Origin of the sequence: Pseudomonas sp. SMN5, from assembly GCF_052041925.1 — a bacterium.
GTDB lineage: Bacteria > Pseudomonadota > Gammaproteobacteria > Pseudomonadales > Pseudomonadaceae > Aquipseudomonas.
In genome coordinates this window covers 170,686-226,230 of the sequence record NZ_JBKGGX010000007.1, presented here as the reverse complement: position 1 = coordinate 226,230, position 55,545 = coordinate 170,686, and the positions used below count along the sequence as shown (strand labels likewise).

The 55,545-nt window shown below is 60.9% G+C and carries 59 protein-coding genes and 1 pseudogene (2 of these 60 cut by a window edge); 35 read left to right on the top strand and 25 right to left on the bottom strand.

The genetic code is table 11. The features are described from left to right. Positions 1-415: the 5' end (the start) of a LysR family transcriptional regulator gene (locus ACLEJR_RS09850; protein ID WP_440813573.1), read on the bottom strand. 533 nt of this gene lie to the left of the window's left edge; the window shows 415 of its 948 coding nt (coding positions 1-415); it begins with the start codon at positions 413-415; the stop codon falls past the left edge of the window. A 14-nt stretch (positions 416-429) separates the two neighbouring features. Between ACLEJR_RS09850 and ACLEJR_RS09845 the strand changes: the two genes are divergently transcribed. Then, positions 430-1,140 carry a CTP synthase C-terminal region-related (seleno)protein gene (locus ACLEJR_RS09845; RefSeq protein ID WP_440813572.1) on the top strand — a complete coding sequence of 237 codons (711 nt, stop codon included), beginning with the start codon at positions 430-432 and terminating at the stop codon, positions 1,138-1,140. Between the two features lie 137 nt (positions 1,141-1,277). On the opposite strand, the gene ACLEJR_RS09840 is transcribed toward ACLEJR_RS09845, so the two are convergent. Then, positions 1,278-1,604: a DUF2025 family protein gene (locus ACLEJR_RS09840; RefSeq protein WP_440813570.1), complete on the bottom strand. Its 327-nt coding sequence runs from the start codon at positions 1,602-1,604 to the stop codon at positions 1,278-1,280. A 241-nt stretch (positions 1,605-1,845) separates the two neighbouring features. On the opposite strand from ACLEJR_RS09840, the gene ACLEJR_RS09835 reads away from it, so the two are divergent. From ACLEJR_RS09835 to ACLEJR_RS09810, 6 genes and pseudogenes are all read left to right on the top strand, one after another. After that, a complete protein-coding gene (locus ACLEJR_RS09835) occupies positions 1,846-2,973 on the top strand; it encodes a glycerophosphodiester phosphodiesterase (protein ID WP_440813569.1) in 1,128 nt (375 codons plus the stop codon). Between the two features lie 140 nt (positions 2,974-3,113). Next, a complete protein-coding gene (locus ACLEJR_RS09830; protein ID WP_440795025.1) occupies positions 3,114-3,419 on the top strand; it encodes a PepSY domain-containing protein in 306 nt (101 codons plus the stop codon). Between the two features lie 214 nt (positions 3,420-3,633). Further along, a pseudogene (locus tag ACLEJR_RS09825) lies at positions 3,634-3,747 on the top strand (magnesium transporter CorA); the annotation flags it as partial. 142 nt (positions 3,748-3,889) lie between these two features. Then, positions 3,890-4,033: a hypothetical protein gene (locus ACLEJR_RS09820; RefSeq protein WP_178111823.1), complete on the top strand. Its 144-nt coding sequence runs from the start codon at positions 3,890-3,892 to the stop codon at positions 4,031-4,033. Between the two features lie 36 nt (positions 4,034-4,069). After that, positions 4,070-4,300, top strand: a complete 231-nt coding sequence (locus tag ACLEJR_RS09815) for a hypothetical protein (RefSeq protein WP_440813568.1) — start codon at positions 4,070-4,072, stop codon at positions 4,298-4,300. A 93-nt stretch (positions 4,301-4,393) separates the two neighbouring features. Next, positions 4,394-5,593: an MFS transporter gene (locus tag ACLEJR_RS09810; protein ID WP_440795030.1), complete on the top strand. Its 1,200-nt coding sequence runs from the start codon at positions 4,394-4,396 to the stop codon at positions 5,591-5,593. Here ACLEJR_RS09810 and arfB read toward each other — a convergent pair. Next, positions 5,590-6,003 (bottom strand): alternative ribosome rescue aminoacyl-tRNA hydrolase ArfB, encoded by a 414-nt coding sequence (gene arfB / locus ACLEJR_RS09805; protein WP_440813567.1) that lies wholly within the window; start codon positions 6,001-6,003, stop codon positions 5,590-5,592. The genes ACLEJR_RS09810 and arfB overlap by 4 nt on opposite strands. A gap of 212 nt (positions 6,004-6,215) precedes the next feature. After that, on the bottom strand, positions 6,216-7,634 hold the full coding sequence (locus ACLEJR_RS09800) for an amino acid permease (protein WP_440813564.1): 1,419 nt from the start codon (positions 7,632-7,634) through the stop codon (positions 6,216-6,218). A gap of 657 nt (positions 7,635-8,291) precedes the next feature. Between ACLEJR_RS09800 and ACLEJR_RS09795 the strand changes: the two genes are divergently transcribed. After that, on the top strand, positions 8,292-8,429 hold the full coding sequence (locus ACLEJR_RS09795; protein WP_003178782.1) for a hypothetical protein: 138 nt from the start codon (positions 8,292-8,294) through the stop codon (positions 8,427-8,429). Between the two features lie 91 nt (positions 8,430-8,520). Beyond that, a complete protein-coding gene (locus ACLEJR_RS09790; RefSeq protein ID WP_440795036.1) occupies positions 8,521-9,486 on the top strand; it encodes a leucyl aminopeptidase in 966 nt (321 codons plus the stop codon). A gap of 273 nt (positions 9,487-9,759) precedes the next feature. Here the strand turns inward: ACLEJR_RS09790 and rluB are convergent, their stop codons facing one another. The 5 genes from rluB to ACLEJR_RS09765 all read right to left on the bottom strand — a co-directional run bounded on the left by rluB (position 9,760) and on the right by ACLEJR_RS09765 (position 14,591). Next, on the bottom strand, positions 9,760-10,995 hold the full coding sequence (gene rluB / locus ACLEJR_RS09785) for a 23S rRNA pseudouridine(2605) synthase RluB (RefSeq protein ID WP_440795038.1): 1,236 nt from the start codon (positions 10,993-10,995) through the stop codon (positions 9,760-9,762). Between the two features lie 287 nt (positions 10,996-11,282). Further along, positions 11,283-12,242 carry an SMC-Scp complex subunit ScpB gene (scpB, locus tag ACLEJR_RS09780; protein WP_440813563.1) on the bottom strand — a complete coding sequence of 320 codons (960 nt, stop codon included), beginning with the start codon at positions 12,240-12,242 and terminating at the stop codon, positions 11,283-11,285. An 11-nt stretch (positions 12,243-12,253) separates the two neighbouring features. Next, complete coding sequence (locus tag ACLEJR_RS09775; RefSeq protein ID WP_440813611.1) at positions 12,254-12,952, bottom strand: segregation and condensation protein A; 699 nt, start codon at positions 12,950-12,952, stop codon at positions 12,254-12,256. 132 nt (positions 12,953-13,084) lie between these two features. Then, positions 13,085-13,714, bottom strand: coding sequence for an L-threonylcarbamoyladenylate synthase (locus ACLEJR_RS09770; protein WP_245140006.1), 630 nt, complete (start codon positions 13,712-13,714; stop codon positions 13,085-13,087). 13 nt (positions 13,715-13,727) lie between these two features. Beyond that, the gene (locus tag ACLEJR_RS09765) at positions 13,728-14,591 is read right to left on the bottom strand and encodes a PHP domain-containing protein (RefSeq protein ID WP_440813561.1); all 864 of its coding nucleotides are present in this window, start codon (positions 14,589-14,591) and stop codon (positions 13,728-13,730) included. An 87-nt stretch (positions 14,592-14,678) separates the two neighbouring features. On the opposite strand from ACLEJR_RS09765, the gene ACLEJR_RS09760 reads away from it, so the two are divergent. The 11 genes from ACLEJR_RS09760 (at position 14,679) to ACLEJR_RS09710 (ending at position 27,179) form a co-directional block, all read left to right on the top strand. Continuing rightward, complete coding sequence (locus ACLEJR_RS09760; RefSeq protein ID WP_440813559.1) at positions 14,679-15,275, top strand: septation protein A; 597 nt, start codon at positions 14,679-14,681, stop codon at positions 15,273-15,275. Position 15,276: 1 nt separating this feature from the next. After that, the gene (locus ACLEJR_RS09755; protein ID WP_440795046.1) at positions 15,277-15,576 is read left to right on the top strand and encodes a YciI family protein; all 300 of its coding nucleotides are present in this window, start codon (positions 15,277-15,279) and stop codon (positions 15,574-15,576) included. Positions 15,577-15,692: 116 nt separating this feature from the next. Beyond that, positions 15,693-16,103, top strand: coding sequence for a translation initiation factor 2 (locus tag ACLEJR_RS09750; RefSeq protein WP_440795048.1), 411 nt, complete (start codon positions 15,693-15,695; stop codon positions 16,101-16,103). Positions 16,104-16,110: 7 nt separating this feature from the next. Further along, positions 16,111-16,788 (top strand): response regulator transcription factor, encoded by a 678-nt coding sequence (locus ACLEJR_RS09745; protein WP_440795049.1) that lies wholly within the window; start codon positions 16,111-16,113, stop codon positions 16,786-16,788. Positions 16,789-17,081: 293 nt separating this feature from the next. Beyond that, positions 17,082-17,519 carry a Spy/CpxP family protein refolding chaperone gene (locus ACLEJR_RS09740; protein ID WP_440813557.1) on the top strand — a complete coding sequence of 146 codons (438 nt, stop codon included), beginning with the start codon at positions 17,082-17,084 and terminating at the stop codon, positions 17,517-17,519. Between the two features lie 209 nt (positions 17,520-17,728). Continuing rightward, on the top strand, positions 17,729-19,069 hold the full coding sequence (locus ACLEJR_RS09735; RefSeq protein WP_440813556.1) for a sensor histidine kinase: 1,341 nt from the start codon (positions 17,729-17,731) through the stop codon (positions 19,067-19,069). A 166-nt stretch (positions 19,070-19,235) separates the two neighbouring features. Continuing rightward, on the top strand, positions 19,236-20,663 hold the full coding sequence (locus ACLEJR_RS09730; RefSeq protein ID WP_440813553.1) for a di-heme oxidoreductase family protein: 1,428 nt from the start codon (positions 19,236-19,238) through the stop codon (positions 20,661-20,663). Positions 20,664-20,692: 29 nt separating this feature from the next. Beyond that, entirely contained in the window at positions 20,693-21,757 is a 1,065-nt protein-coding gene (locus tag ACLEJR_RS09725; RefSeq protein ID WP_440795056.1) for an imelysin family protein, read from the top strand. Positions 21,758-21,759: 2 nt separating this feature from the next. Continuing rightward, complete coding sequence (locus tag ACLEJR_RS09720) at positions 21,760-22,857, top strand: DUF1513 domain-containing protein (protein WP_440813550.1); 1,098 nt, start codon at positions 21,760-21,762, stop codon at positions 22,855-22,857. A gap of 133 nt (positions 22,858-22,990) precedes the next feature. Further along, on the top strand, positions 22,991-24,139 hold the full coding sequence (locus tag ACLEJR_RS09715) for an efflux RND transporter periplasmic adaptor subunit (RefSeq protein WP_440813548.1): 1,149 nt from the start codon (positions 22,991-22,993) through the stop codon (positions 24,137-24,139). Positions 24,140-24,152: 13 nt separating this feature from the next. Further along, the gene (locus tag ACLEJR_RS09710) at positions 24,153-27,179 is read left to right on the top strand and encodes a multidrug efflux RND transporter permease subunit (protein ID WP_440795062.1); all 3,027 of its coding nucleotides are present in this window, start codon (positions 24,153-24,155) and stop codon (positions 27,177-27,179) included. A gap of 236 nt (positions 27,180-27,415) precedes the next feature. On the opposite strand, the gene ACLEJR_RS09705 is transcribed toward ACLEJR_RS09710, so the two are convergent. From ACLEJR_RS09705 to colR, 5 genes are all read right to left on the bottom strand, one after another. After that, a complete protein-coding gene (locus tag ACLEJR_RS09705; protein ID WP_440813545.1) occupies positions 27,416-27,643 on the bottom strand; it encodes a hypothetical protein in 228 nt (75 codons plus the stop codon). 2 nt (positions 27,644-27,645) lie between these two features. Beyond that, positions 27,646-28,356 carry a lipopolysaccharide kinase InaA family protein gene (locus ACLEJR_RS09700; RefSeq protein WP_440813543.1) on the bottom strand — a complete coding sequence of 237 codons (711 nt, stop codon included), beginning with the start codon at positions 28,354-28,356 and terminating at the stop codon, positions 27,646-27,648. A gap of 4 nt (positions 28,357-28,360) precedes the next feature. Next, positions 28,361-29,029, bottom strand: a complete 669-nt coding sequence (locus ACLEJR_RS09695) for a class I SAM-dependent methyltransferase (protein WP_440813540.1) — start codon at positions 29,027-29,029, stop codon at positions 28,361-28,363. A 114-nt stretch (positions 29,030-29,143) separates the two neighbouring features. Further along, the gene (locus tag ACLEJR_RS09690) at positions 29,144-30,421 is read right to left on the bottom strand and encodes a sensor histidine kinase (RefSeq protein ID WP_440795069.1); all 1,278 of its coding nucleotides are present in this window, start codon (positions 30,419-30,421) and stop codon (positions 29,144-29,146) included. Continuing rightward, positions 30,411-31,094: a two-component system response regulator ColR gene (gene colR / locus ACLEJR_RS09685; RefSeq protein ID WP_260956959.1), complete on the bottom strand. Its 684-nt coding sequence runs from the start codon at positions 31,092-31,094 to the stop codon at positions 30,411-30,413. Before colR ends, ACLEJR_RS09690 begins: the two co-directional genes overlap by 11 nt. Positions 31,095-31,351: 257 nt before the next feature. Between colR and ACLEJR_RS09680 the strand changes: the two genes are divergently transcribed. Next, on the top strand, positions 31,352-32,095 hold the full coding sequence (locus ACLEJR_RS09680; protein ID WP_440813538.1) for a phosphatase PAP2 family protein: 744 nt from the start codon (positions 31,352-31,354) through the stop codon (positions 32,093-32,095). A 951-nt stretch (positions 32,096-33,046) separates the two neighbouring features. On the opposite strand, the gene groL is transcribed toward ACLEJR_RS09680, so the two are convergent. The 4 genes from groL to ACLEJR_RS09660 all read right to left on the bottom strand — a co-directional run bounded on the left by groL (position 33,047) and on the right by ACLEJR_RS09660 (position 36,549). Then, a complete protein-coding gene (gene groL, locus ACLEJR_RS09675; RefSeq protein WP_440795074.1) occupies positions 33,047-34,693 on the bottom strand; it encodes a chaperonin GroEL in 1,647 nt (548 codons plus the stop codon). A 49-nt stretch (positions 34,694-34,742) separates the two neighbouring features. After that, positions 34,743-35,036, bottom strand: a complete 294-nt coding sequence (locus ACLEJR_RS09670) for a co-chaperone GroES (RefSeq protein ID WP_440795076.1) — start codon at positions 35,034-35,036, stop codon at positions 34,743-34,745. 238 nt (positions 35,037-35,274) lie between these two features. Further along, positions 35,275-35,751, bottom strand: coding sequence for an FxsA family protein (locus ACLEJR_RS09665; RefSeq protein WP_440795078.1), 477 nt, complete (start codon positions 35,749-35,751; stop codon positions 35,275-35,277). Between the two features lie 66 nt (positions 35,752-35,817). After that, positions 35,818-36,549: a HugZ family protein gene (locus ACLEJR_RS09660; protein ID WP_440813535.1), complete on the bottom strand. Its 732-nt coding sequence runs from the start codon at positions 36,547-36,549 to the stop codon at positions 35,818-35,820. A gap of 165 nt (positions 36,550-36,714) precedes the next feature. On the opposite strand from ACLEJR_RS09660, the gene ACLEJR_RS09655 reads away from it, so the two are divergent. Continuing rightward, entirely contained in the window at positions 36,715-37,473 is a 759-nt protein-coding gene (locus tag ACLEJR_RS09655; RefSeq protein ID WP_440795081.1) for an SDR family oxidoreductase, read from the top strand. 127 nt (positions 37,474-37,600) lie between these two features. Here ACLEJR_RS09655 and apbC read toward each other — a convergent pair whose 3' ends face one another. Next, positions 37,601-38,695 (bottom strand): iron-sulfur cluster carrier protein ApbC, encoded by a 1,095-nt coding sequence (apbC, locus tag ACLEJR_RS09650; protein WP_440795083.1) that lies wholly within the window; start codon positions 38,693-38,695, stop codon positions 37,601-37,603. Between the two features lie 280 nt (positions 38,696-38,975). Here apbC and metG point away from each other — a divergent pair, with 280 nt between their 5' ends. The 8 genes from metG (at position 38,976) to ACLEJR_RS09610 (ending at position 45,758) form a co-directional block, all read left to right on the top strand. Continuing rightward, entirely contained in the window at positions 38,976-41,021 is a 2,046-nt protein-coding gene (gene metG, locus ACLEJR_RS09645) for a methionine--tRNA ligase (RefSeq protein ID WP_440813532.1), read from the top strand. A gap of 125 nt (positions 41,022-41,146) precedes the next feature. Beyond that, entirely contained in the window at positions 41,147-41,719 is a 573-nt protein-coding gene (locus ACLEJR_RS09640; protein ID WP_440813529.1) for an Rnf-Nqr domain containing protein, read from the top strand. Then, positions 41,716-42,726 carry an electron transport complex subunit RsxB gene (rsxB, locus tag ACLEJR_RS09635; protein ID WP_440813525.1) on the top strand — a complete coding sequence of 337 codons (1,011 nt, stop codon included), beginning with the start codon at positions 41,716-41,718 and terminating at the stop codon, positions 42,724-42,726. The genes ACLEJR_RS09640 and rsxB overlap by 4 nt, the downstream gene beginning before the upstream one ends. Beyond that, positions 42,713-43,699 carry an RnfABCDGE type electron transport complex subunit D gene (locus tag ACLEJR_RS09630; protein ID WP_440813523.1) on the top strand — a complete coding sequence of 329 codons (987 nt, stop codon included), beginning with the start codon at positions 42,713-42,715 and terminating at the stop codon, positions 43,697-43,699. Before rsxB ends, ACLEJR_RS09630 begins: the two co-directional genes overlap by 14 nt. Further along, positions 43,696-44,307: an RnfABCDGE type electron transport complex subunit G gene (locus ACLEJR_RS09625; protein WP_440813520.1), complete on the top strand. Its 612-nt coding sequence runs from the start codon at positions 43,696-43,698 to the stop codon at positions 44,305-44,307. Before ACLEJR_RS09630 ends, ACLEJR_RS09625 begins: the two co-directional genes overlap by 4 nt. Beyond that, positions 44,300-44,833 carry an Rnf-Nqr domain containing protein gene (locus ACLEJR_RS09620; RefSeq protein ID WP_440813519.1) on the top strand — a complete coding sequence of 178 codons (534 nt, stop codon included), beginning with the start codon at positions 44,300-44,302 and terminating at the stop codon, positions 44,831-44,833. The genes ACLEJR_RS09625 and ACLEJR_RS09620 overlap by 8 nt, the downstream gene beginning before the upstream one ends. Then, positions 44,830-45,468, top strand: a complete 639-nt coding sequence (gene nth, locus ACLEJR_RS09615) for an endonuclease III (protein ID WP_440795094.1) — start codon at positions 44,830-44,832, stop codon at positions 45,466-45,468. The genes ACLEJR_RS09620 and nth overlap by 4 nt, the downstream gene beginning before the upstream one ends. Positions 45,469-45,575: 107 nt before the next feature. Next, positions 45,576-45,758 carry a PA3496 family putative envelope integrity protein gene (locus ACLEJR_RS09610; RefSeq protein ID WP_245139442.1) on the top strand — a complete coding sequence of 61 codons (183 nt, stop codon included), beginning with the start codon at positions 45,576-45,578 and terminating at the stop codon, positions 45,756-45,758. 53 nt (positions 45,759-45,811) lie between these two features. On the opposite strand, the gene ACLEJR_RS09605 is transcribed toward ACLEJR_RS09610, so the two are convergent. Beyond that, on the bottom strand, positions 45,812-46,438 hold the full coding sequence (locus tag ACLEJR_RS09605) for a response regulator (RefSeq protein WP_440795097.1): 627 nt from the start codon (positions 46,436-46,438) through the stop codon (positions 45,812-45,814). A gap of 468 nt (positions 46,439-46,906) precedes the next feature. Here ACLEJR_RS09605 and ACLEJR_RS09600 point away from each other — a divergent pair, with 468 nt between their 5' ends. Further along, entirely contained in the window at positions 46,907-47,389 is a 483-nt protein-coding gene (locus ACLEJR_RS09600) for a hypothetical protein (protein WP_440795099.1), read from the top strand. A 72-nt stretch (positions 47,390-47,461) separates the two neighbouring features. On the opposite strand, the gene ACLEJR_RS09595 is transcribed toward ACLEJR_RS09600, so the two are convergent. Both ACLEJR_RS09595 and ACLEJR_RS09590 read right to left on the bottom strand, forming a co-directional pair. After that, positions 47,462-48,679: an argininosuccinate synthase gene (locus ACLEJR_RS09595; RefSeq protein WP_024779511.1), complete on the bottom strand. Its 1,218-nt coding sequence runs from the start codon at positions 48,677-48,679 to the stop codon at positions 47,462-47,464. A 128-nt stretch (positions 48,680-48,807) separates the two neighbouring features. Next, positions 48,808-49,809: a flagellar protein MotY gene (locus tag ACLEJR_RS09590; RefSeq protein ID WP_440813516.1), complete on the bottom strand. Its 1,002-nt coding sequence runs from the start codon at positions 49,807-49,809 to the stop codon at positions 48,808-48,810. Between the two features lie 190 nt (positions 49,810-49,999). Here ACLEJR_RS09590 and pyrC point away from each other — a divergent pair, with 190 nt between their 5' ends. Together pyrC and rnt are read left to right on the top strand one after the other, a co-directional pair. Further along, on the top strand, positions 50,000-51,046 hold the full coding sequence (gene pyrC / locus ACLEJR_RS09585; RefSeq protein ID WP_440813513.1) for a dihydroorotase: 1,047 nt from the start codon (positions 50,000-50,002) through the stop codon (positions 51,044-51,046). Further along, on the top strand, positions 51,043-51,720 hold the full coding sequence (gene rnt, locus ACLEJR_RS09580; protein ID WP_003204947.1) for a ribonuclease T: 678 nt from the start codon (positions 51,043-51,045) through the stop codon (positions 51,718-51,720). The genes pyrC and rnt overlap by 4 nt, the downstream gene beginning before the upstream one ends. 195 nt (positions 51,721-51,915) lie before the next feature. On the opposite strand, the gene ACLEJR_RS09575 is transcribed toward rnt, so the two are convergent. Beyond that, positions 51,916-52,518, bottom strand: coding sequence for a peroxiredoxin (locus ACLEJR_RS09575; RefSeq protein WP_092201553.1), 603 nt, complete (start codon positions 52,516-52,518; stop codon positions 51,916-51,918). Positions 52,519-52,812: 294 nt separating this feature from the next. Between ACLEJR_RS09575 and ACLEJR_RS09570 the strand changes: the two genes are divergently transcribed. Both ACLEJR_RS09570 and bfr read left to right on the top strand, forming a co-directional pair. Continuing rightward, entirely contained in the window at positions 52,813-53,031 is a 219-nt protein-coding gene (locus ACLEJR_RS09570) for a bacterioferritin-associated ferredoxin (protein ID WP_042729348.1), read from the top strand. 198 nt (positions 53,032-53,229) lie between these two features. After that, positions 53,230-53,703 (top strand): bacterioferritin, encoded by a 474-nt coding sequence (gene bfr / locus ACLEJR_RS09565; RefSeq protein WP_003178701.1) that lies wholly within the window; start codon positions 53,230-53,232, stop codon positions 53,701-53,703. A gap of 193 nt (positions 53,704-53,896) precedes the next feature. Here bfr and grxD read toward each other — a convergent pair whose 3' ends face one another. Then, complete coding sequence (gene grxD, locus ACLEJR_RS09560; RefSeq protein ID WP_440813510.1) at positions 53,897-54,232, bottom strand: Grx4 family monothiol glutaredoxin; 336 nt, start codon at positions 54,230-54,232, stop codon at positions 53,897-53,899. Positions 54,233-54,331: 99 nt separating this feature from the next. After that, positions 54,332-55,545: the 3' portion of a molybdopterin oxidoreductase family protein gene (locus ACLEJR_RS09555; protein WP_440813507.1), read on the bottom strand. The gene runs 895 nt beyond the window's last position; only the last 1,214 of its 2,109 coding nucleotides appear in the window; its start codon lies beyond the right edge, outside the window — the gene reads right to left on this strand; it ends in the stop codon at positions 54,332-54,334.

Below are 55,545 nucleotides of genomic sequence, written 5' to 3'. Positions count from 1 at the left end.
CCGGCAACAACAGCGCGTGCAGGACCGAGTCGGAGCACGTCAGGCGCACCGTTCCGCTGACGACCTCGCCGCCCTGTTCCACGCCGATACGCGCCGCCTCCAGGGCTTGTTCGGCACGCTCGGCTTGCTCGGCCAACGCCTGGGCCAGGCTCGTGGGCAAATAACCGGAACGGTTTTTTTCGAACAACGGCTGGCCCAAGGCAGCCTCGAGCCGGCGAATGGAACGGAACACCGTGGATACGTCTACCTTCAGCAACTGGGAAGCCCGGGACAACGAACCGCCACGCACCAGTGCCAGGATCAGGGAAAGGTCGGGATAGTCCAGTCGATAGTGCGCAGATGCATTGAACACTTGGGTAAACGCCAATATTGATTGCGTGAACGCCAATCTATAGTGGCCGCCAGCAATCAACAAGCGGCGAGACTTCCATGGAAAACCAGCGTCCTTTGCACATCGCCCTGGTCGGCGATCATGACCCGCAGATAACTGCTCATCGGGCGATTCCCATCGCGCTGGAGCTGGCCGGTAAACACAGCGGCCATGACATCCGGTTCCAGTGGTTGGCGACAGACCTCATCGCCGACAACGGAGTGCTGGATGATTGCCACGGTGTCTGGTGTGTACCGGGGAGCCCTTACCGAAACGAGGACGGCGCCTTGCAAGCCATTCGTTTTGCCCGCGAACAGCGTCGCCCTTTCCTGGGCACCTGCGGCGGTTTTCAGCACGCCATATTGGAATACGCTCGCAATGTGTTGGGCTGGGCCGACGCGGCGCATGGCGAAACGTCTCCCGAGGCTGAACGGGTTCTGGTATCGCCATTGAGTTGCGCACTGGTCGAGACCATCGATAGCCTCCAGCTCAGCGCGGGGTCATTGATTGCCGAGGCGTACGGACGCCAGACGGTTTTCGAGGGGTATCACTGCCGATTCGGGGTCAATCCGGATTTTGAAAACGAGCTACTGGATGGACGTTTGCACGCCGTAGCGCGGGATTCGGCCGGCGAGCTGCGGGCCGTGGAGCTGCGAGATCATCCGTTCTTTGTCGCGACGCTGTTCCAACCGGAACGGGCCGCGCTTGAAGGTCGTATGCCGCCGCTGGTGAGGGCGTTTGTAGAAGTTTGTGCAAAGGCCCGGCTCTGAGCACACCGTCCTGTGGAGCACACAAATTCCACGTGGGAACGAGCCTGCTCACGATAGCAGCGGGTCAGTTTGCATACATGCTGAATGTACCGACGCCATCGCGAGCAGGCTCGCTCCACAGGGCTTGCGGCAAGGAATCAGCCTTCTACCAACTGCCGCATCGCCACGATCTCCGGCAAGTCGCTGCGCGCCATGTATACCCGTAAAGGTTCGGTGAGGTTGATGCGATCATCGATGTTCTGGTCCAGCAGCAACTGGATCCGCTCGCGCTTGAGGGTCATGGTGCCGTCCGTGACAGGCACCCAGACGAATTCGCAGGTGGGAATGATGCCGTCGTCGGCCACGTCCATGCCGAAGGCGTCTTCGCTGAAGCGCACAATATATTGGCCGGTCTTGCGGTTCAGGCCGACAAAACCCTTGAGCTGGTCGGCGGCCTGGCAGATGAGTGTCGAAGTGATGCGCATGGTAAACCTCATGGATGCGTCCGCAGGGGACGGCTGATCGATGGTTTACACGCAGGGCGGCGAATGCTGATTCAAGGTCTCCCTCTGCCGGGGAAACTGATGCGGCCAAGGGTACTGCAAAGCGGCGCACCAATGCGTGGGAAAAATCTGCTTCACACACATTTATGTCGGTGTGGCGATAGCGCCGACGGCTTCCAGTTGTTAAAAGATAGGTTTTGCACAAGAAGAAAGGATCTCGAGCATGCCCGTCACCTTTACCCGTAGCGTGTTGATATTGAGCCTGTTGCTCGGCTTCGGCCAGACACAGGCCGCCGAGGCGCCGAACCCCAAGGCCTTGGCCACCCGCCAAGGCATCCCCCACCCGGCGGTGATCGCCCACCGCGGGGCTTCGTTCGACGCACCGGAATCCACTGCAGCCTCCTACAAGCTGGCCCGCGACCTCGGCGCCGATTACCTGGAGCTGGACCTGCAGCGCAGCAAGGACGGCGTGTTGTTCGTCCTGCACGATGACAGCCTGCTGCGCACCACGGACGTCGCGACCAAGTTCCCCGAGCGCAAGGACAGCAGCGCCAACGCATTCACCATGGCCGAGCTGAAAACCCTCGACGCCGGCAGCTGGTTCAACATTGCCTACCCGGACCGCGCCCGCCCGTCGTTCGCCGGCCTGAAAATCCTGACCCTCGATGAAGTGATCGACATTGCCGAAGGCAACCCGCAGCACAAACCGGGGCTGTACATCGAAACCAAGGAGCCGAAACTGTTCCCCGGCATCGAACGCGACCTGAAGGATAAATTGCAGGACCGCGGCTGGCTGAGTCCGGCCGGATCCAAGCTCGCCAAAAGTGCTACCGGCGTAGGCCAGGGCAAGGGCAAAGTGGTCTTGCAGACGTTCGAAAAAAGCAGTCTCGAACTGCTGCACAAGGAAATGCCGAAGGTACCGAAGGTCCTATTGCTGTGGGTCGGCGAAGGCAACATCGAGCCCAAGTCCAAGGTGCCATTTGCCGAGTCAGGAGAAACCGACAAGGCCGCCTACTACGCCAAGCAGGAGCCCAAGGACAAGGCCGAGTTCGAAAAATGGGTCCGATACGCCAAGGCCCAGGGCGCCATCGGCACCGGACCCTCCGCCGCACTGACCCATGGCGGCAGCCAGAGCTACGCGGACCTGGTCAAACCCTGGATGAACCGGTACACCCACGACCAGGGCCTGCTGGTGCACGTCTACACCGTGGACGAAGCCGTGGACTTCAAGAAAGTGATGGATGCCGGTGTCGATGGCATCTTCACCAACCGCGCCAGCGAACTGCTCAAGTACTTCAAGCGGCCCGAGACTGGCACTGTCGCGCAGTTGCTGGAAAAGAACGGTTATTGAAACCGCGCAGACGCCTGAGGGGAACCACAGGCGTCTTGGTGCATTCCGGTTTTTTGCAAATTAAGGGTGAATTAAGTTGTCACAGATAATCTGAAACCACTTAAACAGATCACCCCTTAATGACATCAAGGAAAGCACTTATGAAAATGTTGACTGCCCTGTTTACCGCTGCTGCCCTGACCCTCACCGCCGGCCTGGCCCAGGCGGACGTGCGAATCGACCAGGTTCCCCAACTGGTCAAGGACGGCAAGATCAAGTCCCTGGAATCGATGAACGAAGAAGCCCTGAAGTTGCACCCGGGCGCCAAGATCACCGATACCGACCTGGACAATCATTTCAACGGTTATGAGTACGAAGTTGAACTGAAGACCGCCGACGGGAAAGAGTTCGATGTGGACTTCGACGCCACCACCGGCAAAGTCTTGAGCGACAAAGAAGACACTTGATTCACCTGCAAAAAAGAGCCGCGTAACTCCCGAGTTGCGCGGCTCTTTTTTACGTCGGAGAAATTAAGTGGTCACCGCGCAACTGACACACCCCTTCAGAAACGGCGCCATGATCTCGTCCAAGTGAACCTCCTGCCAGCACAGGCATTTCTCGCCACCGAGCCTCCTTGAACAGCATCGATAAAAACGTCCGCGCCCCGGACCTGTTCGGAGCGGCGGCGTGCCGTTGACCACTGATCCCAAGGGCTTCTGGATTCTTGCGGCACTGGTGGCGACCTGCACCCTGATTGCCGGTCGCTGGGCGTTTCGCAAGCAAAAAGACCATTGAGACTGACCTGTCTAGACAATCCCATTTGTCGGTCCAGCGGGATTTAAAAGTCTTTTTGTCATCTCTCCTGGGGTATCCTGCCCCGGCTTTACAGAAGCGAGGATCTACCAGATCTACCAACAGACTTTGCGAGGAGCGCGATATGCACGAGATCCCTAATCTCCCCTTCCCAAGCCTGCACGACACTGAGCAGACGACCACGCTACAGGCCGCAGGGCAGCCAGACGCCCGGCAACCCGAGCCCAAAGAAGCCACTGAACGCCGCCAGGCCGACAGCGAAGACTGATCCACCGCGTAACCAGACCGTGTGGAAAGCGCTAAGATGCGCTTTCCACACTGCCTGAACCTCGAGCCCACCATGACCGATGACACCTGCACCTTCAGCGAAGCCCAGGCCAATGTGCTGATCGGCACCACTGAAAAAATGGTCGAGATCTGGACGCGCCTTTCGCCAGAGAAACAAGCCGCGCTGCTGGCCCGTTTCGGCACCGAGGAAAATGCCCTCGCCGCGTTGGTTACCACACACTTGATCGCCGGGCAGAACGACGGCTGACAGCCAAATAGTTTTCTTTTCTACGCCCCATCACCACGCTCGCCGTTATCATAAGCAGCCTATCTATCCCGCTGCTCCGTGGACACTTCTCCCATGTCAGATTCCCAGCGCCCCCTGGCGGTCACGCTGCAAGTCGTTTCCATCGTCCTGTTCACCTTCATCGGTTATCTGAATATCGGCATCCCGCTGGCCGTGCTCCCCGGGTTCGTCCATGGCGAGTTGGGTTTCGGCGCGGTCATCGCCGGGCTGGTGATCAGCGTGCAATACCTGGCCACCCTCCTCAGCCGTCCTTACGCGGGCAAGATCATCGACAATCTGGGCAGCAAGCGCGCCGTCATTTTCGGCCTCGCCGGGTGTGGGTTGAGCGGCGTGTTCATGTTGGTGTCTGCCTGGACCCATGATCTGCCGACCCTGAGTCTGATCAGCCTGCTGATCGGTCGCCTGGTGCTGGGCAGCGCGGAAAGCCTGGTGGGTTCGGGCTCGATCGGCTGGGGCATCGGCCGCGTAGGGGCCGCAAATACCGCCAAGGTCATTTCCTGGAACGGCATCGCCAGTTACGGAGCACTGGCGATTGGCGCACCGCTGGGGGTGTGGCTGGTCAAGTCCTTAGGGCTGTGGAGCATGGGCGTCAGTATCATTCTGCTGGCGGTGCTGGGGGTGGCGCTGGCCTGGCCCAAAACCGCCGCGCCCATCGTCGTCGGCGAACGCCTGCCGTTCATGCATGTGCTGGGGCGCGTGCTGCCTCATGGCAGCGGCCTGGCCCTGGGCTCCATCGGTTTTGGCACCATCGCCACGTTCATTACCCTGTACTACGCGACCCGGAACTGGGACAACGCGGTGCTATGCCTGAGCCTGTTCGGTGCATGCTTCATCGGTGCGCGCCTGCTGTTCGGCAATCTGATCAACCGCCTGGGAGGTTTTCGGGTGGCGATTGCCTGCCTGTCGGTGGAAACCCTCGGCCTGTTGCTCTTGTGGTTGGCACCCGATGCACAATGGGCACTGGCGGGCGCAGCGTTGAGTGGCTTCGGTTTTTCCCTGGTCTTTCCGGCACTGGGTGTCGAAGCCGTCAACCTGGTACCGGCTTCCAGTCGTGGAGCGGCGGTAGGCGCCTACTCATTATTCATTGATTTGTCCCTGGGGATCACCGGGCCGTTGGCCGGTGCGATTGCGGCAGGGTTTGGCTTTGCCTCGATCTTTCTGTTCGCTGCATTGGCCGCACTGGGCGGCTTGGCGTTAAGCATCTACCTTTACCGGCTGGCGCCGAGGTATCGCGAAGAACGGGAAAGAAGCTAGAAGTCCACTTTTGCGCGACCGGCCTTGATCGAGCCGCGCTTACTCTTGGACTCCAGGCGACGGGTTTTCGAACCCAGGGTGGGCTTGGTCGGGCGACGCTTCTTTTCGACCTTGGTGGCGCTGAGGATCAGCTCGGCCAAACGCTCCACTGCATCGGCCCGGTTCTGTTCCTGCGTGCGGTATTGCTGGGCCTTGATGATCAGCACCCCGTCGCTGGTGATGCGGCTGTCACGCAGGGCCAGCAGCCGTTCCTTGTAAAATCCGGGCAACGACGAGGCCGGGATGTCAAAGCGCAGGTGCACGGCGCTGGACACCTTGTTGACGTTCTGCCCCCCCGCGCCCTGGGCGCGGATGGCCGTCAGCTCGATCTCGGCATCGGGAATGTGCACGTTGTTGGAAATCACCAGCATGGAATGCGTCCGGTATCAGGCCCCACAGAATACCCCGAATCCCACAGGCAACGCTTGACCCCTGTGGGAGCGAGCCTGCTCGCGATTGGGGTGTGCCAGTCACCATTGAAGCCTCTGACCCGACGCCATCGCGAGCAGGCTCGCTCCCACAGAGGATGAGTCAGAAAAAACAAACCCGACACTCGGCCGGGTTTGCGGTATTTCAAGGACGCCTACTTGGCAGCCGCCACGGTCAATCCATGCTGGGCGCTGCGCTTGTTCTTGATCTGGTAGCACACCCACATGAACACCAGCCACACCGGAATCGCATAGACCGAAACCTGGATGCCTGGGATCAGCAGCATCACGCCGAGAATGAACACCACGAACGCCAGGCAGATGTAGTTGCCGTACGGATACCACAGTGCCTTGAACAGCGACACCTGGCGGGTCTGGTTCATGTGCTGGCGGAATTTGATGTGCGAATAGCTGATCATCGCCCAGTTGATCACCAAAGTCGCGACCACCAGCGACATCAGCAGCTCCAACGCATGTTGCGGGATCAGGTAGTTCAATAGCACCGCGACCAGCGTCACCGCGGCCGAGGCGAGGATCGAACGCACCGGCACGCCGCGCTTGTCGATCCTGGCCAGCGCCTTAGGCGCATCGCCCTGCTCGGCCATGCCCAACAGCATACGGCTGTTACAGTAGGTGCCGCTGTTGTACACCGACAACGCGGCGGTCAGCACCACGAAGTTGAGGATGTGCGCCGCGGTGTCGCTGCCCAGCATCGAGAACACCTGCACGAAGGGGCTGCCGCTGTAGGCGTCGCCGGAGGCATTGAGCGTGGTCAGCAAGTTATCCCAAGGAGTCAGGGACAACAGCACCACCAGGGCACCGATGTAGAAAATCAGGATCCGGTAGATCACCTGGTTGATGGCCTTGGGGATTACGGTTTTCGGTTTGTCGGCCTCGGCGGCGGTGAAGCCGAGCATCTCCAGGCCACCGAACGAGAACATGATGATCGCCATGGCCATCACCAGCCCACTTACGCCGTTGGGGAAGAATCCGCCATGGGACCACAGGTTGCTCACCGATGCCTGCGGACCACCGTGACCGCTGACCAGCAGGTAGCTGCCCAGGGCAATCATGCCGACAATCGCCACCACCTTGATGATCGCGAACCAGAACTCGGCCTCGCCGAAGACTTTGACGTTAGCCAGGTTGATCGCGTTGATCAGGATGAAAAATGCCGCCGCCGAGACCCAGCTCGGGATGTCCGGCGCCCAGTAGTGGATGTACTTGCCCACCGCCGTCAGCTCGGACATGCCCACCAGGATGTACAGAATCCAGCAGTTCCAGCCCGACAGGAAGCCGGCGAAACCGCCCCAGTACTTATGAGCAAAATGACTGAAGGAGCCGGCTACCGGCTCTTCGACGATCATTTCGCCCAGTTGGCGCATGATCATGAAGGCGATGAAGCCGCAGATGGCGTAGCCGAGAATCATCGACGGCCCGGCGGACTTCAGAACTCCCGCCGAGCCAAGAAACAGGCCGGTGCCGATCGCGCCGCCGAGGGCGATCAGTTGAATGTGGCGATTTTTCAGGCCGCGCTTCAGCTCGCCTGAGTGCGTATTGTCTACAACGGTCATGCGTCACCTATTTGTTTTTATCTGTGACGAAATCGAACCCGACACGCTCGTGGCGTGGCGGAGTGAACAAGGCGGATAACCTTGAAAATGCGTGGGTACGCGAAGGGTCACAGTAAAACGCGGCGCATTGTACACCGCTGCCCTGCTGCTGCCAGACACCACCGGATCAGCGTCGCCCCTTACATTTCAGGTCTGACGGGCATCTGACCCTCCCCGGCGTTTTGAAACAAGCGCTGGGATGTAGCAAAAAACTCATCAAATCCACTTGCTCGGCAGCTTTTTCTTACACAACTTTCAGAAACCGAAACCCACCGGCCCGACAAGCAAGATTCGTCAGGAATCCTTTACAACCCGTAACGTAGGTTTTCCATGTAGGAATGTTCTGTAGGACGACTACAAATTGACGGTAGCCAGCTACCTAATGAAAAAACTTCATAGCCAGCTGTTTTTGAATGGATAATTTATCCCCTGAAAATGGAATAAAAAGTTCAAATAAAAAAAATAAAATTATTTTTTGCATTTCAAAAATCCCTCGACTAGGTTTTCACCGACTTGCCAAGGCATTGTGCCGACAAGTTTTGCGGGGCCGTTTGCGGCCAGTTTTCACTCGCTGCATCGACCCGCTTTTTTCCGCAAAAGTCATCTAGGAGATTCACTATGCAAGCACTGGACAAAGACTTGGAAACCGAACTGCAACTGGACGAATGGTTCGAAGCGCCGACCCATGAAGCCGCCGTTGAAATGATGCAGGCCGACGCCGTCGTTCCGTTCGGCACGGCGATGTGGCCTCTGTAGGCATAATCCGGCGGAGGCGGTCCGGCCGGTCGACTCCGCCACTATTGTCCGCTGTCAGGGAAGCTGAATCATTCGTCAGGGAAGAATAAGCATGGACACACAACGAGCCATCTCACATTTCCTTTACTACCTCGAACACCATCCCGCCCTGGCCGGCATCCAGCCCGCCAAGGTGTTGCTCGGCCATACCGCCGAGTACGAAGCGCTGATTGGAGCCATTGCCGAACAGGCAGGCAGCGGCTCGCCCTTCCGGTTCAGCGCCATGCGCCTGGACCTTGAATCCACGGAGCGCCTGTCCCGGGCGATTGCCGACAGCGATCTGTATATTTTCTTCTACGATTCTTCCACCTTGCCCAACCCGCGCCCAGACGGTCCGGACTTTGTCCGAGCGCTGCAAGGGGTGATGGCGGACAACTGGAAAAAATCGCTGCTGTTCAAGGACTACGGCGACTATTTCTACGATACCTTCAGCGTGATTCCCCAGCGCATCGCGGGTCTCAACAGCCACCTGATCCAACGAATGTCCCAAGCGACGACCTTGAGTTTCCAGGATGATCATGGCTCGTATTTCGATACCGGCCTCGGCAGCGTGAAAAAATGGACCGATATCAATGGCGTCGGTAACTATGACTTGGCGCCGGGTGAGATCGCGACCCACAGCGACACGATCAATGGCCGGGTCAGATTCGTCGGGACGTTCCTGAGTACCATCCCCTTCGCGCGCAAATATGGCGTGCTGCAATCGCCGCTGGAGCTGTGGATAGAAGACTCCACCATCCAGAAGATCGCCACCGACGTGCCAGGCCTGGAACACGATTTCAATAAGTACCTGGATGCCAACCCATCCAACCGACGTATCGAGGAACTGGGGATTGGCACCAACGAAGGGGTCAAGAGCCTGTATGCACGCAACGCCGGTTTCGAAGAGCGCCACTGCGGCCTGCACCTGGGGCTCGGTGGTGGCGCCAAGGGCAGTCATCACCTGGACCTGATTTTCGAGAGTGGGGTGTTGGCGCTGGATAACGAGCCGGTGTTTGACGGGCGGTTTGTGCTTTAGGAGCAGCTGCAAGCGGCGAGCTTCAAGCAACAAGGAAGCGCGGGCAGCCTCTGGGTCGTGGTGTGGAGCTGCTGGCCTCTTCGCGAGCAAGCCCGCTCCCACGATGAAGCGGCTCCGACACAAATCCCTTATTCACTGAAGATCAAATGTGGGAGCGGGCTTGCTCGCGAAGACGGCCGTACCGGCACCATATCAATAGCGCCAGACACAAAAACGGCAACCTCGCGGTTGCCGTTTTTTCTTGCCGTTTGCAGCTAAAAACTCACAGCTGCCTCACTCCGGCTTACGCCGTCCAAACCCCGGACGCTGGCCGGAACCTGCCGGCGCGCCACGGCGCTTGCCCGACGGGGCGTCGCGATCCACCAAGGAGATCCCCGGGCGCTTCTTCGGCGCCGGTTTGGCCGGGCGCTTGGTGTCGGCCGGACGCTCGGCGACCGGGGTGCCACGACCTGCCGGAGCACTGCGACCTTCACCACGCTCGGTACGACCATTGGCCGGGCGCGGTGTGCGTGGGCCACGCTCACCGTCCTGACGCGGCGCTGGCTTGCGCGCCGGGCGCTCGCCTTCGAGCTGCGGTTCGCGGGATGGACGCGCAGCAGTTGGTGCACCTTCAGCAGCCGGACGCAGCGTACGCACACGCTCGGTCTTGCCCATCGGACGCGAGGACTTACGCTGCATCCGCTCCAGCTTGTCCTTGCTCTTGGCGGTCATCTGCGGCATCGCCACTGGTTTGAGACCCACTTCGGCCGCCAGGATGTCGACTTCCTGCTGGCTCATTTCGCGCCAGCGACCCATCGGCAAGTCGGAGTTGAGGAACACCGGGCCGAAACGTACGCGTTTCAGGCGGCTGACCACCAGGCCTTGGGATTCCCACAGACGCCGCACTTCACGGTTACGACCCTCCATCACCACGCAGTGGTACCAATGGTTGAAGCCTTCGCCACCGGGCGCCTGCTGGATGTCGGTGAAACGCGCCGGGCCGTCTTCCAGCACGACACCGGTCTTCAAGCGCTCGATCATCTCGTCGTCGACTTCGCCACGCACACGTACGGCGTATTCGCGGTCCATTTCGTAGGAGGGGTGCATCAAGCGGTTGGCCAGCTCACCGTCGGTGGTGAACATCAACAGACCGGTGGTGTTGATGTCGAGGCGACCGATATTGATCCAGCGGCCTTCTTTGGGACGCGGCATCTTGTCGAACACGGTCGGACGGCCTTCCGGATCGTCACGGGTGCAGATTTCGCCGTCGGGCTTGTTGTACATGATCACGCGGCGCACCGTTTCGGCGGCCTCTTCGCGCTTGATCACCTTGCCATCAATGGTGATGGCGTCGTGCAGGTCGACGCGCAGGCCCAAGGTGGCTTCTTTGCCGTTGACCTTGATGCGGCCCTGGGTGATCCAGGTCTCCACATCACGGCGCGAACCGACGCCGATACGGGCGAGGACTTTTTGCAGCTTCTCGCCAGCTGGGCCGATTTCCTGGCTGTCGTTCTGGTCTAGGTCTTTCATTCTGGGCACCTCCCGGTGTGATCGGGTCAGGCGTGGCCTGACACGTTGGAAACAGGTCTGTGGCGAAGGGATCGCCAAAGGGTCGCGAATCATACGCCCGTTGCGGCGTTTGCGCATCAGAGACTAGCTGATCGATGAGCGCGCAGCGCGTTTTCCGCCGATCGGCATCTCTAAATTGTGGGAGCGAGCCTGCTCGCGATAGCGGTGGGCCTGTCGGCGGTGATGTTGTCTGTGCCACCGTCATCGCGAGCAGGCACGCTCCCACAAGGGGGCAAGGGTGTGTCGGGTCAATCTTCGAACTGGCGCCGTTCGTTCTCAATCGCTTCGGCCAGGGCACGAGCTTCGACTTCTTCGTCACTTAGCTCAGGCTCGGGCTCGTGGGGTTCGAGGGCAGCTACAGCGGCGAGCAATTTTTCCCGGGCTTCGGCCACGCCGAGAATGTCCTCTTCCAGCTCAGGTTCAGGCTCGGCTTGAAGCTCAACTTCCCGATCAGGCCCAGGCAAAGCATCCCCCTCGCCTTCCGACCCCGGCCCCTCGCGCAGCAAGTCGTCAAAATCGGTCTTGAGGCCTTGCTCCATGTTATCCAGTTCCAGCAACAACGAATGGAAACTGGTTTCCTCCTTGGGCTCCTCCGGCTCGGCGCTGGCGTCGGCCAGCTCCTGCAAGCCCTGGGGCATCGGCGCATCATCGAATTCGAGCATCGGCTCGGGTTCCAGCTCTCGTAGCTCGGCCAGTGGCGGCAGGTCGTCCAGGTTCTTGAGGTTGAAGTGATCGAGAAACGCCTTGGTGGTGGCGAACATCGCCGGCTTGCCCGGCACGTCGCGATAGCCCACGACACGGATCCACTCACGCTCCAGCAAGGTCTTGACGATTTGGCTGTTGACCGCCACGCCGCGCACGTCCTCGATCTCGCCACGGGTGATCGGCTGGCGATAGGCAATCAGCGCCAGGGTTTCGAGCATCGCCCGGGAATAGCGTTGCGGCCGCTCTTCCCACAGGCGACCGACCCAAGGGGCGAACTTTTCGCGTATCTGCAAACGATAGCCCGAGGCGACTTCCTTGAGTTCGAAAGCCCGGCCCTCGCAGGACTTGCCCAGCAGCGCCAGGGCTTTCTTGAACACGGCCGGCTCAGGCCGCTCACCTTCTTCGAAGAGTTCGAACAGTCGGTCCATCGATTGCGGCTTTCCCGACGCCAACAGGAAAGCTTCAAGCAAAGGCGCCAGCTCGCGGGGTTCAGTCAGATTCATTGATTTGCTCGTTATTCGGCTCGTGCCCGCACGTGGATCGCTGCGAACGGCTCATTCTGCACCAGCTCGACCAAGGATTCCTTGACCAATTCCAGGATCGCCATGAACGTCACCACCACCCCCAACCGACCTTCCTCGGCAGTGAACAGTTCGACGAACGGCACGAATCCGCCGCCCTTGAGTCGTTCCAGCACATCGCTCATGCGCTCGCGGGTGGACAGCGCTTCGCGGCTGACCTGATGACTTTCGAACATATCGCCGCGGCGCAACACCTCGGCCATGGAGACCAGCAGTTCTTCCAGGCTCACGTCCGGCAGCAATTTGCGCGCCCGCGCCTCGGGGGCATCGAGCTTGGGCACCACCACGTCGCGTCCGACCCGGCTCAGGCCGTCGATGCCTTCGGCAGCGCCCTTGAACCGCTCGTACTCTTGCAAGCGGCGGATCAGCTCGGCCCGCGGGTCTTCCTCTTCTTCCTCGACCGTCGCCGAACGCGGGAGCAACATCCGCGACTTGATCTCGGCGAGCATGGCCGCCATCACCAGGTACTCGGCCGCCAGTTCCAGGCGCACCGACTGCATCAGCTCGACATAGCCCATGTACTGGCGGGTGATTTCCGCCACCGGGATGTCGAGGATGTCGATGTTCTGTTTGCGGATCAGGTACAGCAACAGGTCAAGAGGCCCCTCGAAGGCTTCAAGGAATACTTCCAGCGCATCCGGCGGAATGTACAGGTCCAGGGGCATTTCCATGACCGCCTGGCCATAGACCATGGCGAACGGCAGCTCCTGTTGCGCGCCGGCCTGGGGATCGGCATTTTCCACTGCGGCTTCCACGGCGGACATTCAGGCCTCGGCCATGAATGGAGCCGGATCACCGCAGCCTACCCGCACCACCTGCGGCTCGCCGTCGGCCAGGTTGATCACGGTGGAAGCCTTCATGCCGCCGAAACCACCGTCAATGATCAGCTCGACCTGATGCTCCAGCAGTTGGCGAATCTCGTAGGGGTCGGTCATCGGCTCGGTGTCGCCAGGCATGATCAGCGTCACGCTCATCAGCGGTTCGCCCAGCTCCGCCAGCAGCGCCAGGGCGATGGGATGGCTCGGCACCCGCAGGCCGATGGTGCGCTTTTTCGGGTGCAGCAACAGCCGCGGCACTTCCCGCGTGGCGTTGAGAATAAAAGTGTATGGACCCGGCAGGTGGGCCTTGAGCAAGCGGAAGGTGCCGGTGTCGATCTTGGCGAACAGCCCCAACTGCGACAGGTCGCTGCAGATCAGCGCAAAGTTGTGCTTGTCGTCCAGCTGACGCAAGCGACGGACCCGCTCAACGGCATTTTTGTCACCAATCTGGCAACCGATCGCGTAAGCGGAGTCGGTGGGATAGACCACCACACCGCCACTACGGATGATTTCCACGGCCTGCTTGATCAGGCGCGCTTGCGGGTTTTCCGGATGAATCTGGAAAAATTGACTCACGTGTTCTACCTGTTCAGACGGCGGCGGTAACGGGATCATGTTTGAATCTACACCACAGTGGTGGCAGATCTTCCGGCAACGGGCGATATTCGCCAATCTCGGACCAGCCCCCAGGGCCATGGAAATCACTGCCGGCGGTCACCAGCAGGCCGAACTCACGGGCCAGAATCGCCAGGCTGCCGACCTGCTCGGCCGGCTGATGGCCGTTGACCACCTCGATTGCATGGCCCCCTGCTTGAATATAGTCGGCAACCAGGCGGCGACGTTTGCTGCGGGTGAAATCGTAGTGCCAGGGATGCGCCAGGCTGACCCAGGCCCCGGCGGCCCTCAGCGTCTCGACGGTTTCTTCCAGCGTCGGCCAGTGCTGCTTGACGTCCCCCAGCTTGCCGGCGCCCAGCCATTTGCGAAACGCCTCGGCGCGGTCCTTGACGAAGCCCTCGCGCACCATCCAGTCGGCGAAGTGCGGCCGCGCCGGGGCGTTGCCGCTGTCGCCCAGCTCCTGCTGGATCTGCCTGGCCCCTTCCAACGCACCGGGCATGCCCTTGAGCGCCAGTTTGCGGCTGATTTCTTCGGCGCGTAGCCAGCGGCCGTCGCGCAACTGCGCAATGGCCTGGACCAGCGAGGGCGCATGCACATCAAAACCATAGCCCAGCACATGAATAGTTGCCCCGCCCCAGGTACAGGACAGCTCGACCCCGTTGACCAATTGCATCCCCAGGGCCTCGGCAGCGCTGCGGGCCTCGTCCAGGCCCTCAAGGGTATCGTGGTCGGTCAGGGCCAGGACTCGCACGCCGTGCTCGAACGCCCGCGCCACCACAATTGCCGGCGCCAGGGCGCCGTCGGAGGCCGTGCTGTGGCAGTGCAAATCAACATTCACGAGAGTTTGTTACCTCAAATCAGCTGGCCCTATCGCGGCCAAGGATGTTTGTTATTATGCCGCCACATCCTGCTCCTGGCTGCCACTGTGAAACAATTCATCGATTTCATCCCGCTCCTGCTGTTTTTCATCGTCTACAAACTTGATCCCCGGGCCGTCGACATCGCCGGCCACTCCTTGACTGTAGGTGGTATCTACAGCGCCACCGCGGTGCTGATCATCAGTTCCCTGGTGGTCTACGGCGCGCTGTTCATTTCCCAGCGCAAGCTGGAAAAGAGCCAGTGGCTGACCCTCATCGCCTGCCTGGTGTTCGGCAGCCTGACCCTGGCCTTCCACAGCGAAACCTTTCTCAAATGGAAGGCGCCGGTGGTGAACTGGCTGTTCGCCCTGGCCTTCATCGGCAGCCACTTCATCGGTGACCGCCTGTTGATCAAGCGCATCATGGGCCACGCCCTGAGCCTGCCGGAGGTGATCTGGACCCGGCTGAACATCGCCTGGATCGCCTTCTTCCTGTTGTGCGGCGCCGCCAACCTGTTTGTCGCGTTCACCTTCCAGGATTACTGGGTCGACTTCAAAGTCTTCGGCAGCCTGGGCATGACGCTGTTGTTCCTGATCGGCCAGGGCATCTACCTGTCCCGTCATCTACATGATGTCGACACCACTACGCCAAAAACCGAGGACTGACATGCTCTACGCAATCATTGCCACCGACGTCGCCAACTCCCTGGAAAAACGCCTGGCCGCGCGCCCCGAGCACCTGGAACGCCTGCAACAGCTCAAGGCCGAAGGCCGCATCGTGCTGGCAGGCCCCCATCCGGCGGTAGACAGCAATGACCCAGGCGCCGCCGGTTTCAGCGGCAGCCTGATCGTCGCCGAATTCGAGTCCCTGACTGCCGCCCAGGCCTGGGCCGAAGCCGATCCGTTCGTCGCGGCGGGCGTCTATGCCAATGTCGTGGTCAAGCCGTTCAAGCAAGTCCTGCCGTAACCCCCTCCCGCGCAATGGGCCTGTGCGGCTCATTGCGCTCAATTGCTCATTGTTCTCGTTTGCCTGCCGACAACCTGTCTAATCTGTCTAATCTCGACTGAAATTCAGGAGTGGCAATGCGCAAAGGTCCGTTGTGCCTGTTATGGGTCTCGTTAGTGATCGGGGCACCCGCCCATGGCGAAGAAAACACCGAGGCCGTTCACTCGGCCCCTTTGTCCCTGAGTGCCGGCAGCCAGATCGCCGAACTGCAGCAGCGCTTGAAAGACAGCGAGCACCAGCGCGAAGAGCTGACCAAGCAACTGCAGAATGCCGACAACGAGCGCGAGAGCGCCTTGCTGGCCCGCTTGCGCCAGGAGAATCAGCGCCTGAAGTTACAGCTCAAGGAAGCCCAGGCCAGCCCGCTGCCGCGCTTGTTGACCGATCAACAGCAATGGTTCGTCATTGGTGCCGGGGTAGCGCTATTGGCCCTGCTCTGCGGTATCTTTGCCAGCGGTGGACGTAGACAACGTCGGCAATGGCTAAATTGAGTGAGTCATGAGCGAGCTGTTACTGATTGATGATGACCAGGAGCTGTGTGAGCTACTGGTGAGCTGGCTGGGCCAGGAAGGTTTTCAGGTCCGTGCCTGTCACGATGGCCAGAGCGCCCGCAAGGCGCTGGCCGAAGCCGCCCCGGCGGCGGTCGTGCTGGATGTAATGTTGCCTGACGGCAGCGGCCTGGAACTGCTCAAACAGTTGCGCAACGATCACCCCGAACTGCCGGTGCTGATGCTTTCGGCCCGGGGCGAGCCGCTGGACCGCATCCTGGGCCTTGAACTGGGGGCCGACGATTACCTGGCCAAACCCTGCGACCCGCGTGAACTGACCGCCCGCCTGCGCGCCGTATTGCGCCGCAGTCATCCAACGGCGGTGTCCAGCCAGATCGAACTGGGAGACCTGACCTTCAGCCCGGTTCGTGGCGTGGTCAACATCGACGAACAGGAACAGACCCTGACCGTTTCCGAAAGCCGCCTGCTCGAAGCGTTGCTCAAGCAACCGGGCGAGCCGCTGGACAAGCAAGAGTTGGCGCAGATCGCCCTGGGTCGCAAGCTCACCCTGTACGACCGCAGCCTGGACATGCACGTGAGTAACCTGCGCAAGAAGATCGGCCCCCATCCCGATGGCCGGCCCCGCATCGTGGCTCTGCGCAGCCGGGGCTATTACTACAGCCTCTGAGCCGATCCCCCTGTTTGGCCCAGGGATATGGTTAACCCTCTGTGGCGAGGGAGCTTGCTCCCGCTGGAGGGCAAAGCCCTCCCCGGATAAGCCGCAAATCCCAGGGTCCGCTTCGCGGCCCAGCGGGAGCAAGCTCCCTCGCCACAGGTGCCCACGATCCATCCCAGGGTTTTGTCAGCCTCCCGACAAAACCTCTTTACCCAAGCTTTACGCCCCCCTGACCGCCGCTGACCTTGATCTTTGTAATCTGCACACATCCGGAACTGACCGGGAACGAGACAAGGAGATACACCATGCGCAAGACCCTTACCGCTCTGATGTTCGCTGCCGCCCTGCCTACCGTCGCCATGGCCATGCCTGAAGGCGCGGGCCCGATGGGGCCGATGGATGGCCCGCGTCATGGCGGCCAGATGCATGACAGAGGCCCGTACAGCCAACTGGACCTGACCCACGAGCAGCGTCAGCAGATCCGCCGGATCATGGGCGAACAGCGCCACGAACGTCAGGAACTGGTAGAAAAATACCTGGCCAAATTGTCGCCGGCTGACCAGAAGGCCATGCAGGATGAGATGAAAGCCCGACACGAGAAAGTCGACGCCCAGATCCGTGGCCTGCTCAAACCTGAGCAGCAGAAAGAATTCGACGCGATTCAGAAAAAACAGGCCGAGCGTCGCGCCGAGTGGGCCGAATTCAAGGCCTGGAAAGCGCAACAACCGCAAAAAGCGCAATAATGCGCTTCGGTTAACGAAGCACTGGAAACATACCAACCGTGGCGAGGGAGCTTGCTCCCGCTGGGCCGCGAAGCGGCCCCAGGATTTTACGGTCGCTACGCAACCGAGCGGGAGCAAGCTCCCTCGCCACGGGATTGCTGTTCGACTTTACTTCGCGTGGCTGACGGGGTATCAGCCCGTTGGGCTTTCTGTGTTTTCGAGGATTTACCGTGCGTTCATTGTTCTGGCGCATCCTGGCCAGTTTCTGGCTGGCCATCGCCCTGGTTGCGGGGCTGTCGATTCTCATGGGGCACATGCTGAACCAGGACGCCTGGATCCTCAGCCGCCACCCGGGGCTCAATACCCTGGCCGAAGAGTGGACGCAGACCTACGAAAGCCAGGGCGAAGACGCGGCCCAGGACATCCTGCAACAGCGCAAGCGCCAGTATCACATCGACGTCCAAGTGCTCAACGAAAGCGGCGACCCGGTGGTGCGTGGCACTTTCCCACGTCGCGCCGCCGCGTTCGAGGCTCGGCAGAACAACGATGATCGGCGACTGCCGTGGCGACGGCTGACCGACGAATTCACCAGCGCCAAGACCGGCGACACCTACCTGTTCATCTACCGCATCCCGCACCCCGAACTGGACGCCTGGCATCGCGAAAGCCTGCTCTGGCCCCTCAGCGCCCTGGGCATCGCGCTGGTGGTGCTGACCCTGTTCAGCTTGCTGGTGACGTTCTCCATCACCCGCCCACTGAGTCGCCTGCGCGGCGCGGTGCATGACCTCGGCCAGGCCACCTACCAGCAGAACAGCCTCGCCAAGCTGGCCAACCGTCGGGACGAGTTCGGCGTGCTGGCTACCGACTTCAACCGTATGGGCGCACGCTTGCAAAGCCTGATCGCCAGTCAAAGGCAACTGCTACGGGATGTATCCCACGAACTGCGCTCGCCCCTGGCCCGGCTGCGCATCGCCCTGGCACTGGCCGAGCGGGCCAGCCCCGAAGAACGGGAAAAGCTCTGGCCGCGCCTGACCCGCGAATGTGATCGCCTGGAAGCCCTGATCAGTGAAATCCTGGTCCTGGCCCGGGTCGATGCCGACAACGCCAGCGCCGAAGAGGTGGACCTCAACGCGTTGCTGATCGCCCTGCAAAAAGATGCGCAGTTGGCGTCACCTGAACAAAGCGTGCAATTGGAGGCTGAACTGAACCTGACCCTCAAGGGCTGGCCGACCATGATCGAGCGCGCCGTGGACAACCTGCTGCGCAATGCCCAGCGTTTCAGCCCCGACGGGCGGGCGATCGAGATGCGTGCGATCCGCCAGGGCGAAAAGCTGGTGGTCAGCGTGCGCGACCACGGTCCGGGAGTGGAAGCCGAGCACCTGGGCCAGTTGGGCGAACCGTTCTACCGCGCCCCCGGCCAGACCGCCGCCGGCCACGGTCTGGGCCTGGCAATCGCGCGCCGCGCCGCTGAACGGCACGGGGGCGCACTGGTGCTGGACAACCACCCTGGCGGCGGATTCATCGCCAGCCTGGAACTGCCGTTGGTACCGGGAGCGGTCGTGCAGCCCTAATCCTGTCGAAACGGCACCCACCGGACCGGCTGGCAGTTGGTTCCTGGGCAAGATGCTCGAATGAACAGGGCATTTGCCGCCCAACCAAACGATAATTGCTCTTATTTAAAGCGTTGCGCCCTGTTAGACTTTGCGCCCCCGTTTCACTCGTCTTCCAGGATCGCCGATGCCGTCGCTGCCTCTTCGCTTATGTGCACTGTTCATGGCCTTGGGCCTGAGTGCTTGCGATGACGCCCCGCGGTTTACCCAGGCCGAACCCGGTGAAGCCCGGTCCGGGGGCGCGGCTACCGTGCGCAAGAGCGATCAGAACGCTTTTTCCCTGCCTTCGGCCAACCTGCCGCCCTCGCGGCGCGTGGACTTCAGCGTCGGCAACAGTTTCTTTCGCAGCCCTTGGGTGATCGCGCCTTCGACCACCACGGCCCGAGACGGCCTCGGCCCCTTGTTCAACACCAACGCCTGCCAGAACTGCCACATCAAGGATGGGCGCGGACACCCTCCCGCGCCGGACGCCAGCTCCGCAGTGTCGATGCTGGTGCGCCTGTCGATCCCCGACGCGCCGCCCTACGTCAGGCTCATCGAGCAGCAGGGAGTCGTCCCGGAGCCGGTGTACGGCGGCCAATTGCAGGACATGTCGGTGCCCGGCGTCGCGCCCGAGGGCAAGGTGCGGGTCGATTACACACCGGTTCCGGTGCGCTTTACGGACGGCACGGTCGTGGAACTGCGCAAACCGAGCCTGCAGATCACCCAATTGGCTTACGGCCCGATGCACCCGGACACACGCTTTTCCGCCCGCGTCGCACCGCCGATGATCGGCCTGGGGCTGCTCGAAGCCATCCCCGACGAAGCCATCCTGGCAAATGCCCAGGCCCAGGCGCGCGACAAGAACGGCATCGCCGGCCGCCCCAACCAGGTCTGGGACGATGCCCAGCAGAAAACCGTGCTGGGGCGTTTCGGCTGGAAGGCCGGGCAGCCCAACCTCAATCAACAGAACGTCCATGCCTTCTCCGGTGACATGGGCCTGACCACGAGCCTGCGGCCATTCGACGATTGCACCGAGACTCAGGTCGATTGCAAGCGTGCGCCCAGCGGCAGTGGCCCGGACGGCGAACCGGAAGTCAGCGACAACATCCTGCGACTGGTGCTGTTTTACAGCCGCAACCTGGCGGTACCGGCCCGTCGCGACGTCAGCTCGCCCCAGGTGCTGGCAGGCAAGAACCTGTTTTTCCAGGCCGGCTGCCAGTCCTGCCACACCCCCAAATACACCACCTCCGCCAACGCCGCCGAACCGGAGCTGGCGAACCAGGTGATCCGCCCCTACACCGACCTGTTGTTGCACGACATGGGCGAAGGCCTGGCCGACAACCGCAGCGAATTCAAAGCCGGGGGCCGGGACTGGCGCACCCCACCACTGTGGGGCGTCGGCCTGACAGAAACCGTAAACGGTCACACCCAGTTTTTGCATGACGGTCGCGCCCGCAACCTGCTCGAAGCCGTGCTCTGGCATGGCGGCGAAGCACAAGCGGCGCAGCGCCAGGTTTTAGCATTCAATGCCGAGCAGCGCGCCGCGTTGCTGGCCTTCCTGAATTCCCTTTAAACGTCTTTTCCGAAACACGGGAGCCCGACATGTTCCGTCCCAAGTTGTTGTTTACCAGCCTCGCCGCCCTCGCCCTCGGTGCCTGCTCGCCGCAGGATCCGCAGGCGGTTACCTCGGCGGCCATCGCCAAGCAAGTAATCCTGCCGACCTACAGCCGCTGGGTCGAGGCCGACCGACAGTTGGCGACCAGCGCCCTGGCGTTCTGCCAAGGCAAGGAAAACCTGGAGACCGCCCGCGCTGACTTCCTCAAGGCACAAAAAGCCTGGGCCGAGTTGCAGCCGCTGCTGATCGGACCGTTGGCCGAGGGTAACCGCGCCTGGCAGGTCCAGTTCTGGCCGGACAAGAAGAACCTCGTAGGCCGCCAGGTCGAGCAACTGGTCAACAGCGAGCCGCAGATCGACGCCGCCGGCCTGGCCAAGTCCAGCGTCGTGGTCCAGGGCCTGTCGGCTTATGAGTACCTGCTGTTCGACGCGAAAATCGACATGGCCGACAGTGCACAGAAAGCCAAGTACTGCCCACTGCTGGTGGCCATCGGAGAGCGCCAGAAACAACTGGCCGAAGAGATCCTGTCGCGCTGGAACACCAACGACGGCATGCTTGCGCAGATGAGCAAGTTTCCGAACCAGCGCTACGCTGATTCCCACGAAGCCATCGCCGACCTCCTACGCGTCCAGGTCACCGCCCTTGACACGCTGAAGAAAAAGCTCGGCACTCCGATGGGCCGCCAGACCAAGGGCGTACCCCAGCCGTTCCAGGCCGATGCCTGGCGCAGCCAGTCGTCGTTGCAGGGCCTTGCGGCCAGCCTGAGCGCCGCTCGGACCGTCTGGGCCGGTGTCGACAACAAGGGCCTGCGCGGCCTGCTGCCAAGCGAGCAAAAGCCACTGGCCGACAAGATCGATGCGGCCTACGATGCGTCGCTGAAACTGTTCGCCAGCACCCAGCGCCCGCTGACCGAGATGCTCAACGATGACGCCGGACGCCAGCAACTCAACGATTTGTATGACAGCCTCAACGTCGTCCACCGCCTGCACGAAGGCGAACTGGCCAAGGCGCTGGGCATTCAACTGGGCTTCAACGCCAACGACGGTGACTGATCATGTTTCGACGTCAGGCCCTGGCACTGGGCAGCTTACTGCTCGGCGCCGTTACCCTGGGCGGCTGGACGCTGTTCAAGCAAAAGGACAAGAGTCCGCTGCTGCTCTCGGCGCGGGACGATAGCGACGGCAAGCACTACGCCGTGGGTTATCGGTTGGACGGCAGCCGGGTGTTTGCCACCCGGGTCGGCCAACGCTGCCACGACATCATCAATCACCCGACACAGCCGATTGCGCTGTTCGTCACACGACGCCCAGGTACCGAAAGCTATCTGATCGACCTGCGCGACGGCACCCTGCTGCAAACCATCACCTCGTTGCCGAACCGACACTTCTACGGCCACGCGGTGATCCACAAAAGCGGCGAATGGCTGTACGCCACCGAAAACGACACCACCGATCCGGGACGCGGCCTGCTGGGCGTTTACCGATTCGAGGGCCAGCGACTCGTGCACAGTGGCGAGATTCCTACCCATGGGATCGGTCCGCACCAGGTGTCGTGGATGCCGGACGGTGAGACTCTGGTGGTGGCCAACGGGGGCATCCGTACCGAGGCCGAGAGCCGGGTCGAAATGAACCTCGATGCCATGGAACCGAGCCTGGTTTTGATGCAGCGCGACGGCACCCTGTTGAGCAAGGAAACCCTTGCCCAGTCGATGAACAGCGTGCGCCACATGGGCATCGCCGGCGACGGCACCATCGTCACGGGTCAGCAGTTCATGGGCGACGCCCACGAATCTTCGCAACTGGTGGCGATCAAGCGCCCCGGCCAGCCATTCCAGGCGTTCCCGGTACCCGAACAACAACTGCAGGCGATGGGGCACTACACCGCCAGCGTCGCCGTGCACCGCGATCTGCGCCTGGTAGCCCTGACCGCACCGCGCGGCAACCGCTTTTTCATCTGGGACCTGGACACCGGCGAGGCGCGTCTGGATGCGCCCTTGCCGGACTGCGCCGGTGTCGGTGCGGTGGCCGATGGCTTCGTCGTGACATCGGGCCAGGGACGCTGCCGTTATTACGATTGCCGCCAGTCACAATGGGTCGCCAAACCGCTGGATCTGCCCGCGGGGCTCTGGGACAACCATTTGCATCTGGTGTGACGGGCGGGCACAGCGCGTAAAAAAAATAACCTTACACATTAGCGTCAAACATCGTTTTGAATCGCCGGCGCACTCGGAGTAAGGTGCCCGCCTGACTGTCTTTTATCTCGGCTTTTTTCCAAGGAAGTGGAACATGCTGCGACGCCGCATGCTGATCATGTTGGGTGTTGTCTTGCTGGTGGTGCTGTTGCTGGCTGGCTACAAGGCCTTTACCGTCTATCAGCAGATCCAGATGTTTTCCGTACCGAAACCACCGGTCAGCGTCGCCGTGGCCAAGGCCACCGAGCAGCCCTGGCAGGCACGCCTGCCCACCGTGGGCAGTCTCAAGGCGCTGCAGGGCGTGGACCTCAGCCTGGAAATTGCCGGGACCGTGCAGAAGGTACTGTTCCAGTCCGGGCAGAAGGTCAAAACCGGCCAGCCGCTCCTGCAACTGGACAGCGACGTCGAAAGCGCCCTGCTGGAGACCGCCGAGGCCGACCTTGGCCTTTCGCAGCTGGACTTCAACCGTGGCCGGCAGCTGGTGGGCAGCCAGGCGATCTCCAAGGGTGAGTTCGACCGGCTCTCAGCGCAGTTGAAAAAGAACCAGGCCACCGTCAACCAGCTCAAGGCCTCCCTGGCCAAGAAACATATCGTCGCGCCGTTCAATGGCACCATCGGCATCCGCCGGGTGGATGTCGGCGACTACCTGGCCAGTGGCAGCGTGATCGCCACCCTCCAAGACCTCAGCAGCCTGTACGTGGATTTCTACGTGCCGGAGCAAACGGTGCCCAGGCTGGCCGTTGCCCAGTCGGTCAACGTCAACGTGTCGGCCTACCCCGGCCAGACCTTCGTCGGCTCGATCAGCGCGATCAACCCCAAGGTCGAGGACAGCACCCGGAACGTGTTGGTGCGCGCCACCCTGGCCAACCCCGACGGCAAACTGTTGCCCGGGATGTTCGCCGACCTGCAGGTGATCCTGCCGGACGTCGCCGCCGGAATCGTCGTGCCGGAAAGTGCCGTGACCTACACCTTGTACGGCAACTCGATGTACGTGGTCACGCAGAAGAAAGCCGCCGATGGCAGCGTCGAGAAGGACGACAAGGGCCAGCCGCTGTTGATCGCCGAACGGCGTTTTGTCGAGACCGGCGAGCGCCGTGACGGCCAGGTCCTGGTATCCAAGGGCGTGCAGAGCGGTGAACAGGTGGTGATCGCCGGCCAGATCAAACTCGACAACGGTACGCCCATCGCCATCAGCGACGACAAGACCCTGACCGAACAGAACAGCCCGCCGCGCGCGGACTGATCAAGGAACCCCCATGGCCTTTACCGATCCGTTCATCCGCCGCCCGGTGCTTGCCACCGTGGTCAGCCTGTTGATCGTACTGCTGGGCTTCCAGGCCTGGAGCAAGCTGCCGCTGCGCCAATACCCGCAAATGGAAAACGCCCTGATCACGGTCACCACCGCCTACCCCGGGGCAAACGCCGAAACCATTCAGGGCTACATCACCCAGCCAATGCAGCAGAGCCTGGCCAGCGCCGAAGGCATCGACTACATGACCTCGGTCAGTCGGCAGAATTTCTCGGTGATCTCGGTCTACGCGCGGATCGGCTCCAACAGCGACCGGCTCTTCACCGAATTGCTGGCCAAGGCCAACGAGGTCAAGAACCAGCTGCCCCAGGACGCCGAAGACCCGGTGCTCAGCCGCGAGGCCGCCGACGCCTCGGCGCTGATGTACATCAGCTTTTTCAGCAAGGAACTGAACAACCCGCAGATCACCGACTATCTGTCACGCGTGGTCCAGCCGAAATTGGCGACCTTGCCGGGCATGGCTGAAGCGGAAATCCTCGGCAACCAGGTGTTCGCCATGCGCTTGTGGCTGGACCCGGTCAGGCTTGCCGGTTTCGGCCTGACCGCCGCCGACGTGACCAATGCCGTGCGCCAGCACAACTTCCTTTCCGCCGCCGGTGAGGTGAAGGGCGAGTACGTGGTTACCAGCATCAACGCCAACACCGAACTCAAGTCCGCCGAGGCTTTCGCGGCGATCCCGCTCAAGACCGCCGGCGACAGCCGCGTGTTGCTGCGGGATGTGGCCAGGGTGGAAATGGGCGCGGAGAACTACGACACCATCAGTTCCTTCGGTGGCACGCCCTCGGTGTACATCGGGATCAAGGCCACGCCGGGAGCGAACCCGCTGGACGTGATCAAGGAAGTGCGCAAGATCATGCCAGAGCTGGAGGCTCAACTGCCCACCAACCTCAAGGCCGAGATTGCCTACGACGCCACGTTGTTCATCCAGGCTTCCATCGACGAGGTGGTGAAAACCCTGTTCGAAGCCGTCCTGATCGTGATCGTCGTGGTGTTCCTGTTCCTTGGTGCCCTGCGTTCGGTGGTCATCCCGGTGGTCACCATCCCGCTGTCGATGATCGGCGTGATGTTCTTCATGCAGTTGATGGGTTACTCGATGAACCTGCTGACGCTGCTGGCCATGGTGCTTGCCATTGGCCTGGTGGTGGACGATGCCATCGTGGTGGTGGAAAACATCCACCGGCACATCGAGGAAGGCAAGAGCCCGTTCGAGGCCGCGATAGAAGGTGCTCGGGAAATCGCCATGCCGGTGGTCTCGATGACCATCACGCTGGCTGCGGTGTACGCGCCGATCGGTCTGCTCGAGGGCCTGACGGGCGCGCTGTTCAAGGAGTTTGCGCTGACCCTGGCCGGGGCGGTAGTGATCTCCGGGATCGTCGCCCTGACCCTGTCGCCCATGATGTGCGCCATGCTGTTGCGTCACGACGAGAATCCTTCGGGACTGGCCCATCGGCTGGACGTGGTTTTCGAACGCCTGAAAAGCCGGTACCAGCGCATGCTTCACGGCACGCTCAATGCCCGGCCGGTGGTGCTGGTGTTTGCCGTGATCGTACTGCTGCTGATCCCGGTGTTGATCATGTTTACCAAATCCGAACTGGCACCCGACGAAGACCAGGGCATCATCTTCATGATGGCCAACGCCCCGAAGACCACCAACCTGGACTACCTGAACGCCTACACCGATCACTTCATCACGATTTTCAAGGAATTCCCCGAGTACTATTCCTCGTTCCAGATCAACGGCTACAACGGTGTGCAGTCCGGCATCGGCGGTTTCCTGCTCAAGCCCTGGAACGAGCGCAGCCGCACCCAGATGGAGATCCTGCCGGACGTCCAGGCCAAGCTCGAGCAAATCCCTGGCTTGCAGATCTTCGGGTTCAACCTGCCTTCGTTGCCGGGCACCGGCGAAGGCCTGCCATTCGCCTTCGTCATCAACTCGCCGAAGGACTACGCCACGCTGTTGCAAATCGCCGAACGGGTGAAAAAACGCGCCCTGGAATCCGGCAAGTTCGCCTTCATGGACATCGACCTGGCGTTCGACAAGCCCGAGGTGGTGGTCGACATCGATCGCGCCAAAGCGGCCCAGATGGGGGTTTCGATGCAGGATCTGGGCGGCACCCTGGCAACATTGCTGGGTGAGGCCGAGATCAACCGCTTCACTATTGAGGGGCGCAGCTACAAGGTCATTGCCCAGGTGGAACGACCTTTCCGGGACAACCCGGACTGGCTGAACAATTACTACGTGAAAAATACCCAAGGCGAACTGCTGCCGCTGTCGACGCTGATCAAGGTCAGCGACCGGGCGCGACCGCGGCAACTGAACCAGTTCCAGCAGCTCAATGCGGTGACGATTTCAGGCTTTCCCATCGTGAGCATGGGCGAAGCCATCGACACGGTCCGCCAGATCGCCCGGGAGGAGGCACCGGCAGGTTTCGCCTTCGACTACGCTGGTGCTTCGCGGCAATTCGTCCAGGAGGGCAGCGCGCTCTGGGTCACTTTCGGGCTGGCCCTGGCGATCATCTTCCTGGTGTTGGCCGCCCAGTTCGAGAGTTTCCGGGATCCACTGGTGATCCTGGTGACCGTGCCGCTGTCGATATGCGGCGCGTTGATCCCGCTGTTCCTTGGCTGGTCGAGCATGAACATCTATACCCAGGTAGGGCTGGTGACGCTGATTGGCCTGATCAGCAAGCACGGGATCCTGATCGTCGAATTCGCCAACCAGTTGCGCAAGGAACGGGGCCTGACACCAAGGGAGGCCGTGGAACAAGCCGCGTCGATCCGTCTGCGGCCTGTGCTGATGACCACGGCGGCGATGGTGTTCGGCATGGTGCCGCTCATCCTGGCCACTGGTGCCGGCGCGGTCAGCCGTTTTGACATCGGCACGGTGATCGCCACCGGCATGTCGATCGGGACCTTGTTTACGCTGTTCGTATTGCCTTGCGTGTACACACTGCTGGCGAAGCCGGACAAGGCGTGATGGGGCGAAAGTAGGCTTTTTGTGGCGAGGGAGCTTGCTCCCGCTCGGCTGCGAAGCAGGCGCCGTTGAGTATTACCAACCCTGGATCCATGGGACCGCTTCGCGGTCCAGCGGGAGCAAGCTCCCTCGCCACAGGGGTCAGCGGATGGGAAGAGATTTGCGGCCTATGGAAAGCCCAAAAATAAAGGCCTCGCACATGCGAGGCCTTTATCCAGACTTCATCAAACCCAACGCTTTCAACTCTGCGGCCTCATCCCCTGGGAAAGACTGAACATGAACAACAGTAAGTCATCGTCCGGCCGTATCGCCTCGCTGGCCTTTGCCACGCGTGGCAAAGGACAGTTTGCATCGTTACTGCTGGCGCTGAGTATCTGCGAGCGTGGCTGTTCCCAGACAGCCACCGCCATAGACGTAACTGCCAGGGCTCCTATCAGGAACAAACCTCTAGCAATTTCTAGTTTCATCGCTATAAACCTTTGATAGCGCTGCCAAACGCCGCCTCATAAAAATAGACGAGTTTTTCCCAGTCAGCGTCGCTGAACGACGAATGGCGCCGCAACTGCTTCATGTCGTGGGAAGCCGCGCTATAAGCCGTCAAACGCTGCCGACACTTCTCGAAATCCAGCAAGGCGATTTCGCCCTTGGCCGCCTCTCCTTCGCCGGTCACTCGCACAAAGACATGCTTGATGTAGATGCAGCCGTGCTGCCAACGGCCTTTATGCATCTGAGCCAGGGTCTCGGCCAGTGTCTGTAGAATCTGCTCATGCACTGCTTCGCCGTGGCGCTCGCGCCCACCCCCGGCATACCAGTGCTGAATCTCTTCAAAGCCTTCCAATGCCTTGGTCACCAGCAAGGCACGCCATTTGTGGACCGGGTCCCGTTGAGCGCCGCAAAAAACCAGCTGGGGTACACGCACATTGAGTCGCGTCAGTGCCAGCAACGCATCCTGCTCGCGCAGCACGGTTGGCCGGCCGAACGGGTGCAGCCAGCTACGATAGATATGTCCAGTCTGACGCTTGGCATAAAGCAGCTCACCGTCCTTGCCCTTGATCCGCTGCACACCGCTTTCACCGCCGCGACGCACATTGGGTTCTTCCACCCACTCCCCCTGTTGGCTCCAGAAATGTTCGAAGTCATTGGGAGGAGCCATCGATGAATCTACTGCCTGCGCAACCATGCTGTTACCTCTTGCGTAATACATAAACTCGCCACATGGCATAGAGCGGTAGAAAATCCAGTCGTTCCTGAATACGGAACCCGGCCTGCCGAAACTCCTCCTCTACCGTAGCGGCCGGTAACACAAATCGATTCTGGTAGTCTTTTTTCCCACGGATACGTTCCTGACGCTTGCGTTTCCAGGCCTTGAAATTGCCATCGACCCACAAGGAAACGATCACACTGTCGCGGCTGACCCGCTCGAACTCCTTCAGAATCGCCAGTCGATGCGCGGATTCACCGATATGGTGCAGCAAGCGCATGCAAAAAATGCTGTCGACGGCGTTATCCGGCAGTGCAATCTGGAACGCGGATGTGTGCAAGGGTTGTACCCGTTTCACGACATCCGTCGGTTGAGACGTCATTGCGATCTTGAGCATGGCCTCGGAATTGTCCGCACCGATGATCGCTCGGTTGGGCTTCTCGGCCAGCAACGACCAGAAACGTCCGGCTCCGCACGGCAGGTCCAGCACCAGGCCAGGGTCACCGGCGATCGCCAACGCCCTTCGGGCAAGTTGTTGATCGCGTAGATTGGAAAGACGCCGACTCAGACCGCTGCGATGCTTGTGGAAGTATTTCTGGGCGTGCTGCTCGTTGTATTTCTCGGAAAAGTCGAGCTTGATGGGTTTGGACATTGGAGGGGCTCCGTGACTGATCAGCCCAACCTTATGAATCCCTTTGTCATGGCTTTGTGAAAAAATCGTCACACAACCTGTTGAATCATTTCAAGATCTTTCGATTCCGAGCACCTATTGTTGCGGCTCAAGCTCCACCTCAAAGCGGCAACCGTTGGGCTCCATGGTGCTGAGACTCACCACCCAGCCCTGGTTCTCGCAGATTCGCTGCACCAGTGACAAGCCCAGTCCCAGCCCCTCGCCGCGCTTTTCGTTGCCCCGCACGAACGGCTCGAACATGGCCTCGCGCTTTTCCTCGGGGATACCCACCCCACTGTCCTCGACCACGAATCCGGTGGCGGTCAGCGAAAGGCGGATGAATCCCTGATCGGTATAGTGCAAGGCGTTGCGCAGCAGGTTGCCCATCACCGCGGTCAGGAACGTAGCGTTATACAGGGTACCGACCGGTTGGCCATGTTCGAAGATCAGCGTCAGGCCTTTGGATTCGATCTGCCCGCGCCACACCCCAAGGAGATTTTCCGCCACTTGCTCAAGCGTCGCTCTAGGCGACATGCCGTTGTCTTCGCGCTGGGCCCTGGCGAGCATCAGGAAGGTCTGCACCAGCTCGCGCATCTCTTCATTGGCCCGGTTGATGCGCTCGACCTGGGTACGCCCGCGCTGATCCAACGCCGGGTTTTCCAGCAACAACTCGCAGGACGTGGCAAGGACCATCAGCGGGGTGCGCAACTCATGGCTCACGTCACTGGTGAACAACCGTTCGCGGGTCAGCGCCTGGCGCAACCGGCCCAAGGTGGCGTCGAATGCCACGGCCAGTTCGCCTACTTCATCGGCGGCATAATCCGGGGCCAGCGGCGGCGCCAGGCCAAGTAGTTGGTCACGGTGACGCACCTGGCGGGCCAGGCGCACGACCGGCGCCATGACCCGACGAGCCAGGACCCACCCCAGGAACACCGCCAGCGCAAGGCTCAGAACAAAACCTACCAGCACCACGGCGAACAGCACCCGCTCGCGCTCTTCGAAATCACTCTGGTCTTGCAACAGCACGTAATGCCGGCCATCAACGATCTCGACCATGGCGTGATACGACAGCTGCTCGCGAAATACCTCGTGGAACCCACGCTCCAGATGTCGCAGGTCCTTGGGCAATTCGAAGTCACCCGGACCGCCGCTGAAGTAAAACAGTTGGTCGGGCTCCGGCCGATGATTCCAGTCGGAGACGTTGTCCATCAACAGCAGGCGCTGCAAATCGCCACCGAGGCCGGCGGAAATCAGTTTTTCTTCCACCAGGTGAACCGTCGCCACGATCCCCATCGCGAAGGCTCCGGCGACCAACGCGCTCATCAGCGCAAAGGCGATGATGATCCGTTGAGCAAGACTCTGCTTAAACTCCATCCCGACCCTCGGCCAAGCGATAACCGACACCGTGCACGGTGTGCAGCAGCGGTTTGTCGAACGGTTTATCGATTACCTGGCGCAGTTGGTGAACGTGGCTGCGCAAACTGTCGCTGTCGGGGCAATCATCGCCCCACAACGCTTCTTCGAGGATTTCCCGACGCAGCACGTGCGGGCTTTTCTGCATCAGCACTGCCAGCAACTTCAGGCCGACCGGGTTGAGCTTGAGTAACTTGCCATCCCGGGTCACTTCCAGGGTATCGAGGTCATAGCTCAGGTCTCCGACCTGCAAGGCACGTCGACCGCCGCCCTGAGCGCGACGCATGACGGCTTCGATCCGCGCTGCCAGTTCCGACAGGGCAAACGGCTTGATCAGGTAATCATCGGCACCGGACTTGAAGCCTTGCAGACGGTCATCCAACTGGTCGCGGGCGGTGAGCATGATCACCGGCGTGTCGCGCCGCGCGTCCTCACGCAGGCGCTTGCACAAGGTGTAGCCGTCGATGCCCGGCAGCATGATATCGAGCACGATCAAGTCGTAGTGTTCGGTCGCTGCCAAATGCAACCCCGACAAACCGTCCTGGGCGCAATCGACGGTGTAACCCTTGAGCCCCAGGTAATCGGCCAGGTTAGCCAGGATGTCGCGGTTGTCTTCGACCAATAGAATTCGCATGGGCATCTCCTGCGTACACGGTTAACGGCTGTCGTGGCCCGCGCAGCTTACGGCCAAGTGTGGCTTACGGCTAGGATTGTATCTGCTGGTGTCACGGTAAGGGGCGGCAAGGAGCACGCAGAGGGTTCTTCAGCGGTGATTGACGACTTTTTCACCCAACATTCACGTCACTCCAACGCCCCGCAGGCCAGACTGGGCGCCCAATGCGCAGCTCTCGAAGACTCCTACCTCCGAAGACTCCTACTAAAGGTACGTTCATGATTTCAACCGTCATTCGCCCCGTCTCCAGGCCGTTCAACTTCAGGCTGGCCCTGGGCCTGCCGCTCCTGGTCGGGATCATTCTGGTACTGCTGGAACTGACGACACTGGACATGGACTTGGCTCGACTGTTTTACGAGCCGGCCGCCGGCGACTTCATCGGACGCCACAGTTACTTACTGGAAAATATCCTTCATGACCGGGCGAAACAGGTGGTCATCGCCTTCTCGGTGCTGGCGATCGTTGGGTTCATCGGCGCGTTTTTCGTCGACCGGCTCAAACCGTTCAAGCGGGAACTAGGCTGCCTGGTGCTGTCCCTCGCGTTGGCGACTTCGTTCGTCACACCGATGAAAGCCGTCACCGCTGTGCAATGCCCCTGGAGCCTGAAAGAGTTTGGCGGTAAGGAAACCTACAGCGAGCTGCTGAGCGCGCGTCCCGCCACCGACAAGCCCGGACGCTGCTGGCCGGGTGGTCATGCGGCCACCGGGTTCACGTTGTTTGCGCTGTTCTTTGTATTACGTGACCGCCGCCCGCGGCTGGCCCGCCAGGCCTTCGTATTCGCCTTCACCCTGGGAACGGTATTCTCCCTGGGCCGGATGATGCAGGGAGCGCACTTCTTCTCCCACAACGTCTGGACGGCAGTGTTCTGCTGGTTGATTTGCCTGGGGTGTTACTACTTTATCCTGTACCGGCCCGCCGTCATGGCGGATCGTGCAACCCTGCCCGACCCTGCCCGGGCCTGAGGACATCAGGGGTGGGCGAGCCAGCGATAAAGATATTGAGGCTGAGGGCCCTTCGCGAGCAGGCTCGCTCCCACAATTGATCTGCAGTGGTCACCGGATTTGCGCCCGCCACGGTCCCCTGTGGGAGCGAGCCTGCTCGCGATGGCGGTGGGTCAGTCAATGAAGAGGCCGGATGTAATGGCCTCTTCGCGGGCAAGCCCGCTCCCACAGTTGATCTGCAGTGGTCACCGGATTTGCGCCCGCCACGGTCCCCAGTGGGAGCGAGCCTGCTCGCGATGGCGGTGGGTCAGTCAATGAAGAGGCCGGATGTGATGGCCTCTTCGCGGGCAAGCCCGCTCCCACAGTTGATCTGCAGTGGTCACCGGATTTGCGCCCGCCGCGGTCCCCAGTGGGAGCGAGCCTGCTCGCGATGGCGGTGGGTCAGTCAATGAAGAGGCCGGATGTAATGGCCTCTTCGCGGGCAAGCCCGCTCCCACAGTTGATCTGCAGTGGCCGCCGGATTTGCGCCCGCCACGGTCCCCAGTGGGAGCGAGCCTGCTCGCGATGGCGGTGGGTCAATCAATGAAGAGGCCGGAGGTGATGGCCTCTTCGTGGGCAAGCCCGCTCCCACAGTTGATCTGCAGTGGCCGCCGGATTTGCCCTCACCACGGCCCCCTGTGGGAGCGAGCCTGCTCGCGATGGCGGTGGGTCAGTCAATGAAGAGGCCGGATGTGATGGCCTCTTCGCGGGCAAGCCCGCTCCCACAGTTGATCTGCAGTGGTCCCCGAATTTGCGCCCACCACAGTCCCCTGTGGGAGCGAGCCTGCTCGCGATGGCGGTGGGTCAGTCAATGAAGAGGCTGGATGCAATGGCCTCTTCACGGGCAAACCCAGCTCCCACACGGGGCGAAGCCAATAAAAAACCCCGCCTGCTTTCGCAGGCGGGGTTTTTCGTTACAAGGGTGAGGCTGGCTTACATCATGCCGCCCATGCCACCCATGCCGCCCATGTCTGGCATACCGCCGCCAGCTGCACCTTCTTTCTTCGGTGCATCGGCTACGGCGGCTTCGGTGGTCAGGATCAGACCGCCGATGGAAGCCGCTGCTTGCAGGGCCGAACGGGTAACCTTGGTTGGGTCCAGGATGCCCATTTCGATCATGTCGCCGTACTCGCCGGTCGCGGCGTTGTAGCCGAAGCTGCCTTGGCCGTTCTTGACCTTGTCGACCACTACGCTTGGCTCGTCGCCGGAGTTGGCAACGATCTGACGCAGAGGCGCTTCAACAGCGCGACGCAGCACAGCGATACCAACGTCCTGATCGGCGTTGTCGCCCTTGAGTTGGGTCAGGGCTTCCAGAGCACGGATCAGCGCCACGCCACCGCCAGGTACCACGCCTTCTTCGACGGCTGCGCGGGTAGCGTGCAGGGCGTCTTCAACGCGGGCTTTCTTCTCTTTCATTTCAACTTCGGAACCGGCGCCAACCTTGATCACCGCAACGCCGCCGGACAGCTTGGCCAGACGCTCTTGCAGTTTTTCACGGTCGTAGTCCGAGGAAGTCTCGGCAACCTGGGCACGGATCTGGCTGATACGCGCTTCGATATCGCCTTGAACGCCAGCACCGTCGACGATGATGGTGTTTTCCTTGGACAGGGTGACGCGCTTGGCGTTACCCAGGTGCTCCAGGGTGGTGCTTTCCAGGCTCAGGCCGATCTCTTCAGAGATCACGGTACCGCCGGTCAGAACGGCGATGTCCTGCAGCATGGCCTTGCGACGGTCGCCGAAGCCTGGCGCCTTGACGGCTGCAACTTTGACGATGCCGCGCATGTTGTTTACGACCAGGGTCGCCAGGGCTTCGCCTTCGACGTCTTCAGCCACGATCAGCAGTGGGCGGCCGGCTTTGGCAACGGCTTCCAGCACTGGCAGCATTTCACGGATGTTGGAGATCTTCTTGTCGACCAGCAGGATCAGCGGGCTTTCCAGCTCGGCAACCATGGTGTCCGGCTTGTTGACGAAGTACGGAGACAGGTAGCCACGGTCGAACTGCATGCCTTCTACGACCGACAGTTCGTTTTCCAGGCCCGAACCTTCTTCAACGGTGATCACGCCTTCTTTACCAACTTTTTCCATGGCTTCGGCAATGATGTCGCCGATGGAGTTGTCAGAGTTGGCGGAGATGGTGCCAACCTGGGCGATGGCCTTGGAGTCAGCGCAAGGCTTGGACAGGCCCTTCAGCTCTTTGACGATCGCGATGGTCGCTTTGTCGATACCACGCTTGAGGTCCATCGGGTTCATGCCGGCAGCGACGGCTTTCAGGCCTTCGTTGACGATCGACTGAGCCAGGACGGTGGCGGTGGTGGTGCCGTCGCCGGCGTCATCGTTGGCACGGGAGGCAACGTCCTTGACCAGCTGCGCGCCCATGTTTTCGAAACGGTCTTCCAGCTCGATTTCCTTGGCTACGGAAACGCCGTCCTTGGTGATGGTCGGAGCGCCGAAGCTCTTCTCGATGATCACGTTACGGCCTTTCGGGCCCAGGGTCGCTTTTACTGCATCAGCCAGGACGTTGACACCGGTGAGCATTTTCTTGCGGGCGGAATCGCCGAATTTAACTTCTTTAGCAGCCATGATCGATATTCCTTAAATACTGTGTAGTAGCGGGAAACTGAGCGGGGAATCAGCCTTCGATAACGGCGAGGATTTCGTTCTCGCTCATTACCAGCAAGTCTTCGCCGTCGACTTTCACGGTGTTGCTGCCGGAGTAAGGGCCGAACACGACCTTGTCACCCACTTTCACGGCCAGCGCACGTACTTCACCGTTGTCCAGCACACGGCCGGTACCTACAGCGAGAACTTCACCGTGGTTGGCTTTCTCGGCAGCCGAACCTGGCAGGACGATACCGCCAGCGGTTTTCTTCTCTTCTTCGCTGCGACGGATAACGACGCGGTCATGCAGAGGACGAAGCTTCATTGTCGATCTCTCCTAATTTTGGTTTTCATCGGCCGGTGTAGTCCCGGCGGGTTTAACAAAGCCGGCAAAGCCGGGTGCGGTTCGTCAGTCGAACCGCGGAAGTCTGTCCGGTGTTGCCACCGGAAACCTTGCGGTGACCGATACATAGGGGCACACAAGCCGATTACAAGGGCGGGGCATAAAAAAATTTTGCCCGGAGCGAAACGAACACGGCACCCGAAGGTGCCATGCGAATGGATTATTTGGAGTCGCGGTGCTCGAACTCGCCTTCGATCACATTGGGCTCACGGCCCACGGGTTCACGCGGGGCCGGGCCGCCACGGGGCTGGAGGTCATCGGCGAAGGCGCGCTGGCGCATCGCCTGTTCTTCGGCGCGTTGACGCATCTTGTCGGCAAGCAGCCGGCGGGTGAACGGCATCAGCAGGACCAGCCCCAGCACATCGCTGATAAAACCTGGCAGGATCAACAGGCCGCCACCCAAGGCCAGCATCAGGCCTTCGAGCATGGTCTGGGCGGGCAGCTCGCCACGGCTCAGGCTTTCACGAGCCCGCAATGCCGTGGCGAGGCCGGCGATGCGCAGCACGAACACGCCGAGCATCGAGCCGAGGATGACCAGCAGCAGCGCCGGGAAAAACCCGATCGCACCGCTGACCTTCACGAATACGAACAGCTCCAACACCGGGAACAGCAGAAAGAGCAACAAAAAAGGGCGCATCAAATGGTTCCTCAACGCAAGAATGCCTTGCTATGAAACCTTAAATGACGTCGTCCTTTCGTGAATTCAAGCATCAACCTCGGCATTTTTTGGCCAATGTTCAGCGTGGGCCAGATAAACCAAGGCTTCGCGCACTTGTGTCGGCGTGTTGCAAGGGGCCTGGAACGGCAGCCAATGCAAGCCCTGGCCAATGCGCAAGTGCATGCCTTCGCTGTCAATACCGACCATCTGCGCCGGCTCGGTCGCGGGCAGTTCGGCCAGCGCGACGTAATGGGCGATGGCCTTGGCGTGGTCAGCATTCATGTGTTCGATCATGCTCGCCTCGGCCTTGCCGGCAAACGGGTTTGCCAGCGTGATCTGGTCGATCCAGTGGATGGCACCGAAGCCGCCGATGTAGCGATGGCGGACTGGTTCGAACACCCAGAAATCGAAATCATGGGCCTTGTGATAGTTCTGCGATTCCGGGAAATAGCGATAGTAGCGCTCGGCGGCGGCCTCGATGCTGTCGCCGTCCTCCAGCTTGCGGGCCTCGGCCAGGTACGTCAGGCGGCCAACGGCCTGCACATCCTCTGCGCCCCGCTCGCCTACCAGCATCGAGCACTTGGGATCTTTCTGCAGGTTATGGGTGTGCTGGGCGATGCGGCTGATCAATATCAGCGGCCGACCCTGCGGGTCCAGGCAATACGGCACTACGGAGCCGAACGGAAAACCGGGCATGGATTTGGAATGCGTGGAAAGCATTCCACGGTATTCCTTGAGCAGCAATTCTCGTGCATGCTTGGCAGGGTCAACGCTCAATTTATGACTCCTTTGATGAATGAGGTCTCAAAAATGCTCGAACAGGCGAACTACGTCCCAATCAGCTGCCGGAACCTTGCTGGTGGCGACCGGGCTACGCTGTAGCAGAAACGAGAGCCCTTCACAAAAGGACATCCTTCACCGCACCGCCACCGGGACATGAATATGCAACTCACCGACAAAGTAATCATTATCACCGGCGGTTGCCAGGGTCTGGGCCGCTCCATGGCCGAGTATCTGGCGGGCAGAGGCGCAAAACTCGCCCTGGTTGACCTCAACCAGGAAAAACTCGACCAGGCGGTCGCCGCTTGCACGGCCAAGGGCGTCCACGCGCGTGCCTACCTGTGCAACGTTGCCAACGAAGAGCAGGTCATTGATATGGTCGCCCGGGTGGCCGAGGACTTCGGTGCGATCCATGGGCTGATCAACAACGCCGGGATCCTGCGTGACGGCCTGCTGCTCAAGGTCAAGGACGGCGAAATGAGCAAGATGAGCCTGGCCCAATGGCAGGCGGTGATCGACGTCAACCTCACCGGCGTATTCCTCTGCACCCGTGAGGTGGCGGCGAAAATGGTCGAGCTGAAGAACAGCGGCGCCATCATCAATATCTCCTCGATCTCCCGCGCCGGCAATGTCGGCCAGACCAACTACTCGGCGGCCAAGGCCGGCGTGGCCGCGGCCACCGTGACCTGGGCCAAGGAGCTCGCGCGCTATGGCATCCGGGTCGCCGGCATTGCACCCGGGTTCATCGAAACGGAAATGACGTTGGGGATGAAACCCGAAGCGCTGGAGAAAATGACCTCGGGGATACCGCTCAAGCGCATGGGCAAACCCGAGGAGATTGCCCATTCGGCGGCGTATATCTTCGAGAACGATTACTACACCGGCCGGATTCTGGAGATGGATGGCGGGTTGCGGATCTAGAACCCTGCATACATAAACTTGTGGGAGCGAGCCTGCTCGCGATAGCGGTGTGTCAGCCACTTCGAGGCTGACTGACCCGACGCTATCGCGAGCAGGCTCGCTCCCACAGGGGTCACCGTTGAGCTTTCTAATCGTCGCTAATGGTGATGTTGGGCATCGCCGGAGCGGCGGCTTCCTGCAACACGATCCGTGCGCCGACGTGGCGGGCCAGTTCCTGGTAGACCATGGCGATCTGGCTGTCGGGTTCGGAAATCACCGTTGGCTTGCCGCCGTCGGCCTGTTCGCGGATCAGCATCGACAGCGGCAACGACGCCAGCAGTTCGACACCGTATTGGGTCGCCAGTTTTTCCCCGCCGCCTTCACCGAACAGATGCTCGGCATGCCCACAGTTCGAGCAGATGTGCACAGCCATGTTTTCCACCACGCCCAGCACCGGGATGTTTACCTTGCGGAACATCTCCACGCCTTTGCGTGCGTCCAGCAGGGCCAGGTCTTGCGGTGTCGTGACAATCACCGCGCCGGCCACCGGGACTTTCTGTGCCAGGGTCAACTGGATATCGCCAGTGCCCGGCGGCATGTCGATCACCAGGTAATCGAGGTCGCTCCAGGCAGTCTGCGTCACCAGTTGCAGCAAGGCGCCGGAGACCATTGGCCCACGCCAGACCATCGGCGTGTTGTCATCGGTCAGGAACGCCATGGACATGACTTCCACGCCGTGGGACTGGAGCGGCACGAACCACTTCTGGTCCTTGACCTGCGGCCGGGTGCCTTCGGCAATGCCGAACATGATGCCCTGGCTGGGCCCGTAGATGTCGGCGTCGAGGATCCCGACCTTCGCTCCCTCGCGGGCCAGGGCCAGCGCGAGGTTGGCGGCCGTCGTGGACTTGCCCACTCCGCCCTTGCCCGAGGCCACGGCGATGACGTTCTTGACGTTCGCCAGGCCCGGCACCTGCGCCTGGGCCTTGTGAGCGGCGATCACAGTGCTGATCTCGACTTTGGCGGCCGTCACGCCGTCCAGGGACTCGATCGCCAGTTGCAGCATCTGCGCCCAGCCGCTCTTGAACAGTCCGGCGGCATAGCCGATTTCCAGCTGGACGCTGACGCGGTCGCCCTGGATGTCGATGGCGCGCACGCATCCGGCGCTGACCGGATCCTGGTTCAGGTAGGGGTCGGTGTACTGGCGAAGGACGGCTTCCACCGCTGCGCGATTGACGGCGCTCATGGGCAACTCCGATAGCAAGACTGGAAAAACAAGGTCGCTATCCTACGCCGCGCATGCCTTTGTGGCGAGGGAGCTTGCTCCCGCTCGGCTGCGAAGCAGTCGCCATCAGGCAGTAAAGGAAATCAGGGATTGACTGTTTGGGGCGGCTTGGCCACCCAGCGGGAGCAAGCTCCCTCGCCACAGAAGCCCTGCCAGCATTCGGAAACAGGCTCACAGGGTGAAAAAAAGCCGCCGGCGCTTTATAGTGGCCGACCTCCGTTTCATCAAGTAGCCGAGCCCCATGTCCGAGCCACGCAAGATCCTCGTCACCAGCGCCCTGCCCTATGCCAATGGTTCGATTCACCTCGGCCATATGCTGGAATACATCCAGACCGATATGTGGACGCGCTTCCAGAAACATTGCGGCAACCAGTGCATCTATGTCTGCGCCGACGACGCCCACGGTTCGGCCATCATGCTGCGCGCGGAAAAAGAAGGCATCACCCCGGAACAACTGATCGCCAACGTCCAGGCCGAACACAGCGCCGACTTTGCCGACTTCCTGGTGGACTTCGACAACTTCCACTCCACTCACGCCGAAGAAAACCGTGAGCTGTCGAGCCAGATCTACCTGAAGCTGCGTGATGCCGGGCATATCGCTACCCGTTCGATCACCCAGTATTTCGACCCGGAAAAGAAGATGTTCCTGGCCGACCGCTTCATCAAGGGCACCTGCCCGAAGTGCGGGACCGAGGACCAGTACGGCGACAACTGCGAAAAGTGCGGCGCCACCTACGCCCCCACCGACCTGAAAGACCCGAAATCGGCGATTTCCGGGGCGACCCCGGTGCTCAAGGACTCCCAGCACTTCTTCTTCAAGCTGCCGGATTTCCAGCAGATGCTGCAAACCTGGACCCGCAGCGGCACATTGCACGACGCCGTGGCCAACAAGCTCGCCGAATGGCTCGATTCCGGCCTGCAAGAGTGGGACATTTCCCGCGATGCGCCGTACTTCGGCTTCGAGATTCCTGGCGAACCCGGCAAGTATTTCTACGTGTGGCTGGATGCGCCGATCGGCTACATGGCCAGCTTCAAGAACCTCTGCAACCGCACGCCGGAGCTGGACTTCGACGCGTTCTGGGGCAAGGACTCCACCGCCGAGGTCTATCACTTCATCGGCAAGGACATCGTCAACTTCCACGCGCTGTTCTGGCCCGCCATGCTCGAAGGCGCCGGCTTCCGCAAGCCGACCGGCATCAACGTCCATGGCTACCTGACGGTCAATGGCCAGAAGATGTCCAAGTCCCGTGGCACCTTCATCAAGGCCCGGACGTACCTGGACCATCTGTCGCCGGAATACCTGCGCTACTACTACGCGGCCAAGCTCGGCCGTGGCGTCGATGACCTGGACCTGAACCTCGAGGACTTCGTGCAGAAGGTCAATTCCGACCTGGTGGGCAAGGTCGTCAACATCGCCAGCCGCTGCGCCGGCTTCATCCACAAGGGCAACGCCGGCGTGCTGGTGGCCGGCAATGCCGCCCCTGAACTGACAGAGGCGTTCCTGGCTGCGGCCCCGAGCATCGCCGAAGCCTATGAAGGCCGCGACTTTGCCCGTGCCATGCGCGAGATCATGGCCCTGGCCGACCGCGCCAACGCCTGGATTGCCGACAAGGCGCCCTGGTCGCTGAACAAACAGGAAGGCAAGCATGATGAAGTCCAGGCGATTTGTGCCCTGGGCGTGAACCTGTTCCGCCAACTGGTGATTTTCCTCAAACCGGTGCTGCCGCTGCTGGCCGCCGACGCCGAGGCGTTCCTCAACGTCGCGCCGCTGACCTGGAACGATCACCAGACGCTGCTGAGCAACCATCAACTGAACGAGTTCAAACCGTTGATGACCCGCATCGACGCAGCCAAGGTCCAGGCCATGATCGACGCGTCCAAGGAAGACCTGGCCGCCAGCCAGACCGGCACCGGCGCTACCACCGGCAACGGTGAGCTGGTCAAGGATCCGCTCTCTCCGCAAATCGACTTCGACGCCTTTGCCGCCATTGACCTGCGCGTGGCGCTGATCGTCAAGGCCGAGGCCGTCGAGGGCGCCGACAAGCTGCTGCGTCTGACCCTGGACATCGGCGATGAGCGACGCAACGTGTTCTCCGGCATCAAGAGCGCCTATCCAGACCCGTCCAAGCTCGATGGCCGCCTGACCATGATGATCGCCAACCTCAAGCCACGGAAAATGAAGTTCGGCATATCCGAAGGCATGGTGATGGCGGCAGGCCCCGGTGGCGAGGAGATCTACCTGCTGAGCCCCGACAGCGGCGCCAAGCCGGGTCAGCGGATCAAGTAACGCGACTCGCGCTGCACCGATCCCACAGTCGCCTCGGCGGCTGTGGGATTTTCATATCTGGCCCACGGTTCTCACGTGCCGGATAATGCCTAATCTTGTAACAGGCCATTTACCAGCCACACGCCATGACCGAAATCCTCCTGACAGTGTTCAGCGCAGCCCTGATCAACAACCTGGTGTTGCACTGGCCGCTGGGCGTCGATCCGCTGCTGGCATCCAGGGGACGCGGACAAATCCACGCCCTGGGCGTGGCGACAACCGGCCTGATGCTGACTGTCGGCACCCTGGGTTACCTGATCGATCATTGGCTCCTGGCCCCGCTGGAACTCACGTCCCTACGCCTGCTGGCTTGGCTGCCCTTGAGCGTGCTGCTGATCGGCCCGCTGCTGCGCCTGCTGGCCCGGTGGCTGCCAGGGCTGCCGTTCGATGGGTTGTGGCCGCTATTGCTGGGAAACGCAGGGATACTGGGCGTCGCGCTGCTCAGCAGCCAGGATGACCAGGGCCTGGGCCACGCCCTGGCGCTGAGCCTGGGGGGCGGACTGGGTTTCTGGCTGGTTTCGAGCCTGTTCGATGATCTGCGCCAACGCACGTTCAATAACGACATCCCCCTACCCTTTCAGGGCCTGCCGATTCAACTGATCAGCGCCGGCCTGATGGCCGTGGCATTTCTGGGTTTACGCGGGCTGGTCAAAACATGAGTCTGATTCAACGTATTGATGCCCTGCTGCCGCAGACACAATGTGGCAAGTGCGGCCATCCGGGGTGCAAGCCCTACGCCGAAGGCATTGCCCAAGGCGAGCCAATCAACAAATGTCCGCCCGGTGGACGCGAGACCATCGAGGCCCTGGCTAGCCTGATGAAGGTGCCGGTGCTGGAGCTGGACACCAGCCGCGGCTCAGCCCCGGCGCAGATCGCCTTCATCCGCGAGGCGGAGTGCATCGGCTGCACCAAGTGCATCCAGGCCTGCCCGGTGGACGCGATTGTCGGCGCGGCCAAGCTGATGCACACCGTGCTGATCGATGAATGCACCGGCTGCGACCTTTGCGTGGCGCCCTGCCCGGTCGATTGCATTGAAATGCGCCCATTGCCAACGGCGACGGTGGTGCCGATTGTTGGCGGCCTGGCCGCCAGCGCCGAGCAGCATCAGGCGCGTGCGGCCAAGCGCGACCATGCCCGTTGGCGCTTCGAACAACGCAACGCACGGCTGCGTCGCGAAGAGGAGCAGCGTCAAGCCGAACGCCTGGCCCGCGTCCAGCGCGCCGCCCAGCCGCAAGCGCAAACGCTTGACCCGATACAGGCCGCACTGGAGCGCGTACGTGCGCAAAAGGCCGCCACCGCCGATGCAGCCTTGAAAAAAGCCAAGGTCGACCTGGCGATGAGCCGGGCGCAACTGAACAAATCCTTGAAAGCCTTCGGCCATCCTCCAACCTTTGAGCAGCAGTCGCAGTTGATCGTGCTGCAACGCCAGTACGAAGCAGCGGAACAGGCATTGGCGCAGTTGGAAAGCACCCCGCAACCGGCCCCGACGCCCAAGCCTGCATCTACGCAAGGCGCCGAACTGAAACGGGCGAAGATTCAATTGGCGATGCGCCGCGCCGAGCTGAGCAAGGCCCGGAGCGCAGCTGTAGCGCAGGAACATTTGCAGGCTCTGGAGCAAGCGGTGAAAGACGCCGAACGCCTGGTGGACGAGCATGCCGCTCCCTGAACCCGTGGACGAGCGACTGCGCCAGGCGATGAACCGCGTGATACTGGCGACGCTCCCCGGCGTGCTGGCCTCGCTGTGGTTTTACGGTTGGGGCGTGGCGCTCAATCTGCTGCTATGTAGCGTCACGGCGCTGACGGTAGAGGCACTGGTGTCGCGCTTGCGCGGTCGGCCCTTGTTCCCCGGCCTGAACGACGGCAGTGCGTGGGTCAGCGCCACACTGCTGGCCCTGGCGCTGCCCGCATACTGCCCGTGGTGGCTGAGCGTCACGGCCACCGCCAGCGCCCTGTTGTTCGGCAAACATCTTTGGGGCGGTGTCGGCACCAACCCGTTCAACCCGGCCATGCTCGGCTACGCCTTGGTGCTGGTGGCGTTTCCTGCGCAGATGAGCCAATGGCCGCCCGCCCATGGCATGGGCTTGGTGGAAGGTATGCAACAGGTGCTCGGCGATCATCCGGCCCCCGACGCCTGGGCCGGGGCGACTGCGCTGGACAGCCTGCGAACCGACACTAGCCTGACCATCGACGAATTGTTCGCCCAGCATCCGGCGTTCGGGCGTTTCGGCGGCCGAGGCATCGAATGGATCAATCTGGCGTTTCTGCTCGGTGGCCTGTTTCTGCTGCAACAACGGGTATTCACCTGGCACGCACCGGTGGGAATGCTGGCCAGCCTGCTCGTTGTCAGCCTGCTGTGCTGGAACGGCTCGGGTTCCGACTCCCATGGCTCGCCGCTGTTTCATCTGTTCACGGGCGCCACCATGCTCGGCGCATTTTTCATCGTCACTGAACCGGTCTCCGGCGCCAGATTGCCACTGGCTCGCCTGTTGTTTGGCGTCGGCGTGGGGCTGTTGGTCTACCTGATACGCACCTGGGGTGGCTACCCCGACGGCGTGGCGTTTGCAGTGTTGTTGATGAACCTCGGTGTGCCAGCGCTGGAGCGGCTGGCCGAGGCGCGGCAAGGGCGACAGCCGGCATGAAGAATCCCGTTGGCGTGGCCATTCTGATGCTGTTGGTTGGCCTGGGGATCGGGGGTACTTACCTCACGCACCTCGGCACCGCCGGCCGCATCGAGGCCCAGCGCCAAGCTATCGCGGACAAGACCCTGCTTGAAGTGCTACCGGCTGAGCGCTATGACAATCAGCCGTTGGCGCAACCGGTCCTGGCGGCGCCAGTGGTCCTGGCTCATAGCACCCTGCTGGATGGTTACCTCGCGACTCGCAATAACCTGCCCAGTGCGGTGCTGCTGCGCAGCGAGACGCTGGGCTACGAAGGGCGCATTGAATTGCTGGTCGCCATTGACCTGCAGGGACGGTTGCTCGGGGTGAAAACCCTGCGCCAGACAGAAACCCCCGGGCTGGGCGCAGCGATTGCCGGCTGGCCGAACGCCTGGTTGCAAACCTTCACCGGTCACTCGCGCAAGGCGCCTGACGACAGCGGCTGGGCCCTGAAAAAAGACCAGGGGCAGTTCGATCAACTGGCAGGCGCGACGGTGACCTCAAGGGCCGTCCTGCAAGCTGTGCACGATGCGCTACGTTACTTTGACGAACATAAGACTCAACTGACCGCAGGGACGACGGATGAATAGGGTATTGTGGCCGACCCGTGGCCTGCTGGTCGTCGCGCTGGTAGGCGCAAGCGATTCGCTGGCCGGCGCGTTGGGGTTGTGGTTGGCCTGGGCCTTGGTCATCCTCGGTCATGGCCTTGCGATGAGGCTTGTTCGGCCCCGTCTGACCACCGGCCAATGTCTGCTCGCCAGCGTTGTGGTGGCTGCCACCCTTAGCGCTTGCACGGGCCTGGCCGTGCAGGCCTGGGCGCTGGAGCTGTATCGGTCGCCTGACGTTTATATGGGCTGGATAGCCCTGAGCTGTGTGGCACTGGAACAGCAAGGGTTCTTTGTTGAATCCCGTTGGCCTGGACAACTCAGGCTGGCCGGTCTGTTCGGCCTGTCGCTGCTCGGTCTAGGCGCCTTGCGCGAGTTGATCGCAGGCGGCCTGGCGCTGACCCTGCTCGCTCCCGCAGGTTTTATCCTGCTTGGCCTGCTGCTGGCGGCCTGGCAAGCCTGGACTATCGCCCACCCCTCTTCATCCACCGAGGAAACGCCGCGCTCATGAACGCTGCAAAACGCCTGGAAATATTTCGTCGCTTCCACGAGGACAACCCGGAACCGAAAACCGAACTGGCCTACTCCTCACCGTTCGAGCTGCTGATAGCCGTGATTCTGTCGGCGCAGTCCACTGACGTCGGCGTCAACAAGGCCACGGCCAAGCTGTTCCCGGTGGCCAATACGCCGGAGGCGATCTACGCCCTGGGCGTGGAGGGCCTTTCCGAGTACATCAAGACCATCGGGCTGTTCAACAGCAAGGCCAAGAACGTCATCGAAACCTGTCGACTGCTGATCGAGCGCCACGGCGCAGAGGTCCCGCAGACCCGCGAAGCGCTGGAAGCGTTACCGGGTGTCGGGCGCAAAACGGCTAACGTCGTGCTCAATACCGCGTTCCGGCAGTTGACCATGGCGGTCGACACCCACATTTTCCGCGTCAGCAACCGTACCGGGTTGGCTCCCGGCAAAAATGTGGTGGAAGTCGAGCACAAACTCATGAAATTCGTCCCCAGGCAGTTTCTCCTGGACTCCCACCATTGGCTCATTCTCCATGGGCGCTACGTCTGCCTGGCGCGCAAGCCTCGCTGCGGCAGTTGCCGGATCGAGGATTTGTGCGAATACAAGCACAAGACGTCCGACGATTGACACACTATTGACTCTACTAATCCGTCGATTGAAAAAATCTTTTTTACCCGCCCGTGGTTTATCGATATAAGGAGCGCCAATGGCAGTCTTAGCCTGGAGTCGAACCCATGAGTGCTGGCAAAGAACAACTGGATGTAGAAGACGAATTCATCGCCGTTGAAACCGACGACGTGGAACCGGTGGTGGTAGAAGTGGCGAAGACCAATCTGAGCAAGCGCCGCACCATCGATAACCTGCTGGAAGAGCGCCGTTTGCAGAAGCAGTTGGCCGATTACGACTTTGATCTCTGACACATAAAAGCCTCCTGATGGAGGCTTTTTAATGCGTAAGCGTGACCGGAGAATCACACTAACCCATTGCGCTGCGCCAGCTCGATCAGATCGACCAACGACCGGGCATTGAGTTTCAACAACAGACGTGTCTTGTAAGTACTGACGGTCTTGTTGCTTAGAAACATTCCATCGGCGATTTCCTTGTTGGTCCTCCCCCGCGCCAACTGTTGCAGGACCATCATTTCTCGCCCTGACAAGCGATCCACCATATCCGATTCGCTGGCGTTACCCAGGCTGGAACGCACCGTATGCAGTGCCTGGTTGGGAAAATAACTGTAACCGGACAGTACCGCCTTTATTGCACTCAGCAATTCTGTCAGATCCTGTTGCTTGCACACATACCCGGCCGCCCCCGTTTGCATGCAACGCATTGAAAAGTGGCCCGGTGACTGAGACGTCAGCACCAACACCTTCATTGATGTAGGAATAGAAGTCAGACGGGCAATCACCTCCAACCCGTCGAGCTTGGGAATACCAATATCCAGGATGACGATATCAGGGGAAAGTTCACGAGCGAATTGCAACGCATCAACGCCATTATCGGTTTCGGCTACAACTTCGTAACCATGCCGCTCCATCAGCAAACGTACAGCAAGACGAATGACGGGGTGATCATCCACGATCAGCACTTTATTCATGGGCAAATCCAACTTCGCTGTTCGAATTTTTAGAGCACGCACAATAGCCTAGTCAATTCAACCTTGGCATGCTGCCCCCCCCTGACCGCTCGCACCGAGAGACGAAACCTACAAGCTATACAGAAAATTCCTACGAATTTCCCCAGAAAATATGTGTCATGAATTTGTTTATCGTGGGAAGCCGACCTTTCCTCATCCTCCGCAAAGGGGTCAATCGTATGCTCCAGCATCCCCATGCCTCGGTCAGGCAGACCAGGAAAACCATTGCGCTCATAATGAGTAACTCATTATTGGCAGATGGCACCGTGCACCCGCTTCTTCCCGGATCAAAATTCATATAAAACAACTACAAGCCCGGTAAAACATTTGAAGCCTGTTGCACCCTGCTTATCACCCTCCACTTTCACACACCCACGACACCAAACTTTCCAATTCAATCAGAGCACGAATATTTTATGAGCCTTCACCATGAGCAAAACTTCCAGCACCATCACCAACCCCATGACCCTCATCGCCATATTTGCAACTTTATCCGAAACTTCGGCGGCGGTTTCGCTGCCCTTCCTGGATGATCAGGATCGCGAATGCTATGTCTGGTTCCTGATCAGTTTCCCCTTTTATCTGTTGCTGCTTTTCTTCATTACGCTCAACTTCAATCATCGTTCGTTGTATTCACCCTCGGATTTTCGCAAGAGCAAACATTTCATAAAAAGCATGAACGGATCGACGCTCCGGCGTAAACGCATATTGCGCCGGACAAATCAGGTCAAGGAAAATCCAGAAGCTTACGAGCGATGCCGATGCAGGCTTCGACCGACCGTTTGCATACTGTGCAGCCGATGCGAAACCGGTCGAACAAAACGTTCACGGCAGGTTCCGGGGCATGCCCATGTCACCGTCTACATCATTTACCACAGCACAGACTCTGCAGCCGCCGGACAGGACGAATGAGCGACAGGGAAAAGGTTCGCCCCCCCAAAAAAACGGCCTGCTCATGGCAGGCCGTTTTTTCAAGCGTAAGGGTCAGAACAGCTTGCGACCCTTGTTCGCCGCGATGCGCATGCGCAGGGCGTTGAGCTTGATAAACCCGGCCGCGTCGGCCTGGTTGTAGGCACCGCCGTCTTCTTCGAAGGTCGCGATGTTGGCATCGAACAGCGAGTCATCGGACTTGCGCCCGGTCACGATCACGTTGCCTTTGTACAGCTTCAGGCGCACGACACCGTTCACGTTGACCTGGGAAGCGTCGATCATCTGTTGCAGCATCAGACGCTCCGGGCTCCACCAGTAACCGGTGTAGATCAGGCTGGCGTACTTGGGCATCAGCTCGTCCTTGAGGTGAGCCACTTCGCGGTCAAGAGTGATGGATTCGATCGCCCGGTGAGCGCGCAGCATGATGGTGCCGCCAGGGGTTTCGTAGCAACCACGGGACTTCATGCCGACGTAGCGGTTTTCGACGATGTCCAGGCGGCCGATGCCATGCTCGCCACCGATGCGGTTCAAGGTCGCCAGCACGGTGGCCGGGCTCATTTCCACGCCGTCCAGGGCGACGATATCGCCGTTGCGATAGGTCAGTTCCAGGTATTGCGGGGTATCGGGGGCCTTCTCCGGGGAGACGGTCCAGCGCCACATGTCTTCTTCGTGCTCGGTCCAGGTGTCTTCCAGCACGCCGCCCTCATAAGAGATGTGCAGCAGGTTGGCGTCCATCGAGTACGGGGATTTCTTCTTGCCGTGACGCTCGATCGGGATTGCGTGCTTCTCGGCGTAGTCCATCAGTTTTTCACGGGACAGCAAGTCCCATTCACGCCATGGCGCGATGACCTTCACCCCGGGCTTGAGAGCATAGGCGCCCAGCTCGAAACGCACCTGGTCGTTACCCTTGCCGGTGGCACCGTGGGAAATGGCGTCGGCGCCGGTTTCGTTGGCGATTTCGATCAGGCGTTTGGCAATCAACGGACGGGCGATGGAAGTACCCAGCAGGTACTCGCCTTCGTAGACGGTGTTGGCGCGGAACATCGGGAACACGAAGTCGCGGACGAACTCTTCGCGCAGGTCATCGATGTAGATCTCTTTGACGCCCATGGCCTGAGCCTTGGCGCGTGCAGGCTCGACTTCTTCGCCTTGCCCCAGGTCAGCGGTGAAAGTCACCACTTCGCAGTTATAAGTGTCCTGCAGCCACTTGAGGATCACCGAAGTGTCCAGGCCGCCGGAATACGCCAGAACGACCTTGTTTACGTCCGCCATGCCATCACTCCACGGGTTCTACGGAAAGCCGTGAAGTCTAACGTCCAGCGCGGATAATTTACAGAGGCGCGACAGCTTATGACGACGAAGCGACAGATTATGTCGAGAGCGCGACGATTAAAAACCGCTCAGGAGGTACGCGCCGTCGCGGCGGCAGGCGTCGCGGCAGGTGCCTTGGCTGGCGCGGCAGCCGGTGCCGGGACCTTGGCCGGAGCCGCAGGCGGCGCGGCTTGAGGCGCGGGAGCTGGGAGCTGTGCAGCGGGCGCCGGGACTTGCGTCACAGGCACGCGCGACAAGTGCACGACGACACGACGGTTCTTGGCCCGGTTGGCCGCGCTGGTATTGGGCACCAAGGGATAACGTTCGCCATGGAAGCGCACGGTAATCTGCGACTCCTGGAAACCGTTGGCCTTGAAAAACTCTTGCACCGCCAGGGCCCGACGGCGCGACAGCTCACGGTTGGTCAGGCGGTTGCCGCTGTTGTCGGAATGACCGTCCAGCTCTACATGGTTGACGCTCGGGTCGGCCTTGATGAAGTCGAGCATGACTTGCAACTGCGCCTTGGCCCGGGCATCGAGTTCGACTTCTTCGCCCGGGAAGCCGATCTGGGTTTCTTTCACCTGCTCAAAGTTCTTTGGCAACAACTTCGCCACGCAACCTTGATAGTCATTGAAGGCCTTGTTGAACCGCACGGGCAGCAGACGGACTTCCGAGACCCGCCCATCTTCAGTATTGCGCCGCACCACCGGGCTGCGACCTTCCATCAGGCCGCTGATCAACCGGCCCGCCTGGATCTGGGAACTGTTGAACAGCACGTCGCCGCTGCCGATCCTGACCGAGCCCAGATTGATGTCGCCCCGCCCCGGCTGCCAGGGCGCGGCCGCTGCCAGCAACGTGGCCGACCCGCCACCGAGCATCGGGTTATAGGCCTTGAGGCGGAATGTGGCCTGTTCGCCCGCCCGACGCACGAATTCGCCGCTGCCGAAATCGGTGATCGGCTGACTCAACCGGCATTCGAACTTGTCACCTTCGACCGTCCACTCAATGTTCTCCAGACGGGTCTGGAAAGTGAGCGCCATCGCGGGAAGGCTGGCAAACACACTGAGCAAGGCTAGATAACGCTGGCGCACGGGCGGCTCCACTGGCTTTTGTACAAAGGTCGACACACGCTTGGGGGTATGACGCCGCTCCCGACACTGCACGGATTGGTGGCACACCTGTAGGAGCTATCGGTCGCTTGGGCAAGAACTTGATAGCGGGTGCCTGAATCGGTCTTTTCCGGTAGCATTCCCCAGAGTTTGACCCGCCTGGAAGCCCCCCATGTCCGACCGCCTGACCCTGCTGCGTCCCGACGACTGGCATATTCATCTTCGCGATGGTGCTGTGTTGACCCATACCGTCGCCGATGTCGCGCGCACCTTCGGGCGCGCGATCATCATGCCTAACCTGGTTCCGCCGGTGCGCAATGCCGCCGAGGCCGATGGCTATCGCCAGCGCATCCTCGCCGCGCGCCCGGCCGGCAGCCGCTTCGAGCCGCTGATGGTGCTGTACCTCACCGACCGCACCCAGCCCGAAGAGATCCGCGACGCCAAGGCCAGCGGCTTTGTCCACGCCGCCAAGCTGTACCCCGCCGGCGCGACCACCAACTCCGATTCCGGTGTCACCAGCATCGACAAAATCTTCCCGGCGCTGGAAGCCATGGCCGAAGTCGGAATGCCGTTGTTGATTCACGGTGAGGTGACCCGCGGCGACGTGGATGTCTTCGACCGCGAGAAAATTTTCATCGACGAGCACATGCGCCGCGTCGTGGAGCGCTTCCCGACCCTCAATGTGGTGTTCGAACACATCACCACCGGCGATGCCGTGCAGTTCGTCAACGAGGCCCCGGCCAACGTCGGCGCGACCATCACCGCGCATCACCTGCTATACAACCGCAACCACATGCTGGTCGGCGGAATCCGCCCGCACTTCTATTGCCTGCCGATCCTCAAGCGCAACACCCATCAGGAAGCCTTGCTCGACGCCGCCACGAGCGGCAGCGCCAAGTTTTTCCTCGGCACGGACTCGGCGCCCCACGCCCGCCACGCCAAGGAAGCGGCCTGTGGCTGCGCCGGCTGCTACACCGCCTATGCCGCCATCGAGATGTACGCCGAGGCATTCGAGCAGCGCAACGCACTGGACAAGCTCGAAGGCTTCGCCAGCCTGCACGGCCCGCGCTTCTATGGCCTGCCGGTGAACACCGACCGTATTACCCTGGTCCGCGACGAATGGACCGCCCCCGTCAGCCTGCCATTCGGCGAGCAGACCGTCATCCCGCTGCGCGCCGGTGAAAAACTGCGCTGGCGCCTGCTGGAGGAAAACGCGTGAGTGAAGATCATTTCGACGATGAACTGGACGGCAATGGTGGTTCGGGCGGTGCCCGTCACCCGATGGCGGCCCGTTTCCGCGGCTACCTGCCCGTTGTCGTCGATGTAGAGACCGGCGGGTTCAACTCCGCTACCGATGCCCTGCTGGAAATCGCCGCCACTACTATCGGCATGGACGAAAAAGGCTTCGTGTTCCCTGACCACACCTATTTCTTCCGCGTCGAGCCCTTCGAGGGCGCCAACGTCGAAGCGGCGGCCCTGGAGTTCACCGGGATCAAGCTTGACCATCCGCTGCGCATGGCGGTCAGCGAAGAGACAGCCCTGACCGACATCTTCCGGGGCGTGCGCAAGGCGCTGAAGGCCAACGGTTGCAAGCGGGCGATCCTGGTCGGCCACAACAGCAGCTTCGACCTGGGTTTCCTCAACGCTGCCGTCGCGCGCCTGGACATGAAGCGTAACCCGTTTCACCCATTCTCCAGCTTCGACACGGCCACCCTCGCCGGCCTGGCGTACGGCCAGACCGTACTGGCAAAGGCTTGCCAGGCCGCCGACATCGATTTCGATGGCCGCGAGGCGCACTCGGCCCGCTACGACACCGAGAAGACCGCCGAGTTGTTCTGCGGGATCGTCAATCGCTGGAAGGAAATGGGCGGCTGGCAGGATTTCGACGACTGAGGCGTTGCCGGCGCGAGCTTCTGCTCTGTGTGGCGAGGGAGCTTGCTCCCGCTTGAGTGCGCAGCGCTCACAATATCTTGGGGCGGCTACGCCACCCAGCGGGAGCAAGCTCCCTCGCCACAGGTCAGCGCCCGGCTTCAGACCCCATAAAAAAACCGGCCCATCGAGGGCCGGTTTTTTTCATGCCTTGTGCGCTTACAGCTTGTCGCCGTGCTCGCCCAGGTAAGCGGCAACGCCTTCAGGCGATGCGGTCATGCCCTTGTCGCCTTTTTTCCAGTTGGCCGGGCAGACTTCGCCGTGCTCTTCGTGGAATTGCAGCGCGTCGACCAGACGGATCAGCTCTTCCATGTTACGGCCCAGCGGCAGGTCGTTGACGATCTGCGAACGGACCACGCCTTTGTCGTCGATCAGGAACGCGCCACGGAACGCCACGCCGCCTTCGGACTCGACGTCGTAGGCTTTGGCGATCTCGTGCTTCATGTCGGCAGCCATGGTGTATTTCACCTGACCGATACCGCCGTTGTTGATCGGGGTGTTGCGCCAGGCGTTGTGGGTGAAGTGCGAGTCGATCGAGACAGCGATCACTTCGACGTTGCGCGCCTTGAAGTCGTCCATGCGGTGATCCAGTGCGATCAGCTCGGACGGGCAGACGAAGGTGAAGTCCAGCGGGTAGAAAAACACCAGGCCGTATTTGCCTTTGATGGCCGAGGACAGGGTGAAGCTGTCGACGATTTCACCGTTGCCGAGGACGGCTGGAACGGTGAAGTCAGGGGCTTGTTTGCCTACGAGTACGCTCATTGGATATCTCCTGGTGTAGTAACGTGAAAACAAGGTCCGGGCCAGCCTGCCACCCTGAGGCGACAGCCCTGTGACACGAACCCGCTTCGCAAGGACCGACCATCATACACCGCGCATTTGGGGTGTCCTCAACGGTTTTTGGGCATTATCGAAAAATCGCCAGAGTGCCAGCAAAAACCGTTCGTCAGGCCGGCGCGGCTCTAGCCCAAGCCTCGCGGAAACCACTTTGACAATCATTCTCGTTAACATTAAGATCCGTCTCACTTGAGCCACAACCAGCGACGGTTCTCACTTATGTATGTTTGCCTCTGCACTGGCGTTACCGACGGACAGATCCGCGAAGCGATCTATGAAGGTTGCTGCAGCTACCGCGAAGTCCGCCAGGCCACCGGCGTAGCCAGCCAATGCGGCAAATGCGCGTGCCTGGCCAAGGAAGTGGTTCGCGAAACCCTCGCCAAGGTACAGACGGCACAGGCAGCGATCCCCTACCCAGTGGAATTTACCGCCGCGTAAAAACAGCTTTTCAAGGAACCGGACTCAATGTCCGGTTTTTTTATGCCCGCAAATCAAATAGTTAGCAGCAAGACGCGGAACACAAACATTCTTATTCCGATTAATTTTCATTTATTATTCAATAACTTAGGTTTGACACTCGGAAATACGCAGCTCAAACTCTGCCCCATACACAGCTATTACAGGGCAGGCCTCATCATGAAAGGCGACATTACAGTCATCCAGCATCTCAACAAGATCCTTGCCAATGAGCTGGTCGCGATCAATCAATACTTCCTGCATGCGCGCATGTACGAGGATTGGGGCCTGAACAAGCTGGGCAAGCACGAGTACCACGAATCCATCGACGAGATGAAGCACGCGGATAAGCTGATCAAGCGCATCCTGTTTCTCGAAGGCCTGCCGAACGTCCAGGACCTGGGCAAGCTGCACATCGGCGAACATACCCGGGAAATGCTCGAGTGCGACCTGCGTATCGAACGCACCGGCCACGCCGACCTGAAAGCCGCCATCGCCCATTGCGAAAGCGTTGGCGACTTTGGTAGCCGCGAACTGCTGGAAGATATTCTCGAGTCCGAGGAAGAACACATCGACTGGCTGGAAACCCAACTGGGCCTGATCGACAAAGTGGGTCTTGAGAACTACCTGCAATCGCAGATGGGCGAAGAATAACTTTCCGCGCACCAGTCAATAAAAAGCCCCGCCCTCTTAATGAAAGGCGGGGCTTTTTATGACTGGATTTCAAGGACAGTGAAACCCACTGTGGGAGCGAGCCTGCTCGCGATAGCGGAGCGTCAGTCAATGCAATGATGACTGATACACCGCTATCGCGAGCAGGCTCGCTCCCACAATTGTCCGTGGTTGATCAGGCCTCGGTCTTGGCCGCTTTGGCCACAGCTTCCTTGATCGTGGTTTGCAGCGAACCGTCAGCTGCCATCTCGGTCATGATGTCGCTACCACCGACCAGCTCACCCGCTACCCACAATTGCGGGAAGGTTGGCCAGTTGGCGTACTTAGGCAGGTTGGCGCGGATTTCCGGGTTCTGCAGGATGTCCACGTAGGCAAACTTCTCACCACACGCCATCACCGCCTGGGCAGCCTTGGCCGAGAAACCGCACTGTGGCGCATTCGGCGAGCCTTTCATGTAGAGCAGGACAGTGTTGTTGGCAATCTGGTCTTTAATGGTTTCGATGATATCCACGGAGCACCTCGGCTTAAACTTCGCGACTCAAATCGTCGACACGGTGGCGCATTGTAACGGAAAGCCGAGCGCCCTGCTCGGTCTCCTCCAGGGACAAATTCACGCAGCCGCCACCTTTACCGGCACACCGTTGAGTGCCGCGTTGCCGGACAGCTCATCGAGCTGGCAGTCATCGGTCAAGTCATTAGCGCTGGAGCCCGGCTGCCCACGGGCGATGGTCATCTGCACGCCCGGCCGGGCGTGGCCCCAACCGTGTGGCAGGCTGACCACGCCTTTCATCATGTCCAGGCTGCCTTGCACTTCGACTTCGATGACGCCCACTCGCGAACTGACCTTTACCCGCTGCCCGTCGACGAGCCCCCGAGTGGCGAGGTCATCCGGGTGCATCAGCAGTTGATGACGAGGCTTGCCTTTGACCAGCCGATGGAAGTTATGCATCCAGGAGTTGTTGCTGCGCACGTGGCGTCGCCCAATCATCAGCAACTCATCCGGTTGCGGTGCCTGCAACGCGGCAAAGCGAGCAATGTCGGCGAGTATGACCGCCGGCGCGGCCTGTATCCGTTGGTTCTCGGTTCTCAGACGCGCCGCCAGGTTGGGCTTGAGGGGGCCAAGATCGATGCCATGTGGATGGTCGAACAGGGTTGCCAGGGACAACTTGTGTGGTGAAGCATCGCCATACGCCCCATAGCGCAGGCCCAGATCGATCATCTGCGCCGGCGGCAGGGTCGGCTTGAGTTCCTTGCCGGTTCTGGCGGCGAAGGCCTTGGCCAGGCCGACGAAGATTTCCCAGTCGTGCAAGGCCCCCTCGGGCTTGGGCAGGATCGCCCGGTTGAAGCGGGTCACGTTGCGCACCGCAAACAGGTTGAACGTGGTGTCGTAATGGTCGTTTTCCAGCGCCGAGGTGGACGGCAGGATCAGGTCGGCGTAGCGCGTGGTTTCGTTGATATACAGATCGACGCTGACCATGAACTCCAGGCCATCCAGCGCCTGCTCCAGTTGCCGCCCGTTGGGGGTGGACAACACCGGGTTGCCAGCGACGGTGACCAGCGCCCGAATCTGCCCTTCGCCTTCGGTCAGCATTTCCTCGGCCAGGGCCGATACCGGCAACTCACCGGCATACTCCGCACGCCCGGAGACGCGGCTCTGCCAACGGTTGAAATGGCCGCCGGAAGTCGTCGCCACCAGGTCCACCGCCGGTTCGGTGCACAACGCACCGCCGACCCGGTCGAGATTACCGGTGACCAGGTTGATCAGCTGGATCAGCCAGTGGCATAGCGTGCCGAATGCCTGGGTCGAAACGCCCATTCGTCCGT

Coding starts and splice junctions, on each gene's coding strand:
- ACLEJR_RS09630 (WP_440813523.1), top strand. CDS start 42,713: ATGCCGCTCCCTGAACCCGTGGACGAGCGACTGCGCCAGGCGATGAAC.
- ACLEJR_RS09795 (WP_003178782.1), top strand. CDS start 8,292: ATGCAAGCACTGGACAAAGACTTGGAAACCGAACTGCAACTGGACGAA.
- ACLEJR_RS09750 (WP_440795048.1), top strand. CDS start 15,693: ATGCGCAAAGGTCCGTTGTGCCTGTTATGGGTCTCGTTAGTGATCGGG.
- rsxB (WP_440813525.1), top strand. CDS start 41,716: ATGAGTCTGATTCAACGTATTGATGCCCTGCTGCCGCAGACACAATGT.
- ACLEJR_RS09815 (WP_440813568.1), top strand. CDS start 4,070: ATGCGCTTTCCACACTGCCTGAACCTCGAGCCCACCATGACCGATGAC.
- ACLEJR_RS09810 (WP_440795030.1), top strand. CDS start 4,394: ATGTCAGATTCCCAGCGCCCCCTGGCGGTCACGCTGCAAGTCGTTTCC.
- ACLEJR_RS09655 (WP_440795081.1), top strand. CDS start 36,715: ATGCAACTCACCGACAAAGTAATCATTATCACCGGCGGTTGCCAGGGT.
- ACLEJR_RS09755 (WP_440795046.1), top strand. CDS start 15,277: ATGCTCTACGCAATCATTGCCACCGACGTCGCCAACTCCCTGGAAAAA.
- ACLEJR_RS09840 (WP_440813570.1), bottom strand. CDS start 1,604: ATGCGCATCACTTCGACACTCATCTGCCAGGCCGCCGACCAGCTCAAG.
- ACLEJR_RS09610 (WP_245139442.1), top strand. CDS start 45,576: ATGAGTGCTGGCAAAGAACAACTGGATGTAGAAGACGAATTCATCGCC.
- ACLEJR_RS09835 (WP_440813569.1), top strand. CDS start 1,846: ATGCCCGTCACCTTTACCCGTAGCGTGTTGATATTGAGCCTGTTGCTC.
- bfr (WP_003178701.1), top strand. CDS start 53,230: ATGAAAGGCGACATTACAGTCATCCAGCATCTCAACAAGATCCTTGCC.
- ACLEJR_RS09790 (WP_440795036.1), top strand. CDS start 8,521: ATGGACACACAACGAGCCATCTCACATTTCCTTTACTACCTCGAACAC.
- colR (WP_260956959.1), bottom strand. CDS start 31,094: ATGCGAATTCTATTGGTCGAAGACAACCGCGACATCCTGGCTAACCTG.
- ACLEJR_RS09670 (WP_440795076.1), bottom strand. CDS start 35,036: ATGAAGCTTCGTCCTCTGCATGACCGCGTCGTTATCCGTCGCAGCGAA.
- arfB (WP_440813567.1), bottom strand. CDS start 6,003: ATGCTGGTGATTTCCAACAACGTGCACATTCCCGATGCCGAGATCGAG.
- ACLEJR_RS09620 (WP_440813519.1), top strand. CDS start 44,300: ATGAATAGGGTATTGTGGCCGACCCGTGGCCTGCTGGTCGTCGCGCTG.
- ACLEJR_RS09705 (WP_440813545.1), bottom strand. CDS start 27,643: ATGAAACTAGAAATTGCTAGAGGTTTGTTCCTGATAGGAGCCCTGGCA.
- apbC (WP_440795083.1), bottom strand. CDS start 38,695: ATGAGCGCCGTCAATCGCGCAGCGGTGGAAGCCGTCCTTCGCCAGTAC.
- ACLEJR_RS09800 (WP_440813564.1), bottom strand. CDS start 7,634: ATGACCGTTGTAGACAATACGCACTCAGGCGAGCTGAAGCGCGGCCTG.
- ACLEJR_RS09640 (WP_440813529.1), top strand. CDS start 41,147: ATGACCGAAATCCTCCTGACAGTGTTCAGCGCAGCCCTGATCAACAAC.
- ACLEJR_RS09595 (WP_024779511.1), bottom strand. CDS start 48,679: ATGGCGGACGTAAACAAGGTCGTTCTGGCGTATTCCGGCGGCCTGGAC.
- ACLEJR_RS09720 (WP_440813550.1), top strand. CDS start 21,760: ATGTTTCGACGTCAGGCCCTGGCACTGGGCAGCTTACTGCTCGGCGCC.
- ACLEJR_RS09680 (WP_440813538.1), top strand. CDS start 31,352: ATGATTTCAACCGTCATTCGCCCCGTCTCCAGGCCGTTCAACTTCAGG.
- ACLEJR_RS09710 (WP_440795062.1), top strand. CDS start 24,153: ATGGCCTTTACCGATCCGTTCATCCGCCGCCCGGTGCTTGCCACCGTG.
- ACLEJR_RS09600 (WP_440795099.1), top strand. CDS start 46,907: ATGAGCAAAACTTCCAGCACCATCACCAACCCCATGACCCTCATCGCC.
- ACLEJR_RS09570 (WP_042729348.1), top strand. CDS start 52,813: ATGTATGTTTGCCTCTGCACTGGCGTTACCGACGGACAGATCCGCGAA.
- nth (WP_440795094.1), top strand. CDS start 44,830: ATGAACGCTGCAAAACGCCTGGAAATATTTCGTCGCTTCCACGAGGAC.
- ACLEJR_RS09730 (WP_440813553.1), top strand. CDS start 19,236: ATGCCGTCGCTGCCTCTTCGCTTATGTGCACTGTTCATGGCCTTGGGC.
- ACLEJR_RS09715 (WP_440813548.1), top strand. CDS start 22,991: ATGCTGCGACGCCGCATGCTGATCATGTTGGGTGTTGTCTTGCTGGTG.
- ACLEJR_RS09695 (WP_440813540.1), bottom strand. CDS start 29,029: ATGTCCAAACCCATCAAGCTCGACTTTTCCGAGAAATACAACGAGCAG.
- ACLEJR_RS09690 (WP_440795069.1), bottom strand. CDS start 30,421: ATGGAGTTTAAGCAGAGTCTTGCTCAACGGATCATCATCGCCTTTGCG.
- ACLEJR_RS09830 (WP_440795025.1), top strand. CDS start 3,114: ATGAAAATGTTGACTGCCCTGTTTACCGCTGCTGCCCTGACCCTCACC.
- groL (WP_440795074.1), bottom strand. CDS start 34,693: ATGGCTGCTAAAGAAGTTAAATTCGGCGATTCCGCCCGCAAGAAAATG.
- ACLEJR_RS09820 (WP_178111823.1), top strand. CDS start 3,890: ATGCACGAGATCCCTAATCTCCCCTTCCCAAGCCTGCACGACACTGAG.
- ACLEJR_RS09575 (WP_092201553.1), bottom strand. CDS start 52,518: ATGAGCGTACTCGTAGGCAAACAAGCCCCTGACTTCACCGTTCCAGCC.
- pyrC (WP_440813513.1), top strand. CDS start 50,000: ATGTCCGACCGCCTGACCCTGCTGCGTCCCGACGACTGGCATATTCAT.
- ACLEJR_RS09625 (WP_440813520.1), top strand. CDS start 43,696: ATGAAGAATCCCGTTGGCGTGGCCATTCTGATGCTGTTGGTTGGCCTG.
- ACLEJR_RS09665 (WP_440795078.1), bottom strand. CDS start 35,751: ATGCGCCCTTTTTTGTTGCTCTTTCTGCTGTTCCCGGTGTTGGAGCTG.
- rluB (WP_440795038.1), bottom strand. CDS start 10,995: ATGAAAGACCTAGACCAGAACGACAGCCAGGAAATCGGCCCAGCTGGC.
- ACLEJR_RS09700 (WP_440813543.1), bottom strand. CDS start 28,356: ATGGTTGCGCAGGCAGTAGATTCATCGATGGCTCCTCCCAATGACTTC.
- ACLEJR_RS09740 (WP_440813557.1), top strand. CDS start 17,082: ATGCGCAAGACCCTTACCGCTCTGATGTTCGCTGCCGCCCTGCCTACC.
- ACLEJR_RS09605 (WP_440795097.1), bottom strand. CDS start 46,438: ATGAATAAAGTGCTGATCGTGGATGATCACCCCGTCATTCGTCTTGCT.
- ACLEJR_RS09745 (WP_440795049.1), top strand. CDS start 16,111: ATGAGCGAGCTGTTACTGATTGATGATGACCAGGAGCTGTGTGAGCTA.
- scpB (WP_440813563.1), bottom strand. CDS start 12,242: ATGAATCTGACTGAACCCCGCGAGCTGGCGCCTTTGCTTGAAGCTTTC.
- metG (WP_440813532.1), top strand. CDS start 38,976: ATGTCCGAGCCACGCAAGATCCTCGTCACCAGCGCCCTGCCCTATGCC.
- ACLEJR_RS09845 (WP_440813572.1), top strand. CDS start 430: ATGGAAAACCAGCGTCCTTTGCACATCGCCCTGGTCGGCGATCATGAC.
- ACLEJR_RS09725 (WP_440795056.1), top strand. CDS start 20,693: ATGTTCCGTCCCAAGTTGTTGTTTACCAGCCTCGCCGCCCTCGCCCTC.